Raw genomic sequence first — 57,671 nt, 5'->3', positions numbered from 1 at the left:
CAGATTCCATGACGAATGGCATTTTCTACCAAAGGCTGAATCACCAGAGGGGGTAGTCGCAGGCTGGCTGCTTCTTCAATTTGATAGGTCACTGCCACCTGGGGAAACCGGGCCTGTTCAATTTCTGCGTATGCCTTTGTCAATTGCAGCTCCTGCTCCAGAGTGATGGTTTGCTGTAAATTATCGAAGGCAAGGCTGCCTCTGAGATAAGTGGAGAGGGATAAAATCAGCCTCCCGGCTTTTTCACTTTCCACTTCACAATAAGCAGCGATGGTGTTCAGTGCATTATAAAGAAAATGAGGCTTGATCTGTGCTTGAAGAAACGCAATTTCTGCCACCATGGCTTTTTCCACCGATTTTTTCAAATGCAGCAGGGTTTCAACCCGAGCCAGTAACTCCGATTCTTCAAATGGCTTGTGTAAAAAGTCGTTGCCTCCCACTTTGAATCCCTGATTTAACTCTGTTTCGCCGTAACGAGCCGTCAAAAAAATCACTGGCAGTTCAAAGGAAGTGAATCTTTCCCGGATTTTATGGCAAAGCTCATACCCATTCATGCGGGGCATCATAATATCAATAATGCACAGATCTGGTCTATTCGGCCCTTTCAAAAGCTCCAGTGCCCGGTGACCGCTTTCAGCTGCCACGACACTCATTTTTTTCAAAGCCAGTATGTTCATAAGCGACTGCCGGTTCACCGGTTCGTCGTCCACCACCAGCACTGTGAACTCACTCTGTTGAATGTGAGCTGTTTCAGAACCAGTCAGGGGTTCCACGTAGAAGTCGGTCATATTCTCCTGCTCTGTTATAGCCGCATAATCAACCGGATGTCCCAACCGTTCCTGCGATTCCTGTCGTCGTGCCAATGGCAGTGTAAAGGTGAATGCACTGCCTTGACCAACCACGGAACACACCTGAATCGTGCCGCCGTGAAGCTCCACCAGTTGACGGGTAATGGGCAGTCCCAGCCCGGTACCGCTGTATTCTCTCTCCGGTGATAACCCTGCCTGCTCATAATACTCAAATAGATTGTCCTGTCGTTCTTCCGGAATGCCAATGCCTGTATCTGCCACTGTCAACTTCATCATGTCATCCTGCTGTTGGCCGGTAACGGTGATGCTTCCCTTTTCAGTATAGCGAAGGGCATTGCCGATGAGATTGAAGAAGATTTGGCTCAGGCGATTTTCATCCGCCAATACCATTTGGCTGTGGGGAGATATCTGATTCACCAGTTGAATTCCCCGGTGTTCTGCCTGATGGCGAAAAAGATCCATTACCAGGCGGATACTGCTGTGAAGGTCAACGGGCCGCAAATGGAGTCGTAAATCATGGTGCCGAATACGGGAAAAATCCAGAATATCATTCACCAGGGCCGCCAGTCGCCTGGCGCTGAGACGTACCAGCAATAAGTTTTGTCGCTGATCAGATGTCATGGAGCCGCCGATCCCTTTCAAAAGGGATTCCACAATGCTGATGATTCCATTAAGGGGTGTTCGCAATTCGTGGGATGTGTTGGCCAGAAACTCATCTTTCAACTTGTCCAGCCGGCGGTTCTTTTCTTCTGCTTCACGACGTTCAGTGATATCTGTGACAAAGCATTCCAGGGCGTTCACCCTGCCAATGTCATCCAGAATTACCCGCCCCTGCTCCCATACCCACTTCGTCTCACCTTCAGCGGTAATAATGGGGTATTCGCTTCGAAAAGCCTTTTGTTCCCGCATCATCTGAAGCCATTTATCCCAAAGTTTTTCCCGGTACTCCGGCAGAACGATTCCCCTGGGTAAAATCAGCTCTTTCAACGACTGATTGGTTCCTTTCAGCGAATGCGCAGGATAACCCGTCAGATCAAAACATCCCTCCGAAATGTAGGTCATCTGCCAGGTATCCTGAATATATTCGCATCGATATGCCATTCCCGGCAGGTTGGACAGGAGGACTGATTTGCTCCGTTCACTGACTTTCAGCGCTTCAATGGCTTCCTGCTGGGCCGTGACATCCCGGTGGGTGCCAATGGCTCGCATCGGCTCACCTTTTTCTGACCATTCAACAGGTTTTCCTACGGAAGAAAACCATCGGAAAGTGCCATCCCGGCACCGCATCCGAAAAAGGACACTGAACTGCGGCGTTTTCCCTGTCGAAAAACACTGAAATTGTTCCACTATCTTCTCCCGGTCATCCGCATGTACATAGGTCAGAAAGCCTTCGAGGCTGAGGTCTATCTCATGACGCTGGTATCCCAGCCGCTCCAGCCAGTTATCGGTGACATCAGTATCATCTGACTTCAGATCCCAATCCCAGACACCATCGCCGCTATTCTCCAGGGCAATCTGAAACCGTTCTTCACTGGCCTTCAACTGCTGGGCTGCCTGCTGTTTTTCCGTGATGTCCTCCACAATGGCCACCACTTCCCAACTGCCCTTTTGTGGTTCGCCGGTCGGCGCAAAAAGAACCCGCAGGAAGCGGGACTTTCCACCTGCCACCGAGGTATATGCGCCTTCGAAAGAGGCCATGTTGCCTGCCATTGCCTGTCGAACCGCTGACACATAAGCACTGTTCTCCAAGGTAAGGGCGTTGATGCCCAGCACCTTTTCCTTTGGCGCTCCCACAATGTTTCCCAGTTGATCGTTGCAGTCTGTCACCACCCCCTGATGGTTTAGATGGAACATCCCCAAGGGTGCGTGTTCAAACATCAGCCGGTATTTATTCAGTTCTTCCTTCAGTTGATGGATTTGCTGTGATGCATTCACCTGAGAAGCTCCTTCCAAACAAGACCACCCATTTTTCCGACTCTTTTGATAATGATGTCTCCATTATACCAGACACCACCGGATGTGAAACCATAAAAAAACAGCCAGCATTAGATTTTGGCTGTTATTTTATGGTTTCACAAAACGCTTTCTTTAACGCCCCTTGCTTCTACAGCGTATAAGCTTTTATGGCTTACTATCTTCACAGGAATGGTACAGGGCCTCCAGCGCCACCTGTATTTCTCTTTTTTCACCTTCAGCAGCTGCGGTTGTTTCATCCACATACTCGCCCACGCCTTCTTTCACATCACCCTCATAAAGCACCACGTTATTGAGAATGGCCGCTGCTTCAACGCCTCGGAGCCGGGCAACTGTCAGCACTGCTGCTGTTTCCATATCTGAACCCAACACGCCTTTCCGGTTCCATTGGGCCATAATGGCTGCTTCTTCATCGATATAGAAAGAATCATGACTGCGTACCAGACCGCTGTGCCATGGAATGGCCAACTTAAAGCAGGCGTCTTCCAATGCCAGGGTCAGCCTGGGAGAAGCCACCGCCGGATAAGCTTCCGGAACGTACATGCGAGAAGCACCGTCTTCCCGCACGGCCCCCTGGGCGATGATCAGATCTCCAATGGCAATTCCCGCCTGAACGGCACCGGCGCTGCCGATGCGAATCATGGTACGCACACCGCAAGCTGCCAGTTCTTCAACGGCAATGGCAGCAGAAGCGCCGCCTATACCGGTGGAGGTGACTGTTACCGGCATCCCCCGGTAGGTGCCGGTAATGGTGCGAAACTCCCGGTTAAAAGCGATCTCTTTCCATTCATCCAGAAAATCCGCCACCCGCAATACCCGGGCCGGATCTCCCGGCAGAAGCACCTGGGGTGCCACCTGGTCTGGCTGGCAAAGAATATGGGGTTGTTTCATTGAGTTGGCCTCCTTCATTATTGATCTTGTTGCCAGATGATTTCTCCAAACTAAACATTTCCATAAGTTTCTCGAGTGGTGCTGGTTTGCAAAAATAGTAACCTTGATACAAATCGATCATAAAGCCCTCAATCATTTCCATCTGTTCTTTTTTCTCAACACCTTCAACCACAACCCGGATACCAAAGCTGTTAAACAGTTCAGCTGTTTTTTTCATGATGGCATACGTTTTTGGGTTCTCAATATCCGCAATAAATGATTTGTCAAACTTGACTTCATCGATTTCATGTTCAGATATGCGAAACAGCGAAGAATACCCTGCACCAAAGTCATCGATCGATAATTGAAAGCCCATTTTTCTGAGAGCATTCAAAGTGAGCTTCACTTTTTCAATATCGTTGAAAAGACTTGTTTCAGTAATTTCAAACACGATTCTTTGAGGCTCTAAAGCATGCATCTCTTTCTTATCTGTCACATACTCAATAAATGCATCCTCCACCAATTGATCCGCAGACAGATTAATCGCAACGGTTCGCCCAGAAAAGAAAGCATGCTCTGAAACATCCCTGAAAACAGTATCAATCACCTGCCATGTAATGGGCCCCATCAACCCCTTTTTCTCCGCTAAAGGGATGAAATCATTTGGTGCCACAAAAGTTTCGCCATCCTTCCATCGAATGAGGGCTTCAAAAGAGTTGATTTTAAGCTTTTTGTTGTCATACTGTGGTTGGTAGAATACCTGGAAACGTTTCTTTTCAATGGCTTCCAGCAGTTTTATCTCCAGCGAAGTGGCGAATCTTTCTTTTTCATGATCATCTGAATGGTAATGGTAGATTGACGTGCTGGTATTTTGGGCCATTGACGATGCCGTTTCCAAAGCTCCATACAAGTCAGTACAGCAGTTTTCTGATGAAAAGATCTCATCTTTGGTTAAATGATACAGACCCATATAGGTTCTGATTGCCACCCCCTGAAACTTCATTGATTCGATGGTCGATTGAGTGGCCATGGCAAGTTTAGTTGCTTCTTCAAAACACTTGGTTTTGAAAATAATGATCAACTTGTCGGAATAGTATCTGTAAATGCTTGTGTTGGTGGAATTAATCTCCAGTAACACCCTTGCCAGTTCCTGTAAGATCTGGTTTCCCCGGGCAAAACCCAGGAGTTTGTTATAACTCATAAAATCCCGAATATTTAACAGTCCCACATAACAGTTATCACCATTTTCCAAAACAGCCTCTTCAAACGCATTTCTGTTGGGAATACCAACCACTGCATCTTGATAGATGGCTTCTTTAAGTTTTCTGTTTTTACTTTTAATGGTTTGCTCCTGTTCTGTCAGCACACACATTTTGTGATTCAACTCTTCGTGATAATGCGAGATGTAAAATACAAAAAAACCCAGCATAACAAAAGTAAGCAGCCCCATATTAAAGGTGTTGAAAAACAAGGGTTCAAAATAATAGGAAAGTACCACTGCAGCAACAACAGAGCTGCTGGCAATAACCATAAAGTACAGGCCCACATTACTCCTCATTTTCAGTTTAAAGAAGCTCTTATGTAAAAAACCGCCGGCTGTTACCATAAAAATAATGGTGGAAATATAGTACAGTATGTCAAACCGATGCACCGGAATCACCGCAATAAACGCTGTCGCACCTGCAAACAGTTCTTTTCTTCTGCTATAGAAGTAAGAATGATTTCGGTGACTAATGAGAAGCACGGAAAAAACCACGACCATCACCAGGATGACCATCGAAGTAATCACCTGATATCTTGGTGAACTGTGAACACCCAGAAAGGTGTTAAGAAGAATACCCTTCATGAGTACCGAGGCTGTGATCAGAACAGAAAATGATGCCACCCCAATGATTTTTTGAATGAAATCATTGGCTGATTGACTGTCTTCAAGTATTTGCATGGATACGTACATATATATGCTTATTGAAATAAGAATTGCCGCTATCAATAAATATTGGAAATGTAACAGCACGTTTCATCCTCCTACTGGCTCACTCCTGCATTTGCCCAGTATTATTCAGATTATTCTTTATTGTGTGTTGAGAGAAACGTTAGATTCATTGTTGTTTTTGGAAGAAAAAGTGCTTAGATCGCTGGAAAAGGAGAATGCCTTGATGACGGGTTTGGCAAACACATTTATTGAACAATCTCTGATTGCATAAGAATAGTGATGTTCCTGTTTTTAATAACCTATATTGTATCACAGATTATGGTGTTTTATCAAAAACTTCAACATCACTCCCTCCTTTTTTACGTTTGATAAACACGTCGATTCACCTTTTTCACAATGAATCAACCTACTTAACCCCATCATGGCACCACCAAAAAAGACACCCGATCAACAGCGCTTCATGCAACAGTCGCTGTTGATCGAGTGATTTGGACTACTCATTCAAATTCTACTCATTCAAATTATGCCTTACACTTCTTCATCTGCCGCCCAGGTTTCTTCCCAGGCCCCGGTGGTTTCAGGTTTCTTTTCTTCCCGTTTGACTACCGGAGGTTCAGTCCATTTGGTGAGTAAGTGACTCAGCTCCATGGGGATGGGAAACAGGATGGTGTTGCTTTCCTGGTTGGCAGATTCACTGATGGTACGCAGCATCCGCAGTGTCATGGCACCGTTGACACGGGTGAGGATTTCGGTGGCTTCCGCAATCTTCTTCGCCGCCTGTTTTTCACCATCTGCCTGAATGACCACCGCCCGGCGATCCCGCTCTGCTTCAGCCTGGCGGGCAATGGCTCGCTGCATTTCCACGGGAATGATGACATCCCTTATTTCCACCGCAGTGACTTTAATGCCCCAGGGATCTGTGGCAGAATCAACGATTTCCTGAATTCTCCGGTTTAGCCGATCCCGCTCTGAAAGCAGTTCATCCAGGTCTGCCTGCCCCACCACGCTGCGCATGGTTGTCTGAGCAAACTGACTGGTGGCTTCGTGATACTTTTCCACATTGATGACAGCTTTATCCGGCTCGGTCACCCGGTAGTAAAGCACTGCGTTCACTTTGCAGGTAACATTATCTTTTGTGATAACTTCCTGGGGCGGTACGTTATCCACCACGATACGAAGGGGCACTCGAATCACTTTGTCGATGAATGGTATGACAAGAATAAGCCCCGGCCCTTTCACCGCCACCAGACGACCCAGTCGAAAAAGAACGCCTCTTTCATATTCAGGAAAAACTTTCACCGCCATTTTCAACAATGCTGCCAATGCCACGAAAACACCCGCCAGGGGCACCAGGTTTTCTATCCATCGAAATAACATGGTAACGCCTCCTCTTCATAACCCGTCAATGAACTCCAGTTTCTTCCAAGTGTTCCATTTGTTTCTGAAGGAAAATCTTTATTTTATTCTTTCTCTTCTGTTGCCGTCGCTTCAGCATCCATCTCAGGCGCAGCATCCGCCATTTCTGCTATTGAACCATTCGCCAAGGCCTCTACCGGCTCCACCAGGCACACCAGTTGTTGTCGTTCCAGCACCCGTACCCGGGTACCTTCAGGCAACACCTCATTGTTCCGGGTTTTCGCCTTCCACAGCTCGCCTCTGATTTGAATCATTCCTTCCGGCTGAAGTGGCGTAACGGCCACACCTGTTTCCTGGGAAAATTCCTGGTTCCCCATTTTCACCGGCAACCGCCGCAGGCGCATGAGGCCTCCCAGCAGCACCACAAGGAAGACGGCTCCCACAGCACCAACGCCAATGGCCATCATACGGAACTGTGCCAGCCACCGCCGGGCCACCAGCGGTTCCACGGGAAGATACAGAATTCCCAGCACCAGGCTGATGACTCCGCCTGTTCCCAGCACCCCATAAGTGGGGGTGAGGGCTTCGGCCACCAGCAGCCCCAGCCCCAGAAAAATCAGCAACATGGCAAAAAGATTGATCTCAAACATGCCCAGCCCGTAAAGGGCCAGCACCAGCGCGATGGCTCCCATCACCTCCGGCACAAAGGTGCCCGGATTGCCGAAACCAATGATAAGGCCATACACCCCTAACAGCAGTAAGATAAAGGTGATCTGAGGGTTGCTGATGAGGTGGGTCATCTTTTCTGTCAGTGATTTTTCAATCGATTCCACCACTGCACCGGCAGTGTTCAGCATCACGGTTTCTCCGGCAATGGTGACTGTCTTTCCGTCTGTTTCTTCCAACAGATTGACAAGGCTCACCGCCGTCAGATCAATTACCCCTTCTTCCAGCGCTTCCCGTGTGCTCAGGGTCAGGTTTTCTGTGACAAATCGCTCAGCCACATCACCGGGCCGATTCCGGGATTCTGCAATACTGCGAATATGACCGGCAAGGAACAACACGGTTTTATCATCGGCAGTTTGCGTGCCTTCCTCTCCAGGGTTCAGTGTCACCGGCATGGCTGCACCGGTGGTGGAACCCGGCGTCATGGCGGCCACATCACCTCCCAGGAGGATAAAGGCTCCTGCCGAGGCTGCAATGGCTCCCTGGGGTGACACATAGGTGATCACCGGCACCCGGGATTCTGCCATGAGGCTGACGATATCCAGCGTGGCGTCCACCAGGCCACCGGGAGTATTGAGCAGAATCACAAGTGCATCTGCCTGCCGGTCCTCCGCCTCCTGTATGCCCCGCCTGATTTGTGCCGTGGTGCCGGCGGTAATCATGTCATCCACCTGAATGGTCAATACCACAGGAATCTCCGACTGGGCCCGAACAGCCTGAACCGGAAAAAAGAGCAGCAAGGCCACCAACCACAATGGCAGCCATTGGCGCAATTTTAGCCTTTTTGCTCTTTCAGTCATATTTCCTTTTCTCTTCCCTTTCTGTTGGTCATGCCTGAGACAATGCATCAGTAGCATGTGCTTCACCTGCTTTCTTCAACCACAAATGAATGGGCATCACTGATTGGTTAATACCCACGCATTTTCAACAACGCCCTTAACTGTACTTCAACAATTTCCGGCAACTTTTTGCTTGTCGCCCTTTTTTTCATGCCGGTCTCACTTCTTTTCGCTTTTTTTCATACGCTTATTCTTTTGATACCCCATGAGGAACAAGAATCCCTTTTGCGGCAGAAGTCTTTGGATAAGTGATCAGGTACAATACCGGGAGAATTACCAGCGTCAGAAATGTGGAACCCAGCAGCCCGGCCATGAGGGCAATGGCCAGGGGTGTGAAAAGATCGCTGCCGGAAAGAATCAGGGGCAGCAGACCCATCACAGTGGTGATGGTGGTAAGGAGAATGGGTCTGAGGCGAAGGGCCACCGCCTGACGGCAGGCCGTTGGCGGATCATGCCCCTGGCGCACCTCATACTGAATGTAATCCAGCAAAATAATGGCGTTATTCACCACGATGCCAAAAAGGCTCACCATTCCCAGCAGAGCAGTGAAAGAAAGGGGTTGCTGAAAGAGCCACAGTCCCATGAGCGAACCAATGGTCGCAAAGGGGATGGTCAGCAGAATCAACATCGGCAGCCGCAGATTGCCAAACTGCAGCACAAGAATGACAAAAACGATCATCACCGCAAAAACCCCTGATACTCCCACTTCACCAAAATATTTGGCAATTTCTTCTTTTTCGCCGGCAAAGATCATGCGCACCCCGGGAGCAGGCTGGTTCTCTGCCATTGCCTGAAGTTGATCCTGAATGTTGACGGCGTTATAACCCGAAACCACATCACTCATGACGGTGATGGTTTCCTGGCTGTTGTACTTCAGTACACTGGCGGGCTGAGAAACTGCCTCCATTACAGCCACCTGTTTCAGGGGCGTTTTTTCGCCGGTCACAGGTGACAGAATGCCCATATTTTCAATGGTTTCCCGGCTGTTCGCCGTGCTGGTGAGAAAAAGCACCGTTTCCTCCCCATCCAGGGAAACAGTAGCCACCGACTGCCCCATGATGGCCAGACTCAGTTCGCGAGCCAGCTGATACCGGGTGATGCCCAACCGCATGGCCACATCATCAACAGGTTGAATACGGTATTCATAGCGGGCAGGGGCCTCATCATCCCGCACATTCAGGGAGCCGGGAATTTCTTCCAGCCATCGCCGCAGCTGGCGGGACGCCTGCTGCCGCTCTTGAAGGGTGCCCCCGCTGATGCGCACCAATACCGGAGCAGCAATGGGATCAGCCTGTTCCAAAAGTTTTACAGTTGCCTGCCCTTCCACCAGCTGTCGGTCCAGCTCCCGTTGAAGGTCATCAGTGAACTGAGACAGTCGCCGGTAACGGCCGCTGTCTTTCAGATTCACCCGAAACACGATCTGAGCTGCATCCCGGGCCTGCAGGGGAATGGGAAGAGTGTTGTAAAACTTGGGAAAACCGTCACCCACTGCGACGCTGTACTGGGTGACTTCAGGCCAGGCTGCCAGGAGTGAAGCAGCGTCTTCTGCCAGTCGGGAAGTAGCTTCAATTCCCTGATCGTTCTCGGTTTTTATGTCAATGTAAACCAGATCGGTATCTGCTTTGGGAAAAAACTGAAGTCCCAGCTGCAACCCCATGATGGCAGCGGTGATGACCAGCACCCCCAACACCAGAAGACTGGCCCGTGGCCGTCGAATACCGGTTTCCACCAACCGGTGGATGCGCTGACGGGCCCTGTTCTTCTCTGGCGATGGAATCCGGGACCTGAAAAAGCGTGCAGCGGCCACCGGAATGAAGAAAACCGACACCAGATAGGAGGCGGCCAGGGCCATGATCACAATTTGAGGCACACTTCGAATGAAGTCACCAGCCAGGGAATCCAGCATCAACAGGGGCAAAAAGGCCCCGATGGTGGTGAGGGTGGAGGTAAACACAGGAACTGCCACATCCCGGGCACCGCCAGCCCCTGCCTCAGTGGCAGACTGACCTTCATCCAGGCGCACCTGAATGGCATCAGACACCACAATGGCATTGTCCACCAACATACCCAGCGCAATAATCAGGGCTGCAATGGAAATCTGATGAACAGGTATTTTCAACAGGTACATGAACAGCAGCGTCATGAAGATGGACAGGGGAATGGCGCAGGAAACCACCAGCGCATTACGAATTCCCATGCCTATAAAAATCACCAGGGAAACAAAAAGGATTCCCTGAAGCAGATTCAGGGCAAAGCCATTGACTTTTTCGGCAATATCATCGGGTTGGAAGAGAAGAAAAGACAGTGCCGCTCCCTGAGGCAGTCGGTTTTCAAAGGCGGCCAGTTCTTGCTGCAACCGGCGGCCTGTAAACAGGACGTTGCTGCCTTCTGTGAAATAACCGGTGATCAATACTGCCGTTTCATCCTGGTGCCAGATTCTGGGTTCTTCCGGCTTTGTCCGCCGGCGAATATCTGCCAGCTGGCCCAAACGTAAAGTGGCACCCGACTGTGGAGAAGCCAGCAAAACCAACTGCTCCACTTCCGCCTGGCTGGTCATCCCCTGGGCCAGATTCACCCGTACCTGATCTCCCTGAAACTGGGGCTGCACTTCCCCCAAGGGGATGGCTGCCGTCTGGGCATGAATCAGGTCATTGATCTGGCTCATGGTTAAGGGCAATGGCAAAAGCGCTTCGGCATCCACCCGAATTTCCAGATGGGAAGCCTGCTCACCCGTGAGGCTGATGCGGGACAACCCGGCGATGCCTTCCATGGATGTTTTGATTTCTGATGCCAGAGAGGCCAATTCTGCCATGGTCAGATCAGGGCCGGTGACCGCCAGAATAAAACCGGCGGTTTCATCCAGCTTGGTGTTGATTTCAATGGCGAAGGCTTCATCGGGCAAATCCTTTTGCAAATCGCTCATCCGATTGCGCAGATCTACCCAGGCATTGTCCACACTGGTACCGTATTCCAGTTCCAGCACCACTACCGACAGGCCATGTACCGATCTGGAGTTGGAACGAAGATATCCGGTGACAGCCTCCACCTCTTCTTCAATTTTTCGGGTGACCAACCGTTCCACGTCCTCCGGCAGGGCTCCGGGATAGACAGTGGTCACCAAGGCCATGGGCGGGGCAATTTCAGGATACTCCTGTTTGGGAGACATGTAAAAACTGAGAGCTCCCGCCAGCACCACCATGCCTGCCAGCAGGAATACCACCAGCGGATGTCTCAGCACACTTTGGATCAACCGGGTCATGGCTGATCACCCGCCGCTTCCCAAATAACCCTGTCACCGGAAGATAACCGGGACATGCCTGCAATAACCAGCATTTGCCCCGGTTCCACCCCTGTGATCATTAAACGGGTGCCTGATGACTGTACCACGTTCACCGGTATCTGGACCGCCACATCACCCGCCACCACATAGACATAGTCTTGGTCACCGGCAACAACACTGCTCATGGGTACCCAGATGCCTGTCACCGGGGTGGTTTCCACCACGACGGACACCACAGTTCCCGGCAGGTGCCCCGCCTCCTGATAGCTGATGTCGATGGGATAGGTGCGGGTCAGCGGATCGGGAAAAGTGCTGATGAGGCTGATTTCACCTGCCCATTCCAGGTCACGGGACACCATCACTGCCGGGTTCCCCGGTTGAAGCAGTGCCAGTTCCCCAACAGTGGCACTCACCTGTACCTTGGGGATGTCGCTGCGAAGGGTAAGCAGCGGTGTACCCGCCACATAGGTTTCTCCTGTCTCATAATGGAGAGCGGTGATAATCCCCCGGGTTTGGGGCTGTAACACCGCACGCCTCATTTGGGTTTCAACATGAGTCACTTCTGCGGCGGCGGCATCACGGAGGGCGGCGAGACCATCAATTTCTTCCTGCCGGGCCCCAGCGCGCAACCGGGTCAGTTGTTGCTCCACCTGCTGAAATGAAGCAGCTGCAAGGGCCGCTTCCAATCTGGCTGCATCCAGTTCCAACTGAGATACAGCACCTGCTTCAAAGAGAGCCTCACTGCGCCCCAGCTGAGCCTGGGCAAAAACAGTGGCTTCCTCTGCTTTCAGCGCTTCCAGTTCAGCCTGCAGCAACTCTTCTTCAAGGGCACCTGCCAAAGCCAGATCCAGTTGACTTTGCACTGATCGAAGCTGTGCCCGGGCACCTTCCAGTGCGATGCGATAGTCTGTATCATCCAGATTTCCCAAAAGTGTATCGGCTTCCACAGGCATTTCCTTGGCCACATGTAATGCCTCAATGCGTCCCGAAACAGGAAAGCTAATTTGGCGAAGTTCCTGCGCCACTACTTCTCCGGTGAAATGGAGGGTCAGTGGGGCAGTTTCCTGACGGAGTTCCATCACCGTCACCCGGCGATCCACTCTTTCCAGAGGAGCTTCTGACTGGCTGCAGGCGCTGGTTGTCAACACAATCAGAAGCAGGAGCCACCAGCCCGCGCCCTGGCTCCTGCGCTTTCTTTTGGTGGTATGCTTAGCCTTGGGCATTTCAACGGCTGTGACAACCTTTTTCTGCTCTTGATGATGCTCATCTGTTTTTTGCTGTTTCAGGCTTTTCATCAGCCAGACCTCCTCGGGTTTTCAGACAGAGTGTTCAATGATATCATACCCACTGACTGTCACTGTAAAGATGGAATTGTTCTGGAAAGGTAAAAAGAAGGGCAAAAAATAAAATCCCGTGCCTTGAGGCACAGGATTGAAATGATTCATGGGTTCATATGAATGGTGCATCAATGGCTGTCTTTTTTATGCCAACCAGGCTCGGAACATCCAAACAGCTTTTTCATACTGGGCCAAAGCACTCACCATCATATCAACAGAAACCTGATCGTCAGCTTCTTCAGCAACTTTGATACCGGCCCGCAGGTCTTTGATCACTGCCGTAAAATCTGCCATCACTTCTTTTACCAATGTCTCACCGTCAATTTTCACACTGGAGGCCTCTTTCAGTGTTGCCAGTTCCAGATACTCTTTCATGGAAGCTGCCGGACGGTGTCCCAGCATGAGAATGCGCTCGGCCACTGCATCAATCTCTTCAGCAACCCCGTCATATAGCTCTTCCAGTTTGGCATGAAGGGCGAAGAACTGTTTGCCTTCAACGTTCCAGTGGTAATTGTGAAGTTTTGTGTAAAGAACATGCAGGTTGGCCAAATAGGTGTTCATCTCTTTTGTCACTGCTTCTCTGCCTTTTGCTTCCAAGCCAATATTGATTTCTGTCATCTTGTGTTTCCTCCTTTTAAGATCAATGGGTTGATGGGTATGGTTTAAGTTGTAATGATTACAACTTTGTTTCTGTTGTTATTATACCACACCCACTTCCCTTTAATCAAGCATTATCCACCTTTTTCATAAAGTATCTTTGGTGGGCTCGGGGGGGAGAAAGGGTTTTTTAATCACCTGCTTTTTCGGTTTCCTGGTGGAAGTAAGCAACAGCACTGCGTACGTGCATTTCCACCCCCAGAGGGAGCACGCGTTCATCCAGCTTAAAGGATGGGTGATGGTGGGGAAGGTCTGTCTGTTGTGCTGCATCGGCGATTCCGACGAAATAGAAAGCGCTGGGTACCCGGCGGGCAAAGGAAGCAAAGTCTTCTCCCAGCATGACTGCCAGATCATGCCTTATCACCATGGGTTCTCCCGCTGCAGCCATGGCCGCCTGTTCCACCAGCGCAGCCATGGCACTGTCGTTTTCCAGCAGCTCATTGCCGCATTTAAAAGTTACTTTTCCCCGGGTGCCATACAACGCGCATACTTGTTGTACCAATTGTTCAAACCGCTCCCGCACCTGTTTATCATCCCCATGGAGGCAACGAATAGACCCGGATAAAGTGACTTCATCGGGAATAATAATGGGAGAAGTACCGGCATTGATCTGGCAAAAAGTGATGAGGGTGGGTTCCAGCACATTTCTTTCCCGTGTCTGAATAGCCTGAACGGCGTTCATTAACTGGTTGGCGGCATAAATGGGGTCTTTTGACAGGTGAGGCGCTCCGCCATGGCCACCCTTGCCTTCAATGATGATCCAAAAGTAGTAGCTGGAAGCCATGAGGGGTCCGGGAATAATGCCCACCGTGCCGGTGGGCAGCGGTGACCAGAGGTGGAGTCCCATGGCAGCATTGACCCGTGGGTTTTCCATGACTCCCTGTTCAATGAGAATCTCTGCCCCGGCATCTTCCTCATTGGGCTGAAAGACAAATTTGATGGTTCCCGCCAGCTTTTCCCGGTGCCGGGCCAGTATTTTAGCCGCCACCAGCAGCATGGCCGTGTGACCGTCATGCCCACAGGCATGCATTTTCCCATCAACAACCGATCGAAAGGACACTTCGGCCGTTTCCTGAATGGGCAAGGCATCCATATCTGCCCGCAGCATCAGCACCGGCTCCGGCTGAGTACCGGTGAGGGTGCCCACCACTCCCGTTTCAGCCACCCGGCGGGTGACAATGCCGCAGTCTTTCAGATACTTTTCCACAATACCTGCTGTGCGATGCTCCTCAAACCCCAGTTCCGGATGCTGGTGAAAGTCTCGGCGAAGGTGAATGAGTTCCTGTTCAAGTTCGCTGATCTCCGCCTTCATTGTTTCTGTCCATTTCAATGATTCCAACGATTTCAATGATTTCACCCCCTGCTGTCAGTTTGATGACCGTTGGCGACTCGTGCTGCCAGCTGTTCCGCCAGCTGCTGGGCCCGTGCCACCACCTGGCCTTCATCCACCGTCAGCAGCTTCCGGTTTTCCATCACCAGCTGCCCGTCAATGATAACCATTTCCACTTCATGACCCCGGGCTGCATAGACCAGGTTGGGGACCAGATTGGACACTGGGGCCATGATCACAGGGGTAAGCCCCGGTTCTCTGGTATTGATCACAATGAGATCTGCTTTTTTGCCGGGTTCAAGTGATCCGATTTCATCTGCCAGGCCAATGGCACTGGCTCCTTCGATGGTAGCCATGCGCAATACTTTTTCTGCCGGCATGACGGTGGGGTCTTTGGCTTTGATTTTATTAAAGACGGCGGCTGCCTTCATTTCATTGAACATATTGTTACAGTTGTTCCCCGGTGCATTGTCGGAACCAAGCCCGGCAATGCCTCCGGCTTCAAGAAAGGCCATCACCGGGGGCACCATGCCGTCGATGATGCCAATACTGCCGGGACAGTGGATCATGGCAGCCCCTCTTTTGGCCAGCAGGGCGGCTTCTTCATCGGTGGCTTCTGTCAAATGGACGGCCACCAGCTGTTCATCCAGGTATCCCATACTGTCCAGCCAGGGAATGGTTCTTTGCCCATAACGACGCTCCATTTGGTTGATCTCCCTGTCTCCCTGGGCCACATGCATGTGAATGCGGGTTTTATAGGTGCGTGCCAGGGATTTTATTTCCATCAGCAGTGATTCTGTGACCATGTCTGGTCCCTGGGGGCCCAGCATGACGGTGATGCGCCCGTCCGCCTTGCCGTGCCATTTTTCCAGCATCTGAAGGGTTTCTTCCAGTTTCTGACGGCCGGCGGATTCATCCAGGGGATACACCTCATTTACCTTCAAACGATGAAGACCCGGCGGCAGCTGGTTTACTGTTGCCGTCAGCCTCCCCCGTGCACCGGTAATTCGGTAGTTTTCCGCAATCAATGGCATGGGATTGTCAAAATCAGAAAAAGTGGTGGTGCCGGCCTTCAGTCCCTCCACGATATTCAGCATGGAGCCGGCCACTGCCTCTGCTTCATTTATTTCACTAAAAAACGGTCCCACTCCCTTTTGCAGCCAGTGGTGGGTATCCTGTGCCACACCCCGGTAAAGAGCCATGCTGGTATGAATGTGGGCATCCACCAGCCCGGGCATCACCGCTTTTCCGGCAACGTCGTGCACCACCCGGGCACTGTAACGTTCCATCAGCTCCTGGGTGGTACCCACTGCCAGAATACGATTACCCTCGATGGCAACTGCACCATCCGGCAGCAAGCCTCCTTTTTCATCTGTCATGGTGAGCAGTGTGGCGTGAACAATGAGACGGTCAATCATCTGCATTCCTCCTGTTCTTGTGTATGAGGGCTTTTGAGATGAACTAATGATTTCATCATATCATATTGTCGTTTTTCAGACATCAGATTCCCTTTTATAAAAAAAAGCATAAACCCCGGCAATCCGGAATTTATGCTTTTCATGTTCTTGATGCATTCCGTCAGGGTGTGATCCCTTAAACGGGTATCACTTACCCTGTCTTAATAAGACTTGAATGGCTGGCCTGGTGCCCAGAACAGATTCGTGCTTTGAATCTGATCAGTGACAGGTTCTTTGCCCAGCACGGTGGCATTATAGTGCCGCAGCAGCTCAAAGAATTTGGGGCAAAGAGGAATCAGCGCAATCAGGTTGACGTACACCGGAATGGCCACGGTTATATCGGCAAAGAGCCATACTGTACCTGTGGGCATTCCCACCCAGTTGGCGTAGAAAACCAGCGCCACGCCAGGAACAGGATAACCATACTTCAAAACACCCAGCACAAACTTGGCAAAGGCAGACTCTCTTCCAAACCCATGAAGCAGGATGGTTTCATAGTAGGCGTACCAGCCTGTCAGGGTGGTGAAGCCAAAGAGCACAACCCCGATGGTGACCAGTACTACCCCCCAGTAACCAATGCCTTCTTCAAAAGCGTTCAGTGTAAGACTGGCACCGGCCAGCCCTGTATCATAAGCACCGGTCATGACAATAACCAGTGCTGTGATGGTGCACACCACAATGGTATCCAGAAATACTTCAAAAATCCCCCACATACCCTGCTTGATGGGATGGTCAACTTTTGATGTGGCATGGGCCATTGGTGCAGAACCCCATCCAGCTTCATTACTGTAAACACCCCGGGCAACCCCCATGCGAATGGCCATCATGAAGGTGGCGCCTGCAAAGCCGCCTACGGCTGCCATAGGCTGGAAGGCGTGGGCAAATATTAGACTAACCGCTGCAGGAAGCTGTCCGATGTTGGTAATGATAATGAACAGACCACCTATAATGTAAAACGCGGCCATAAAAGGCACCACATAGGAGGAGAAGCGTCCGATACGGGAAATCCCCCCCAGGATAACCGCATACATGAAAATACCAACGCCGGCGGCCGCCATGCTGTGGCTGACGCCGAAAGTGGTGGAAATGGACTCAGATACGGTAAAAGTCTGCATCGTCAGTACCCAGGAAGAAAGGATTCCCACGCCAAAGATCGCTGCCAGGGGCTTCCAGAAGGGAAGTCCCAACTGGCCATGCCAGCCTTTATCCAGGTAGTAGGTGGGACCACCATAGGTGTCTCCATTTTCAAACTCCTGCCGATAGTGGACTGCTAAAGCAACTTCCACCATTTTAGTCATCAGTCCGACAAGACCGGTAACCCACATCCAGAAAACAGCTCCCACGCCGCCAATGGCGATGGCACTGGCCACGCCGCCGATGTTACCGACGCCAATGGCACCGGATGTCGCCACGCAAAAAGCTTCGAAAGATGTGAGAATCCCGCTGCCTTCACCGCGTTTACGGGTCAGGTTGCCCCAGACATACTTAAAGGAATGACCAAAGTACCTGAACTGCCAGAATCCGCTTCGAATGGTGAAGTATGCCCCGAGACCCAGCACCAGCACCAGCATGGCAGGACCCCATAACCAACCGACTAACTTGTCCAGAAATGCATCCATCAACTTTCCTCCTTTATTGTTCTCGTACTTGATTGCCGACTTTGCAGGAGATGGCACTTTTTCCAGAAATGCAGGTGTTCGTAAGATTCTAAAATAGCTTGACAACGGTCTGATCATTCTTAATAGTCGGTTTTCGAAAGCTCATCTCCCAATTAATGTCTTAATTTCACCTCCTTGTGTTGATTTATGGTATGCCACCCCATTCACCGGTATACCGGGATGGCTTCCCTGCAAATGAATCAATGTGATTGGTGGAACATATCGAATCTTACTACTTATTGATATATTTCATATTTTCAGTTTATTCTAATTATGAATTTTATAGTATGTTGTCCTTCTTGTCAAATGTTTCAGAAGGAAATTCTGATTTTGTCATTATTGTTCAATTGCCCCGCAAAACTTTACAGAAAGCAGGAAACTGATCACCGGAGCAAATGGAGCAAATTTCGATGCACCACTCGTCCACCGCCTTGTATCACAAGCTGCTTTCGATCAAAAATAATAAACCTGAAACCGCAGGCAACCACTCTTAATGGAATGATTTGCCCGTGATTTCAGGTTTAGGTGTCAGTTTTCCTTTTAATAGTGATCAACTTAATGGTGATCAGCGCCAGTCAGTATCATCTTCATCTTTCAGTAATGATTCTTCTGGTTCCGTTAATGCAACCACTTCAAAGGGCAGCGTCAGGGTAAAAACGGTTCCCTGTGGGTCTCGCCTGCTGACCCGAACTGTGCCGCCCATCAGTTCTGCCAGGCGTTTTACAATGGATAAGCCAAGGCCTGTTCCCCCATATCTTTTGGATACCGTCATATCAACCTGCATAAAGGGATTAAATATTTGGGGATACTGGTCTTCCTCAATGCCAATACCGCTGTCCTCAATTTCAAAGATGATCTGATGCATGGCGGCAAATGTCTTGACAAGATAAACCCTCACTGCCACATGCCCTTCTTCTGTGAACTTAATTGCGTTATTCAACAGATTTCCAAGTATCTGAATCAATTTGTCTTGATCACCAATAACCCAATCAGGCAAATGCGCGTCTGCCGCCACTGAGAGCATCAACCCTTTTACCTCCGCCTGATGCCGGTACAGGCCTGCGATCCTGTCCACTGCTTTCATTAAGTGAAACGTGCTTTTACGAAGGCTCATTTTATCTGACTCGATTTTGGAAATATCCAGCACATCACTGATCACATGAAGAAGCGTTTGCGCCGCTTCATGAATATATGTTATATATTCTGTCTGCTCTTCGTCCAGATCAGTCATTTGCAACAGCTGAATAAAGCCGATCATCCCATTCATGGGTGTTCTGATTTCATGGCTCATGTTGGCAAGAAAAATGGTCTTGGCACTGTTGGCGGTTTCTGCATTTTCTTTCGCCACACGCAGGTCATCCTCCATTTTTTTGCGTTCTGTAATATTGGTCAGGGTTGAAATGCTGTAGCGTTCCTCGTCTCCAGGAAGAACCACCACCTTGTTCCGGCAGTAGAAAACAGCTTGTTCTTCCCCCTCCCGTTGATTCACCACTTCACCTTCCCAAAACCCCTTTTTAAAGGTTTCCTTCATAATAAACTGGCGGTTTTGCTGATCATCACGATCCAGCTCCAACCCTTCCTGTTGATAGAAAATCGCGGTGGATTTGCCAATAAAGTCTTCCTTGGACAATCCATAGGTGCGGCACTGAACATCATTCACATAATGAATGACTCCCACTTCGTCACTGACAGTCACATGGTCTGCCACCTGATCAAGAATAGCCGCCTGAAATTCCAGTTGCTTTTTGATGTTTCGGTTCTCTGTCACATCCCTGATAATGGTCAGTACTCTGTCGCCTTCGAGAGGAACAATCCTGGCTTCAAAATGCTCCGGATGTTCTTTCACATGCAAGGTATAGTCATATACCACCAGCCGCTGCTCCTCCACTGCTTCATGGAAGGCACCAATGGCGCCTTCAGCAATATCTCTGGGAAATGTGCTGATGAGATTTTTTCCAATGAGCTGCCGCAAGGGTACCAACAGCTTGTTTTCATCCTGAGTGTAAGATTCCAGATAATTCCCATGAATATCAAAAACAAAAAGCAAATCGGGATGCGCCTGTATGACAGCATTCTCACGGTTTTTTCGATCTGTTTCATCCATCAGGTAGATTAACAGATGTTGCTGAGGGTCATTTTGAGGTTTCACGACAACGCGGCACCAACGCTGTGTCAGTGGAAACCACCCTTCTGTCTCCACCTCTTCCCAACGCTTCCAGGCACCTTGCAATAAATAAACCCAGACCTGTTCTTCTCCCAGCGAATCAACAAAAATGCCGATGTTGGTCTGATCAAAAGATTGCTGCCATCCGGTTAACCGGACGAATGCTTCATTATAATCAATGACACCTTCATTCCACACACTCAGTTCATCGGTACTGTCAAGTGATTCACGTAAGGCACAGGCGATGATCCCCATGGGAGAATGATGGAACAGTTGGTGATAATTCAAGAAACTTGCTTTCATGGCAGCCTCCTGCTCTCTTTTATTAAAACTCTTCATGACGGGAACTTCTGCTATTCATCTAAGAATATCAGAAAGAACAACCATCTGTCCATTGTCGTCACTGTATTCTCTTTCGCGCTATCGGTTATGTGAATCACAGACACTAAAAAAGCAGCAATCGCAATGACTGCTGCTTTTTTAGTGTCTGTGATTCACATCATTTTACTGCGTTTGTATCGAAGGCTGTTCTCCTCGGAACCAGCCACCCATTTTACCAGCGCCATTTTGGAAACCGCCAGATCTCATGCGACCGCCTCCCTGACAAGCGCTCCCGCCAAACCGATGAAATCCATTCTCCAAATGATACGCTTCCATCGCCTCCAGACGTTCCATCTGCCACGCTGCCTGTTCTTCGGTAATGAGTCCTTCGTTTAGGGCTTCTTCAATACGGTCTTGCCGCCATTCAATCATGTCGAAAAACCACTGGGGGGCTTCCACTGTTTCTGCATAGACCATGGCACCCAGGGCTGCCACCAATAAGAGAGTCATCACCATCAGCCATCTTTTTTTCATCGCTGTTTCCTCCTTCATTCATCTATTAGAACTATTCGTTGGGATGCATTCATTTTACATCTCAAATGTGATGAAAGTATGATAAAGGGGTTTTTATTTAAATAATGCCAAATGACCTGAAGGCAAAAACAAAGGCAGTCATGGTGAGTACCGAGAGGGCTGTTGTCATCATGATAATGCTGGAGGCCAGTTCTTTATCTCCGCCCATTGCCGCAGTCATGATGTACGAGGTGGTGGCCGTGGGAACTCCAAAGAGAATATATACCAGAATCACATCACTCCCCGTGTATCCCAGCATCACCGCTAGAGATACTGTCACCAGTGGCAGCAGCACCAGTTTAACCCCACTGGCCACCAATGCCGGCTGTAAATTTTTAAGCGCAGCACCCATCTGAAAGGAAGCTCCGATGGCGATCAGGGCCAGTGGGCTTGTCAGGGCATTGAAGTAGTTCATGGTGCGGGTGGCAACCAGTGGCAACGGCAACGAAAGGGCCGAGGCCACAAAACCCGCACCAATGGCAATGATCAGCGGATTTCGCAGAATACTCGCCACCAGATGGCGTACCTGATGACGTCGGTTGCCTTTATCCTGGCCAGCGCCAGCATTGGCCAATGCAAGAATCATCACTGCCAGGGCATTATACAGCGGGATAATAAAGGCTATGGCAATGGGTGCTTTAGGCCCTATACTGCCAGTGATGTTTTCCAGCAGTGAGAATCCGATGTAAAGAAAGTTTCCTCGAAAACCGCCATGAACAAACGCTCCCAGTTTTTGCGGCTCACGAATAAAAAATCGTCCAATGAGCCAGATACAGGGAATACTGATGATAGTAGCCAGTACCAAAAACAACACCAGCCCTGTATCAAATGCCTCTGTAAAGGTGGTTCCTGCCACATCCTGAAACAGCTTGATGGGGAGTGCCACATAAAATACCAGGGTATTGGCTGTTTGAATGAAAGTGTCATTGAGTATTTTCTTTCTTTTTAATCCCCATCCCATCAGCATCACCAGAAAAATCGGCAATGCGGTATTAATGCTGAAAATCAGATTATCAAGCATGGTTGTCTCCTTTTTGCAAGCGGCGATGCCTGTCAGTGTGATATGTTGATGTCAGAATTTCCTGCCAGAAATCTTGCCCGAACTTTTAACCAGTTCATTATATCAGTTTATTATATTTCCGGCCATCGGCCATCTTACTACAGTCTGCACAAATAACTGTCTACCTAAATCAATCCCGACGCTTCAGTCGTGAACAATATGAACAAAAGAAACAATATTGATAAAACCTTAACAATGTCTTTCAGCTCTGTCATACTAAGGAAGCAATATGCTGTTATTGCCAAAGAAAAAACCTATTTAAAGGAGGATTTATTCATGTTGAAGAAACACACAAAAGGCTTATCATTTTTAATGGCCATTCTGCTGATGATGACACTCCTGTCAGGATGCGGTGGTTCGCAACCTGCAGCGCCAGAGGCGCCAGCCGAGGTGGAAGCACCAGCAGAAACTGAAACCGAAGCAGATTCTGCAGATCTGACCACTGATGTGGTCATCATTGGCGCTGGCGGCGCTGGGCTGGCGGCTGCCATCGAAGCTCATGACGCCGGCAAAGAAGTCATCGTGGTGGAGCAAATGCCCATTATCGGCGGCAACACACTGCGAGCCACTGGCGGCTTAAACGCAGCCGGTACTTCTTCTCAGGAAGCTGCAGGCATTGAAGATGATGCCGATGTTCATTATGAAGACACCATGAAGGGCGGCTATGAGCTGAATGATCCTTCCCTGGTGCGCATTCTGGCTGATGAGGCCGGTCCCGCAGTGGAGTGGCTCATCGGGCTGGGCGCCGACTTATCAGATGTTGGACGCTTAGGTGGTTCTTCAAATAACCGATCTCACCGGCCCACCGGCGGGGCACCCGTTGGCGCTCATTTGGTGGAAGTACTGCGAACTTCAGTGGAAGATCGCGGCATCGAGATCAAGATCAACACAAAAGCTGTTGAAATTCTAAAAGAAGGCAATGCCGTCACCGGTATTTTAGTGGAAGATAACAAAGGCGACACCTACCAGATTTCTGCTAAAGCCGTGATCGTTGCCACCGGAGGATTTGGTGCCAACAGCGACATGTTTGCCGACTACGACGCCTCTCTCACTGGCTTCGGATCCACCAACCACCCCGGTGCAGATGGTGTCGCCATTCTGATGGCCCAGGCTGCAGGTGCTGCTCTGATCGACATGGAGCAAATTCAGACTCACCCCACTGTAGTGCCTGAAAAAGGCTACATGATCACTGAAGCAGTAAGGGGCAATGGCGCGATTCTCATCAACCGAAACGGTGAACGTTTTACAAATGAGATCGGTACCCGTGATGTGGTTTCTGAAGCCATGCTGGCCCAGGAAGGTGCCACCGGTTTCCTTTTCTTTGACGAAGGCATTCGTGAAAGTCTCAGTGCCATCGAAGGCTATATTCGCCAAGGTTTTGTCACAGAAGCCGGAAGTCTTGAAGAAATGGCTGAACTGATGGACATGGACGCGGCTGTTTTAACCGCCACAGTGGAAGCTTATAATGCTGCCGTTGCGGCCGGAAATGACGAAGCCTTTGGTCGTGATGATATGCCACGCACCCTTGAAACAGCCGGCTACTACCTGATCGAAGTAGGCCCTGCTGTTCATCATACCATGGGCGGTATTCATATTTCACCCCAGGCAGAAGTGCTTGATGAAAGCGGCAGCCCCATTCCCGGATTGTTTGCAGCCGGGGAAGTGACCGGCGGCATTCATGGCGGTAACCGACTGGGTGGCAATGCACTGGCCGACCTGATGGTCTTTGGACGCATTGCAGGGAAATCTGCTGCTAAGTAAATTTTTACTGCTGCCACATTTCTCTCAACTGTTCATATACTGACGCAGCTCAAATGAACTCAACTCAATTTAGCAAGAAGGGACCTTTCGGCATTCGCCGAAGGTCCCTTCTTGCTTGTGGCAATCACCATGATTCGCCATCATCAGATCTTCTTCCATTTTCCAGAAAGTCGCCTGCCTGCAGGTGACAATCGCTCAGGACAGCAGTTCTTCTTTTGTTTCTTCTTCAGACCACCATGCCTGAAAAAGCGCTGTCGCTCACCGCTGGTAATGATCAGTGAAAAAATAATCAACAACACCGCTATACTGACACCCACCATGTCAATCATTACATCCACAGGACTGGCCACCCGGTCGGGAACAAATGACTGGCGATATTCATCCAGTACCGCCAGCACAAATCCACCAACGAAGGAAAGAATCAATGAAAGCGTGGCACTGGAAATATATTGGTACAACAGGAAAAACAATGCCAGAGTAATGAGGAAGAAGACACCCACATGGGCCAGTTTCCGCAGAAAAAACTCAATGACTACCGGGTTTTCCCGTACATAAGACAAGAAGTCCTGTGTCACAGTATCAAGATGCCCCAGTTCACCGAAGTTCAATGGAATTCGTGCTGCCAGCCAGGCTGCCAGGCGTCCAAAAGTCATGTCCATCCCCGCCGCCAGCTGATTCAAATGGCGGAGCACCGGCAGGACCCGCAGCCCCGGTATGGAAGAAGCTGTGTATAGAAAGGCAATCAGCCCCAATACTGCCAGCCAGGCTGTCTTTCGCATTGATCATCACTCCAGTTCGTATGATTGCTATCATGATCAGTTTATCATGACACTGTTTAAAAACCAACAACACTCATGTTTCCAGCACGCAGGCATCTGATTTTAAGTCTTTCAATAGGAGATGCAGCATACGGTGCAACTGAATGGCATCCTCCTGGTTAAGATTAACACAAGAAACAATCTGCTGAGGCACTTCTGCTGCCTTTTCTTTCATGCTCTTTCCCTCTTTTGTAAGGTGAATGACCACCACCCGTTCATCTTCCTGGCTGCGTTCCCGACGCACCAATCCCTGATTTTCCATCTTTTTCAGTAAAGGTGTCAGCGTGCCTGAATCAAGAAAAAGACGTTCTCCCAGCTGCTTGACACTGATATGATCGGTTTCCCAGAGTGCCATGAGTGTAATGTACTGGGTATACGTTAATCCCAGGGGATCCAGCACCGGCTTGTACAGCCGGATAACTTGCCTGGAGCAGGCATAGAGGGGGAAACACAACTGCTTATCCAGTTTCAGAAAATCATGGTTCATATTTTTTCACCCCCCACTTTCTTTCTATTATACCTATCCACCCATATGTCACTTGTTCTTATTCTCGACAACGTCAAGATTCATCAATGGATTAAGCTTTTTTCGGATTTCAGTAGCACCTTTCAGTTCCATGACAAGCTTGTCACTGTCAAAACGCTGTTTCCAGTTTTGAACAATTCAATTGCATGCTGCTATTTTAGATTGCTGAGTGGCATTTGTCAACTCTTTTCTGTCATCAACTAAAACCTCTGTGGATACGTTTCTCCTTCCCGTTCCGCCAGAGGTTATATTTTTCAGGGAACGCTCCTTGAAGAACGTTCCCTGATTTTACAATTAAGTTCAAATGTTTAAAGCTGGCAATGCTCAGACTTAGTTTCCGGCTGCTGCATTTAATCCGGCAATGCGTCCAAATACAAAGATATCGGTAATGGCGTTGCCTCCCAGTCGGTTCCCGCCATGAATACCACCGGTGACTTCTCCTGCTGCCCACAGCCCGGGAATCACCTCTCCATTTCCATTCAACACACGTGTGTCGGTGTCAATGACCACCCCACCCATGGTATGATGCAATGAAGCTTTTCTTGGAGAAATGGTAATACCCACATCGTCGTTGGCATCAACATAATCAAGGTCAATGGCCCCGGCGATGACCGCCTTATCAAAATCATCGTCATGCTGAGCAGCGACATAACTATTGTACTGCTCAATGGTTGCCCGCAGCTGTTCTTCTGTAAATGCGGGTGCAACCCCTGCTGCAGGCGTTTTGGTGGCTTCAGCCAGTTCGGCCAGAGTCTTGCCATACCAGATGTGTCCGCCTTCAACCATACCGGCAACCCGTTCATTGTAGTCGGTTCCCTGCAAAAGTTCATCAGGATTTCCCACATTTCCTCTGCCGGCATAGATGATATAGAAAATCCCGTTTTCCAATGCCAGCGATGCTTTCGCCAGCACATCCCGTTCTGCATATTCATCCACAAATCGTTTTCCGCTGCTGTCAATCCAGATCTGTTCGGCTGCATCGGCCCATATTCCGTCTGTCATGGTGCCTTTAACAGGTGAGGAAGAAGGCATCATCTGGGCGATTTCCATGCCCGTTACATCAGCACCGATTGTCTGTGCCATGACGATGCCATCGCCTCTGTTGGTTCCCATATTGGTGGACAATGTTCTGTCTGAAAGATCTTCTCCCCAGTACTTATCGTACTCCTTCACCATTACCGGGTTGGCACAATATCCGCCGGTGGCCAATACAACACCCTTCGATGTATTAATGGTGATCTGGGTTCCGTCAACCACGTTTTCCGCTTTGGCACCGATCACCCTGCCGGATGCATCTGTCAAAAGCTCGATGCCGCTGGTTTCGGTGAATACAGTAACCCCGTTATCTATGGCCACCTTTTCAAGTTGAGGAATTCGTTGGGCGCCTGACATAAAGGTATGGGTTCTCGGCCACATGGCTCCCAGCACTGTACCTGTTCCTACAGTTGTTCCATACTGGGCATCAAGGCCGTAAGAAGCCTCCAGTCCCGCTTCTCCCATCCATACGAAGGCATCGAGGGCGTTGGCAGCAAGCTGTCTGGCCAGCACCACATTGGGAGCAATCCATCTGCCATCAGTCAACTCACGCAGACCGCCTGTGTACATATTCCACATATGTAACGCCACCGAGTCGAATCCGGGCATATCAACACCAGCTGCTTTACCGGCATTCCTTGAATAAAATGCGTTAATTTCACCTTTAAGTTCGGTTAAAACAGCTTCCCATTCAGGATACACATCAAATTTCAACTTTGGATCAGTGGGATTCAGGGCAAGGTAGCCATCCAAAGCATCTTTTTGGGCTCTTGATAATATCATCAGATTCTCCTGTGCTTCAGGGTCAACTGCATTATAAGCCGCACCGGCCATTAAGGTGTTTCCCCCCAGTACCGATCCTTTTTCAATCAGAATGACCTCTGCGCCCTGTTGAGCCGCATTAATGGCTGCCGACAAGCCGGCACCGCCGCCGCCGATCACCAGTACATCAGTTTCCCAGGTTTCTGGAGCTCCCGGAGTAGCCGCCACCCGATTCTGTCTCAGTACGTCGATATCCAACCCGGCTGTTTTTGCAGCTTCTGTGACAGCACTGATAATACCATAGCTTGTCAATGTGGCGCCTGTGACGACATCAACGGATAGACTCTGATGTTCGATGATTTGTGCCGGTATCCGTTCGTTGGCAACACTCACAACAGTGATGGTTTCAGAGTTTTCCAGATACTCAATGTCTGTAATTCGGCTGTCTTCCACAGTGATTTCAACGGTGATGGGCCCCTGCATTCCTGCCGCAGTGCCCTCAAAAGTGCCGTTGATCACTTCAGCAACCTCTTCTGAAGGCGCTTCCTCTGCAGGTGCAGCAGGTTGTTCTGCGGTGCATCCAACAAACAGTGTTGCCATCATCAGCACGCATAGTAAAATCGCAATCGTTTTTTTCATTATGTTGCCTCCTTAATTCATTTTGTCCGGCGAAAACCTGGTTGATGATATTTCACTCCCAAGACTTCACCTTCTTCTCTCTGGCCTTTCATTAAGTCGGTCAGCCTCTCCGGAACACCTTTGCCATGGTATCTGCCAGGCATTCCTTAACCCATTCAGCATTTAACAAGCCTGAAAGAAAGCGGCATTCATTGATGGTATTAACACCCCCCCTTTGCATGACAATTTTTTTGGTGCATGATGATAACCACTACCTGTTGGCAAACATGTATCCCGTTTTTCGAACTGTGATAATGTACTCCGGCTTTGACGGATCTGTTTCAATCTTTTTTCGCAGATTTCTGATATGCACAAACACGGTTCTCACGTCTCCATTGCTGGGTTTATACCAAATATGCTGATACAGCTCTTCAGCATTGAGCGCGTTGCCTTTATTCATCATCATGTGTTTTAACAGCTCATATTCCGTTGGTGACAGATAGATCTTCTCATCTTTCTTCAACACCGTATGATCTGCAAAATCCAGCGTTAATTCTCCGATGGTGATGCAACTCATTTCCTGTGCGTGGGGCTGTTGCATGCGGCGCAGATTGGCTTCAATGTGAGCCAGCAGGACCGGGCTTCGAAAAGGCTTTGTCAGGTAGCTGTCTCCTCCCATATTCAAGGCTTCCATAATGGATTCATCATCATCCCGACAGCTGATAAAAATGATGGGGCAGTAGACATGGCGCCGCAGCTGCGCACAGAGTGAAATACCATCTGTGTCTGGCAGCATAATATCCAGCAAAATGATGTCGAAGCTTTCCGTTCTGGTTTTCTCCAGTGCATCTTTCGCAGTGTGCACTTTTTCAACCAAATAATTGCCTTTTTGAGTCAGATAAAAGTTTAGAATGTCACAGATTTCCAGGTCATCTTCCACAATCAGAATCTTATAGATGGCTTCTCCCTCCTATCTTAGGTATAATTGAATCAGTTTTATTCTTTATTTGCTTTCTCAGGAGGACACGACATGAAATTAAAGAGGCGGGTATCACTTCTATTGACTCTGGCCTTCAGCCTGTTGCTTCTTATATCAATCATACGCATCAATCAACATTCTTCTCTGCTGAAAGCCACTGCAGGCAAGCTTCACGTGGATTTCGGCCAATTTGCAAAAGGAACCCATCAATTGGCCGGTGAGTGGCTGATGTATGACGGCCTTTACACACCAGATGAACTGGCTGCTTTGGATTACACCGTTACCGGTGATATGCGCTATAACTCTAGCATGGCCGGGAATACGTACGCCTTTTACATGCAGGTGGATGACCCGGAGTCGCTTCATTTCATCATCTCTTCCACCTACAATTTTCATTTGTGGATTAATCATCAGCCGGTATTATCTGAAGATGGCAGCAATCGTTTGAAGACCCACGATGCTTTTTCGCTGGAAGACTATGCGGGAAACACCCCAGGGTATTCCTTTGTTTTGCAGGTATATTCACCTTCTGACCTGCGGGGCAGTTATTTCAGTTTGTTGCTGGGTACGAAAGATCAAATCCGATTTGTCCACGATCGATGGATTGTTCTCGAATCTTTTGCTCTGGGTATCTATGCCATGATCATCTTGAATTCATTTGTTCTATACGCCCTTAAAAGAAGTGAACACTACCTGCTGTTGCTGCCCCTGTCTTCATTACTGGCCTTTTGGGGTTCGTTAACGGTGCTGCAGTATCCTGTTTTCCACCAGCTGATCCCCCAGGGCGTCTTCATGTATATCTTTTTCACGCTGTTAATGCACCCCAGTATTCTCAATTTCGAACTCACCCGCCAGCTGATCCCTGATGCACTGCCGCCTAAAACTCAATGGTTCTTTTACGCCCTCTATGCAGTGTCTCTCAGTGTTTTCTTTTTTGTTGGCAACATCCCTGTGATACTGCAAAACTATGCTTCCGTTCTCAATTGGTTTTTGATTCTTGTTCAAGGCTGGATGATTTTACACAGCTATAGGCGCAATCGCCCGGAAGCTCCCATCCTGTTTTTGGGTCTTTGTATCCTCATTGTCAGTCGATTGTTTTTTTTCGGTATTCAGGAGGGTCTGATTCCCCACGGAATGGTGGATATCGAGCTGCAACCCAGAAGATATGCCTACATCATCTACATTGTTTGTTTTTCCATTGCCATCAACGGCATTTTTGCACGAAAGTTCAGCAAAGCCGACTCACTGGCCATCCAATTGGAGAAAACCAACCAAAACCTGAAACGAATCGTTGACGAGAAAACCGCCGATCTGACGAAATCATACAATCAAATTGTCAATCTTCAGGATGCCAAGAAGGTGTTTCTTTCTGAAGTGGCCCACAATCTCCGCAGCCCTCTGTTTGCCTTGATTGGATACGTTGACATGCTCCAGGCTGATCTGGCAGACCCTTCGCCTAAAACTGAGCAATACCTTCGGCAAATCAATGAACGCATCGATTATATTCAAAAGATGGCTGAAGAACTGTTCCTTGTTGCCCGATTAGAGGAAGATCAGGTTCCCTTTAATATGATTTTTTTTGATCTGTCATTGTTACTGCAGCGTGTGTTGGAAAACCACGCCGGCCCTGCAAAACAAAGGCAAATTGCCCTTTCAGTTGAAAGTCTTCCCGAAAAAACACGCTGTTATGGTGATCAGTTCCGTCTTCAACAGGCCATCGAAAATATCGTGAGTAATGCACTGCAGCATACTGACGAAGGTGGCCGCGTCACCATCTCACTCTTTCAGCGAGACAACGGTACGTTGCATCTGAAAATATGTGACACGGGATCAGGCATTACCCCTGAAGCATTGCCCCATATTTTTAACCGGTACTATTCACACACTTCTTCCACCACAGCCAAAAAATCAACCGGTCTCGGTCTGACCATTGCTCAAAAGATCATTCAAATGCATCAGGGAACCATCGAAGTAAAGAGCACAGTCGGTGAAGGCTCTGAATTTATCATCATTTTACCTGATGTGAAATAGCGTGATTAATATTCATGTACTTTCATGTAAATTCTATCACATGCAACTACTTCTCAAGTTAAAGATTTGTTTAATGTTTCACGATCTTGAGAGTGCTGCCGGGCATCGTTCAGAAATGATGCTGAAAAATGCCCATTCATATGAACTGTCTGCTCAAAATAACAACCCCCGAAGAGGTCTGCAAAGACTCTTTCGGGGGTTGTTGTGATATGATTTTGTCTATTCCACTGTCACGGATTTGGCCAGATTTTTGGGCTTATCCACATCTGCTCCACGGGCCACGGCAGTATAGTAGGCAAAGAGCTGTAACGGAACTACTGCCAGAGCTGGTGTAAACTCATTGTGGGTATCGGGAATAGTAAGCACCACATCGGCAGAAAGTGCCACCTCTGCTGCCCGGGGCTCTTCGGTGACGGCCACCACATAGGCACCTCTTGCTTTCACTTCTTTCATGTTGGAAAGCATTTTGTCGTAGAGTTGTTCCTGGGTTGCCAGCGCCACCACCAGAGTACCCTCCTCCAATAAAGCGATGGTACCGTGTTTCAGTTCCCCGGCGGCAATGGCTTCTGAATGAATATAGGAAATTTCCTTGAGCTTCAAAGAACCTTCTTTGGCGGTATGATCATCAATGCCCCGGCCAATAAAGAAGACGCTTTGCTGATTGAACTGTTTGTTGGCCAGCTCCTGAATGGTTTTCTGCTGGTCCAGAATCTGCTGGATTTTTTCTGGCAGGGTTTTCAGCTCAGCTACTTTTTCGGCCACCTGCTGACGGGTCATGGTGCCTTTTAGTTCTGCCAGATACAGGCCAATGAGGTAGAGCGCCACCACCTGGGTGATGTAAGCCTTGGTGCTGGCAACAGCAATTTCGGGCCCTGCCCAGGTATAGAAAACGTCGTGGGCTTCACGGGAAATGCGACTGCCCACCACGTTGGTAATGGTCAGTACATGAGCGCCTCTTGCTTTGGCTTCCCTCAGGGCTGCCAGGGTGTCGGCAGTTTCTCCTGACTGGCTGACCGCAATGAGAAGGGTTCGTTCGTCAACAAAGGGATCCCGGTACCGGAACTCAGAGGCAATTTCCACCTCCACAGGAATACGGGCAAAGGTTTCGATGGCATGCTTGCCCACCAGGCCGGCATGCATGGCAGTGCCGCAGGCGACAATGGTGATTTTATTGAAGTGGTTCAGTTCTTCACCGGTGAGACGAAGTTCATCCAACAAAATCCGATTTTCATCATCTACCCGTGGAGACAGCGTATCTTTTACGGCTTTTGGCTGCTCGTGCATTTCTTTGAGCATAAAGTGCTGATAGCCGCCTTTTTCAGCTGCTTCGATATCCCAGGTAACATGGAAAGGCTCCCGAGTCATGGTTTCTCCCAGCTCATTGAGAATCTGGATATTTCCCTCTGTTAACACAGCCATTTCGCCATCCTCCAGGAAATAGACATCCCGGGTATATTTCAGAAGGGCAGGGATGTCGGAGGCAATGAAGTTTTCTCCCTGGCCAATGCCCACCACCAGTGGGTTATCTTTACGGTAGCCAATGAGTGTATCTGGCTGGTCTTTGCAGATGACGCCGATGGCATAAGCCCCTTCCATGCGGTGAATGGCCTTTTGCACAGCCTGCACCAGATCCCCTTCATAATAGTATTCGATGAGGTGGGCGATGATTTCGGTGTCGGTTTCGGTGTGAAAAACGGTGCCCTTCGTGGTGAGCCAGTCTTTCAGCTTCAGGTAGTTTTCAACGATTCCATTGTGAACCACAGCAATTTTACCGTGGTGGCTGGTATGGGGATGGGCATTGATATCGTTGGGTTCACCATGGGTGGCCCAACGGGTATGTCCGATACCCACCATACCTGGCAGCGGATTCTCAGCCAGATGATCTGCCAGAACTGACAACCGCCCTTTAAATTTTTTAACCAGAATATCATTGCCGCTGTAAATGGCCACACCAGCAGAGTCATACCCCCGGTACTCCAGTTTTTGAAGCCCCTCCATTAAAATGGGAACTGTTTGTTGCTGTCCAATATATCCAACGATACCGCACATAAGCGGATCTCTCCTCTCGGTCTTCTATTTTTGATTAAGCCTGCGCTTTTGTGATTTTACTGTGATTGTCCACTGGTCACACCCGCTGGTATAAAGCTTGCGTCATCATGGTACCGTTGCCGGTTCTATTAGGTTAATGCTGATAAGTCTTTGTTGATGCCGACGAAGTTGCTGTCGTCTAAAAAATAGGCACACCAATAGGACCTCTGATTCATGTCACAGGTCTTTCACCTAAGCCTTTTGTACTGCCAATCACTTGCCAGTTTTGTGGGCTCTTTCTCGGTGGTGAAGTCACCGCAGGGCATCCGCCGAATTTTCGATTCTCCCTGTTCCTCGTCAACTCATTTTATGAGTTCAGGCGCTTGTATGACTATTCAGTTGTATTCTCTTCCAGTGGCATTCCTCCTCTCAGTGGTTTGTTAAGAAGGATGATCAGAAAAATAAAGGTCCGTTTCAGATCATCCCTTAATTAATGACGCTGCCTGTCCATAAAAGTTTCACAGCCGTTGGATCATATCCTTTTGATAATGCTGCTTTAATGTTAATGTCTCTATGATCCCAATCGCTGCTCAATGAGGCCGGCCAGACTGGTAGCCATGGTGTTGAGCTGCTGCTGATCGGCACCCTCCAGCATTACGCGTACCAGCGCCTCTGTGCCTGAAGGACGTATCAACACCCGCCCCTGACCAGCCATGCGGTCTTCCAGGTATTTAATCTCACGAACTATCTCAGGGTCTTTCAGATAGGCTTCTTTCAAATGCTGGTGCACCCGGGCATTGACCAGTACCTGGGGATAGGATGTCATGACGCTGGCTAGCTGTGAAAGCTTTTCCTGCTTCTCCTTAACCAGTGCTGCCAGCTGTAAAGCCGTCAGAATACCATCGCCGGTGGTGGCATGCTCTGCCATGATGATGTGCCCCGACTGTTCCCCCCCCAGGGTATACTGGTTTTTTTTCATCTCTTCCAGCACATATCGGTCACCCACTTTGGTGCGCATCAGCCTGCATCCTGCATCTTTCATAGCCAGTTCCAGTCCCAGATTGCTCATGACGGTTGACACCAGTGTGTTCTCAGGAAGCTTGTCGGCTTCTTTCATTTTCAGGGCCAGCATGGCCATGATGCGGTCGCCGTCCACCTGGCAACCTGTTTCATCAACAGCAATCAGGCGGTCGGCGTCACCATCAAAGGCAAAACCCAGCTGACTGCCGGTTTCAACCACCTTTTGCTGCAAATCATGGGTGTGAGTTGAGCCACAGTTCCGGTTAATGTTCTGGCCGTCCGGCTCATGGTGAATCACATGAACGGTTGCCCCCAGTGATTGGAATATCGCCGGTGCCAGATAGCTGGCTGCTCCGTTGGCTGTATCCAGTACCATGGTAAGGCCTTTCAGGTCACCTTCAATAGTTTGCTTTAAATGCGCCTCATAGCGGGCTGGCAACTGCCTGTCTTCCTGCCATACACCAACTGTCTGGGGCTCAGTGAACTTCCATTGTCCTTCCTGTATCAGCGCTTCAATGGCATCTTCTGTTTCATCTGGCAGCTTATATCCATCATGGCTGAAAAACTTAATACCATTATATTCTGCCGGGTTATGGGATGCTGAGATCATGACACCGCAGACGGCATCGGTTGACCGTGTCAGCCAGGCGACTCCAGGTGTGGGAATCACACCCAGTCGAATCACTGATAAACCCATGGATAGAAAACCGGCACTGAGTGCTGCTTCCAGCATATCACAGGATTGGCGGGTGTCTTTACCAATGAGCACCACCTGTGAAGGATGATCCTGACGCAGCACCACCGCACTGGCCTGCGCCAGCTGAAATGCCAGTGTTGCTGTCAAATCCTGATTGGCAATGCCCCTTACCCCGTCTGTTCCAAAAAGTCTACCCACACACATTCGCTCCTATTCTGATAACACTTCGAAATATTGGATTCATTGTACCATATTGGTGCATCCTTGACAACAAAGCCCTTTGCCCTGCTTATCTGTGCTTATGGTGCCGGCTCAGCTTCTTTTATGATGAAACCACCCTGTGCATGGTGCAGCATCAATATGAAAAGGGAGAAGCCAATGGCTTCCCCCAGCATTGAAATGATGTACTTTGAAACGATTTGCCGATAAAGCAACTGTTACTTGCTTTCTGCTTTGAACAGAATCCCGAAGCCCTGAATCAGCAGAACAATGGCCAGAACAAAAAGCACAACCGGGAAAAGAACCAGAATCAAGTTGCCAGATGCCAGGTTGGTGCGGGCCAGCAATATCAGTGCGATGAGCGTGGCTGAAAACATGAAGATAATGGGAATGGTGAACATTTTATTGTTTTTACCAGACTTCTTCAGCCAAACCGCAACAGCCATCAGTGCAAGGGCTGCCAATAACTGGTTGGCAGAACCGAACACAGGCCAGATTTGCTGCCAGCTGGTGGTTGCCAACAGACCACCCAGTACCACTGTGATTCCGGTTGCAACATACATGTTGGTCATAATTGGTTTCGGTGCATTCACATCTTCAGGCTCAAAGAACTCCTGAAGGATAAATCGACCAAGACGGGTTCCAGTATCTAAGCTGGTGAGTGCAAAAGCTGATACAGCCAGCGCTACGAAAGATTTGCCAATTTCAAATGGAATGCCGAAGCTGGTCATGAAGACCCCGATTCCGTCTGAAAATACGTTGGTGGGGCCGCCGGCAGCCAGCAGTTCTGCCAGTTTGTCGCCTGTGATATATGCAGCGGTGATGATGGCGATGGTTGCCAGTACACCTTCAATGAGCATACCGCCATATCCTACGATCTTTGCATCACTTTCTTTGTCCAGCTGCTTGGCAGATGTTCCGGAGCCTACCAGGGAGTGAAACCCGGAGATGGCGCCGCAGGCGATGGTGATAAACAGGATGGGGAACAGAAACTGGCCGTTCACCACAAATCCGGCATATGGGGTTAATTGCATGGTGGGCCGGGTGATAATAAGACCCAATACAGCACCACCGATCATAGCGTACAGCAGGAATGAGTTCAGGTAATCACGGGGTTGAAGCAGAATCCACACAGGGGTGGTGGAAGCAATGAAAATATACACCAGCAGGAATCCGATCCATACATTACGGGAAAGGACCAATGGGAACATGTTTCCAAGGGCAATACAGGCGATCAGCATCGCAACACCGATTACTGTACCAATTTTCAGGGAGACACCCTTTCGATAAACGGCAAAACCAAAAACGATGGCCAGCACAATGAACATCATGGAAGCGGAGGCCGCTGCCGGTACACTGACAAAGGTATTGGCCACAATATTGGTGAATGCAGCCACCACCAACAGCAATGTCAACCAGGCAAAGATGGAGAACAAACGTTTTCCTTTTGTTCCCATGTTCAGGTGAATTACCTCACCGATGGATTTGCCTTCGTGACGGATGGAGGCAAACAGAGAACTGTAGTCTTGCACGCCGCCGAAGAAGATACTTCCTACAATGATCCACAGCAGCACCGGTACCCAACCGAAAACAGCTGCGGCGATGGGACCTGTGATGGGGCCGGCACCTGCGATGGAGGCAAAGTGATGCCCCAACAGTACAGGAGCGGAAGCCGGCACATAGTCAACGCCGTCAGGGCGGGTATGGGCCGGAGTTGCCCTGGAATCATCGACACCCCACTGCTTGGTGAGCCATGCACCATAAGTGACATAGGCAATTGAAAAAGCCACGATAGAAATAAGAATTAATACTAATGCGTTCATGTTGACCCTCCTTCATGAATAATGGCAATTATGGTAAAGTGGGTTTCGCCGGACCGTAAAGCTCGTTCACCTCCTTCCCTCGTTTGTTGTGAACCAGCGAGACGTCATGCAGGTTCACAATAACCAGCCGAACATAAACCCAGCCTTTGAGGCCGAAAAGAAATGACTTTTCATATTTTTTCTTCTGAATGATTTGCTGAAGTAAGGGATCTGGATTTGCCGTTGTAAGAATGATTCCATTAATAATGGTTGACATGTGCTCTTCGTGGGGTTCAGGCAGCTCATCTGCTGCTTTTACCAGCATCTGCCAGAAATCTTCAAGGTTTCGTTCTGTCAATCTGTCAATCGTTTTTATGAAAACGTGTTCTTTGTTTTCAATGGCGTACACCTTGATTTTTTTCGAAGCAAAATAGCGTTCATTTCGAATCGATGAACTGGCATACATCGCCAGCGGATACCGCTGATATTCAGCAGGCCTCTCAATATCAAAATAGGCTGCCAGCCTGCCTTCAATCAAGTCGAGATAGGCAGTTTCTTCCATGGGGACCTCCCTAAGTGAAAAGGTTTTCTGAATGTGATCATTACAATGATGACTCTATGCTTATTGTAAACTTTTTCGCTTTAAAGCGCAACAAAAAAGTGGGAAATTATTCACAAAAACTTGACAATATAAATGCCGCCGCTCAAAATCAGCACCACTGCTGCCGCTATCATCCATGCCTTCCACCGCCGAAACATACCGCTTGAAACCGGAGAGGGGTCATCAAAATCAATTTCAATAATCGGCAGTTTCTGGCGTCGGTGGGGCGATATGGACGGGTTCGCCAGTCGATGTCCCTTGCAGCCGTAAGTGGTGCAGCGTCCATTTTCCATCCAGCATTGCAAATGGTGGGGCATTTTGCAGCAGGAACAAACCACCGTGTTTTCTCCCATTCGAATTGGGGCCTGACAATAGGGACAGATTGAATTTTCGAAGACATGCTGTTGTTGACGTTTTTGCATATTAATCACCAGTTTTGTATAATAATAAGTACTGCCCCACTTCCAGATTGTCCGGATTCTCCAAATTGTTCAATCGCATGACATGTTCGTACTCCATGGGGTCTTGATAGAACCGCCGGCTGATGGACCACAGTGTATCCCCCGGATTGACAGTATACAGGAAAAACCGCTCGCCGGATAGCTGGACCACCAGTTCGCCCATCTCCTGATTTTCCTGCTGTATTTCAAGCAACTGCTGTTCAAGTCGATCCACCTGCTCTGCCAATGCTTTGGCCTGCTCCTGATAGAGTTGCTGTTCCATCACCGGCGGAGCTTCATCCGCCGTGACCAATCGATGGGCATTGGAAGCTGCCAGCAACAACACCAGCAACACCATCAGCAGGTTCATCCACAAAGGCACCGATTTTCTGCTGCCCGTAGATTTGGTGCCTGACACAGGCTTCTGATGACTGCTTCTCTTGATCTGCTTCTCAGTTTGATATGCCGACACTTTTGGGTTCTGTTCCGAATCAGTTGACTCTTCCGCGGCAGCCTGATGCCAGTGATCAGTATCTCCCAGACGGTAGATGGCCGCCTTGATTTCCGACCCTTCCCAGGCAAAAAATCCCTGTTCATGCTTCACCGGATCAACCACATAAGCTACCTGCCATGGCAGATTGAAAAAGTTCTGCTGGATGAACAGGTCGTAGGCAGACAGAAAAATACCAAATCCGGGATGCGTATGAAACCAACCGACGATTTTTAGATCGGGATAAAGGATCTCTTTCTCATGGTGAATCTGATCCCAGGTTTCATGGGTAAAGGTGAGGGATGTTTTGTTGGCTGCCGTTTTTTTCGCTTTTAGCATTGCCGTCACATCCAGTATCACCTGCTCTTCGGTTTCCTGAGGGATTCCCAGCAATATGCCCCCCAGTTCCTTGCCGGTGTCCGATGATGCATAATCATGAATCTGCTGATACACCTGGGGATCAAGAGAGATACGCACCTGTTGACGCCGGGGCGGCAATGCCCGGACTTCACCCAACTCAATATCAAAATCCAGGAATTGGTCACCGGTCTCCCGGGGGGTAGCCGTCATATTGGTTCCTCCTCTTCAAAGAATGGTTGCCGGATCACCAAAGCTTGATATCCACATCATCGGGCTTCTCCAGCTTCCGCTTCGCCGGTTTTAGGGTGATGGCAAAATCATCCTGAGCCCGGTTGCCCATCAGAATTTCCGGTTCAGGCTGCCACAGGTCCACATTATCCGCTGGAAAGAGATGGGTGTTTTCTCGGGCCCAGTGGGAGGCTTCGATGTTCAGGGGACTTTTGGGGTTGTAGTTTTTATATTGAATCATATCACCGATCTGAATGATGATATCTGTCAACCGCTCACCGGCACCCCAATAATCACCGATACATACCTGAAAACGGAAGTTGGGGTGAAAAATGGGTGTTTTCATCTGGCAGCGGGGCTTTTCCCTGGGATAGGCGGCATGCAGGTAAACTTCCACCTGGTGACGGTTGGCAAGTACCGGCTTCCCTGTTCTTTCGTCCAATTTGAATCCCTTCACCTTATATGTGACTAAATACTTATCTGGCGGGTCACCTGAAATGGGCTCAATGTCAATATGAGGATGTCGGGCAAATTCCAGTTTCAGGTTATCATAATCTGACGCCAGTCGCCGCAATCTGGCACTCATGGGCTTTTCCTCCCTGTCGATTCTCCTGCAGGGAATCCAGTCGGCGTGTCAAAGACCCGCTGAATATCGCCTGTCAGTTCAATGTAAACGCTTTGGAGACCATCTCTGCCATGAAGTATTTCACCTGGGGCAAAGCCCAGAGCTTGAAGTGTTTCATTGGCAAAGGCCTCGGTTCCTGTAAAGCGGTGGGTCATTTCCAGACTCATTTCGTCTCCGCATGCACTGCAACGAGCCTCTTCCTGGGCCACCTGAATGAGTGGTCTGTAAAAAGACTTCTCTCCTCCACATAGACAAGTGCCTGTGAGCACCCATTCCTGAGGGGTTTCCAGAACGGTTTTCGGCGTGAGCTGCTGCTGCAATGCTTTGACTGCCTGTGCCAGAGTGGTGTTTGTCGTCGTAAGAAGACTTTCTGTCACCGGCTCCCAGGTTTCATGACTGAAGCAATCCTCCCGCCTTGTATAGGTAACCGTGTAGGAGTCATGGGTGAGCCCATTAAAGACAAAGCCCTGACCTGACAGAGGTCTCAGGGCAGGATCTCCATGAATCAGTTTCACTGCCTCCTGCACCTGAATACCGGCAATGACCGAGGCCGTAGTGGGGGTAGTGGGCACCTTCCCTGAGAGCATTTCCTGCCGAGTAAGCAGTGAACAGGATTTTCTGAAGTTCAGCAGTCGATAGTCTGTTTCATTCATGGTGCATTCATAGCAGGCACTTGCAGGAGGTATGAAAACCCGGGCAAATCCCTGAAATACTTCAATGGCACCGTCAATCCAGGGCGTGCCCGCTTTCCAGCATTTCTGGTTGATGGCCAGCCGGGCTTCCCGATTATCCAGACCGCCCAGCACCACATCCACATGGCGAAAAAAACCATTTCCCACATCAGTAATGATATTTCCCGTCATGGGAATGGCCTTCACGTCCGGGTTCAGGGCCATTACCTGCCGGGCAGCTGTCTCAGCTTTCAGAGCACCTTCATCGGTTACCCGGTAGAGAACGGCCCGGGAAAGGTTGGAGTTCTCAATACGATCCATATCCACCACCAGGATGGTTCCCACACCCAAAAGCGCCAGATTTTTAAGTATTTCGTTGCCGATGGCACCGGCTCCCACCACCATGACCCGGGCTTGCTGCAGCTTTTCCTGATCCCACCAGGGGATCAGCCGCAGACGTGCATAGCGATCTTCTTTTTCCAAGTCGATTTCAATGGGTTTCAATGGGTTTCCTCCCGGCTAAAGCCTATGATCCGGCTGTAATTTCAGGCTGCAAGCGCAATACATCATCTTCAGCCACACCAGCTTCTTCAAGGGTCTGTTCATCCGTCAGCTGTTTGCCTGAGGCTTTATGAATAAACTTGTAGCTGATGGGATTCCCGTCGGGACCGGTCATCGGAAGTTCCATTTTTTCTGCCAGTTTCACCAAAATCCGGTTTACTGGCACATCATCGGGTAAACTGGCCTGTTGCTCCTTGTTGCCTGTTGTATCCACTATATACACATTTACTTTTCCCATGCTGCTCCTCCTTCTTCCAGTGCCATGGCACAGGTAATCTTCTAATGCCTCTATTCTATCACAAAAAAGAAGAGGATAGTAGCGGCCAGCCGCTGCCCTCCTCTTCTATGGTTGGTTGGTACACCGTGAACTTGAATCATCATTCGTTTCGTAATGAACTGGCGAGCAGATGATGACCAGATAGTAATCAAATGGTATCTGGTCATCGATTGACTACTGTGCTTCCAACACTGCTTTGGCGCCTTCTGCCAGCGCCTGCTGGTTCATGGGTATAAAATGCTCTTTACCGGCACCATACACCTTTTTGAATGCCTCCACCACTGAATCAGTGGAAACAAGGCCAGTCAACGCCAGGTATGCTCCCAGCATCACCATATTAGCCACCCGGGGATTCCCCACCTGGTCGGCAATGGCATTGGCTGGTAGTTTGTACACTTCGATATCGTCTCTTGACGGCTCCCGGTCAACCAGTGAGGTGTTGATGATCAGTTTGCCGCCCGCAACCAGATTTTGTTCAAATTTCAACATAGAGGGCAGGTTCATGACGATGGCACAGGTGGCATCCTGGGTGATGATGGGTGATCCCACCAGGCTGTCCGAAACAATGACGGAGCAGTTGGCTGTTCCGCCTCGCATTTCAGGTCCATAGGCAGGCAGCCATGAAACCTGTTTGTTTTCAATCATACCGGCATAGGTGAGCAGCTGTCCCATGGACATGACGCCCTGACCGCCGAAACCTGCCATAATAATTCGTTCAGTGGCCATTTATTTCCCCTCCTCTGGTGTCCGGAAATTGCCAAGCGGAAAATAGGGCAGCATATTGTCCTTCAGCCAGCCCAGTGAATCAACGGGTGTGATTCCCCAGTTGGTGGGACAGGTGGAAAGTACTTCCACCAGGGCGAATCCTTCGCCCCGCAGCTGCACTTCAAAGGCCTTCTTGATGGCTTTTTTGGCTTTTCGAATGTGGGGAACATCATGCACAGATACCCGCTCCACAAAGACTGCCCCATCAATGGTAGCCAGCATTTCACACACACGCAGGGGTTTTCCTGTGTCGGCTTCGCTGCGGCCATAGGGAGAAGTGGTTGCTTTCTGGCCAATGAGGGTGGTGGGGGCCATTTGGCCGCCTGTCATGCCATAAATGGCGTTATTGACAAAAATAGTGGTTATTTTCTCTGCACGCAATGCCACGTGGACGATTTCAGCTGTTCCAATGGCTGCCAGATCGCCGTCGCCCTGGTAGGTGAACACCGTGTTATCCGGTCGCACCCGCTTAATGCCGGTGGCCACTGCCGGAGCACGGCCATGAGCAGCTTCATGCATATCACAGTTAAAATAGTCGTAGGCTAATACAGAACAGCCAACAGGTGCCACCCCAATGGTTTCACCGGTAACACCCAGCTCTTCCAGCACCTCTGCCACCAGTCGGTGGATAATGCCGTGAGTACACCCGGGGCAGTAATGGAACTGTTTATCGGTCAGACCCTTGGTTTTTTCAAATACAGGTGTCGCCATTACTTCACACCTCCCAGAATTTCTTTCACTTTGTCAACGATGGCCTGGGGCTCAGGGCACATGCCGCCGGATCGTCCATAGAAATGAACCGGCAGACGGCCTTCATTGGCAATTTTCACATCATCGATCATTTGACCCATGCTCATTTCCACCGTCAAAATAGCTTTGGCTGTCTCGGGGATTTCCTGGAATGCCTGATGGGGAAATGGCCACAAGGTGATGGGGCGAATCAGTCCTGCTTTAATGCCCTCTGCTTCCAGCAGTTCAATGGCATTCTTGGCAACTCGGGCTGTGGTGCCATAGGCAGTAAGAACCACTTCAGCCTCTTCCATATTGAAGACTTCCACCCGCACTTCATTTCTTTCCATTTGCTGGTACTTCTTGTCCAGCTTAATGTTGTGCTCTTCCAGCACCGCAGGGTCAAGGGCCAGTGAGTTGATAATGTTGGGCTTTCGGCTGTTCTTAGTGCCATCGGTGGCCCAGGTTTTTTCCGGTAGTTCCCGGGAAAGCATGTCGTGGAACTCAACGGGTTCCATCATCTGACCAATCATTCCGTCAGCCAGTACAAACACCGGGTTTCGGTAATAGTCGGCAATATCAAATGCTTCCGTTACCAGGTCAACCGCTTCCTGTATGCTGGCAGGTGCCAAGGCAATGTGACGGTAGTCGCCGTTTCCGCCACCCCGGGTGGCAATGAAATAATCTCCCTGGGATGGCTGAATGCTTCCCAACCCCGGACCGCCGCGGCTCACGTCAACAATCACACAGGGAAGCTCCGCTCCTGCAATATACGTGATGCCTTCCTGTTTCAGGGCAATTCCTGGCGAAGACGAGGATGTCATGACTCGAACGCCTGCGCCCGCTGCGCCATAAACCATATTAATGGCGGCCACTTCAGACTCAGCCTGAACAAAAACACCACCGCTTTTTGCCATTTCCCGGGACATATATTCAGGAATTTCATTTTGTGGTGTGATGGGATAACCAAAGAAAGCCTTACATCCAGCCTTAATGGCAGCTGCACCAATGGCTTCGTTCCCTTTCATCAATACCTTGCTCATGATGATATCCTCCTTGAGATCAGATTAATCTTCTTTATAAACGGTGATGATCAGGTCTGGACAAATGGTGGCACAGTTGGCACAGGCGATGCATTTCTCCATTTCCTGAACGCCAGCCGGATGATAGCCTTTGCTGTTGATCTGTGTCTGATCCATTTCAACGATCTTCACGGGACAGGCTGTGACACACAGCCCACATCCCTTACAGCGTTCGACATCAAATTCGACGCGGCCTTTTGCTTTTGCCATGTTTAAACCTCCTGCTTTCATATTATTCATTCAGCGGGAAAGCGGATTAGGACATCCACGCTTCCCGCATGATGAGCGATAGGGGGAATAGAGTTCCGTCCAACACCTCAGACGATGCCACCTGAGGGACCAGGCTTTCCAGCAAACTTGTGTAGCGCAGCGGAAGGCCGGTGGCCTCAGATAGCTGGCGGCACAGGCATTGTCCCCGCAGCACGTCTTCAAGTGTGGTTTCCTTCACCAGGTGTGTATTGTTGACCAATGCCGTGACGGGGATTTGCGATACCCGCTGAATGGCCTCCAAATGTTCCCGGACACCTGCCAGTGTAGCGGTTTCAGGCCGGTTGGCATTCACCACGAAGAACATGTCATATTCGCCGGGCTGAAAGTAGGTGCGGTAGCGACTCAGAGCTCGTGCTCCCATGGCGTCACCACCCACATCCAACACCACCTGCCAGCTGGTATCCTGCAAGGGTGCGGCGGCTTCCGCCGATACTGCCGGCAGATCAGCTCCCCTTCCCTTGATGGAGCTGGAAATCACCCGTACTCCGGCAGCTTCCAGCTCTTCCTGTTTTTCACGGCTTCTGAAGTATAGATTGATCACGTCCAGGTCCACCAGCGCGGTTTTGTTGCCCGCCGCCGCCAGCTTGAGGGCGTAATTCACGGAAAACTCGGTCTTTCCAGTACCGTAACTGCCGGTGATCACGCGAATGCGGTTATCATTCAGCATGGAGCGCATCCTCTTCTATCTGATATTCCTTTGAGTTTTCTTCACCCCGCAGAATGCGCAGGGCACCTTCAGCTAAAGCAATCATTTCATCTTCGCCGGGGTACACCTTTACCGGGGCAATAAACGATACATGTTCCTGAATCCATCCTGTGAGAATCTGGTCATACGCCAGACCTCCGGTGAGCACAACGGCATCCACCCGGCCTTTCAGCACTGCCGCAGCACTGCCGATTTCCTTGGAAACCTGGTATGCCATGGCCTGATAAACCAGTTCAGCTTCTTTGTCTCCTTCTTTGATGCGAGCCACCACATCCCGGCCGTCGTTGGTTCCCAGGTAAGCCACCAAACCGCCCCGACCGAGAATTTTTTTGTACAGTTCCGCCTGGGTTAATTCTCCGCTGAAAGCTGCCCGCATCAAATCCCCCGCTGGCACGCCGCCTGCTCTTTCAGGGGAGAAGGGGCCATCACCATCCAGCGCATTGTTCACATCAATGATCCGGCTGTTTGCGTGGGCACCCACCGAGATACCTCCGCCCAAATGGGCCACAATTAACCGTACTTCTTCATAGCCTTTGCCCAAATCCCGGGCAGCCCGGCGACCGACAGCCTTCTGGTTCAGCGCATGAAAAATGCTTTTGCGGGGGAATTCTGGAATGCCTGAAAAGCGGGCCACCGGTTCCATTTCATCCACCACCACCGGGTCAACAATAAAAGCAGGGATATTCAGCTGAGCTGCAATCTCGAAGGCCAATACGCCTCCCAGATTTGAGGCATGCTCCCCCTGTACCCCCGTTTTCAAATCTTTCAGCATGGCGTCATTCACCTGATAGGTGCCACCGGGAATGGGATGAAGCAACCCACCCCGGCCCACCACCGCTGCCAGCTTGGTAATGTTAATGTCTTTCTGACTTAGCGTCTCGAGAATAACTTCTTTTCGAAAACTGTATTGATCGAAGATGGTTTTATAACGACCGATTTCTTCTGCCGAGTGGCGCAGCACCTCTTCAAAAAGGGGTTTTTCATTGTCAAAAATCGCTATTTTCGTCGAGGTGGAACCCGGATTAATGGCTAAAATTCGAAAAACTTCCATCAGTAGTCACATCCTGTATTTTAGAATAGTTTCGCTGCACATAATACGCCCAGGGCGATGGAGTTGAGTTTTGACTCATCGCTGTCTGCCCGGGAGGTGAGAACAATGGGGGCCTTGGCTCCCAGAATGACGGCTGCACTCTGGGCAAAAGCCATGAAGCCCAGGGTTTTATAAAGAATGTTACCGCCTTCGATGTCAGGTGCCACCAGCACATCAGCGTAACCGGCGACGGGGTGGTTGATGCCCTTATGCTTCGCAGCTTCAACAGACACGGCATTATCTATGGCGAAGGGACCGCCCACGATGCAACCGGTGATTTCGCCTTTTACGTTCATTTCTGTCAGTGCTGCTGCGTCCATGGTATCCGGCATGGCTTCATTGGCCTTTTCCTTGGCACAAATCACCGCTACTTTGGGTTCTTCGATATCCAATGCCTTGGCAACCACCACGGCGTTTTCAATGATCTGCTTTTTGGTTTGCAGGTCAGGCGCAATGTTCATGGCAGCATCCGTCACCAGAAACAACCGGTCAAACCCTTTCACCTCAAAGGCAGCTATGTGGCTCAATACATTACCGGTGCGCAGCCCGACTTCTTTGTTTAGCACAGCTTTAAGAATGACAGAGGTATCCACCATTCCCTTCATGACCATATGTGCTTTTCCGCTGGAAACCAGTTCAACCGCTTTCAGGGAGGCTTCTGCCGGGTCTTTAATGTCAACAATTTCAAACCCGGTTAAATCAAGTTGGTGTTCTGCTGCAATGGCTTCGATCTGTTCTTTGTCACCTACCAAAATGGCATCAGCCACACCTGCCGCTTTCGCTTTGGTAACAGCTGTCAACACATCTGAATCCTGGGCACAGGCTACTGAAACAGTTTTGGGTCCCCGTTCTCTGGCAATCTCCATGACTTGTGCTAATGTTCTAATCATCCAGTTTGCACCTCTTTCTCCCAAATTTGGTTTTTGACACGAAAAAACACATCCTTCTTATATCTATGCAAAGGATGTGCCATGGTTGATGATCGCATGAATCTAAATTTAGATGTTGTATTTGCAGTGCATTTGCTCTATCGAACTTTCAGATAGGCCGTAGAAGAGTGACCAGCCGGGTTCGTCGTGCAATAATTTGCATGCAGTATTTTGCACTTATTCATGCAAAATACTGCATGCCTTCTTCCGTCGGTTCCTGTCAACTTTCCTTATAATTCTACTGCGTCACCGATCTGGTATTTTTCCATTTTATAATAGAGATTTCGAATGGAAATGCCCAAGGCACTTGCTGTTTTGCTTCGGTTTCCATGATAACTTCCAAGCGTTGCCAGAATGAGTTCGCGTTCAGTAGCCTCCACCGCTTCCGCCAGTGTGGTGGCAGTTTTAGCAGGGGTGAGTTCGATGTCAGATTTAACTGTGGCAGGCGCCAGATCGTTGTCAAAAAACTTAGGCAAATGCCGTTCCTCAAGCTCTGAATCAGTGACTTTCATGTTCACCATAGCTCGCCCCACGTAGTTTTGAAGCTCTCTCACATTACCTGGCCAGTGGTAGGCCAGCAGGCGTTCCATCACCCGCGGAGAAACCGTCTGAGCACTGCGTCCGTACTCCTGATTGTATTTCTGAACCATGCTCATGACCAGCGGCTGAATATCTTTTTTCCGGTCTCTTAGAGGTGGTATAACTATGGGAATCACATTGAGGCGGTAATAGAGATCTTCTCTGAAACGACCTGTTTCTACTGCCTTTTCCAGATTCGCATTGGTGGCAGCAATCACCCGGACATCCACGTTGATGGTGCGGGTGGAACCCACCGGCATGATTTCTTTTTCCTGAAGCACTCTGAGCAGCTTCACCTGAGTACTCACTGGTATTTCAGCAATTTCATCCAGAAATATGGTGCCATTATGTGCCTCCAAAAACAGGCCATTTTTACCGCCCTTTCGCGCGCCTGTAAATGCTCCCTCTTCATAACCAAACAATTCGCTTTCCAGCAGATTTTCGTTGATAGCTGCACAGTTCACCCGAATAAACTGATTATACCGCCTGTCTGAAAGGTTGTGAATGGCATGGGCAAACAGTTCTTTGCCGGTGCCGCTTTCTCCCCGCAGCAGAATGCTGGCCGGCGTCACGGCCGCCTGTTTTCCTTTTTCCACCTGAAGGCGTGTTTTGGGATCCTGGGCAATGATATCGTCAAAAGTATACTTTGCTTCCAGTTTTCTGATGATCTGACGGGCCAGCATCAGTTCCCGGCTCAATTTCTTCATTTCTGTCAGATCCTGTAAGATACCCACGCTTCCTCTCAGTTCGCCATCAACAATGATGGGCGCGGCACTGGCTATAATCTCTTTGTTCTGCCTGCCTACCGTCAGGCGGGCATTGGACACCGGCTTCTTTTCCTTGAGCACCCTCAGGTGAATGCTTTCGCCGTCCACAATATCAACAGTTACGGGTTTTCCGATAATCTCTTCCTGAGAAAGACCTGTCAGCCGGGTATACGCTGGGTTAATGATGACATGAATGCCATTTTCATCACAGACAGAAATGGCATCCTGCGTAGAATGCAGAATGCCTTCCAGAAGACTTTGCATTTCCTTCAACCGGTCAATTTGGCGGCTAAGATCAGCCACTTCGCTGACATCACGAAATACCGCCACAGCCCCAGTCACCTGGCCGCCTTGCACCACCGGCACCCGGTTCACGATGATTTCCACACCACTGAGACGTTGACGTTGTTCCAGCTCTGCAACGCCCGTTTCCATGACTTCAGGTAGCCGACTTTCTGGAAAAACGATGGTGACGGGCTGCTGCAAAACGGTCGCAGCACACCATCCTGTGATGATTTCTGCAGCCTGGTTGAAAAGAACGATTCGGTGATGACGGTCGGTGGCCATCACTGCTTCTTTGGTGGTTTGCAAGATGGTTTCAATCATCTGGTCCATGGCAGATTAAGTCTCCTTATGGCCTGTCGTTGCCAGTGTTTCCCTGGCTTAAGCCTCCACTGTTCCATCAGGCGGCATCGATGTGCACTGACGTTATCCTGTCATGCGATGCCCTGATCGCCTCACCCGTTCGCCTGTTCATCAGGATCATTCCCGGGGTGTTAATTCCACGGAAAAGCCTTCCGGTGAAATCGCTGTTGTTGCAATGCTCATTTCCATATTCATGGGCAGTCTTACATCAGGTTCAATGAGATGTGATCCGGCTTCAAGGTCTTCCAGATCGATATATACCTGAATGGTGCGGGGGTCCAGGTTTTCAATGATACTTTCCAACGCTCGAACCGTTATTTCCATCCGTTCCGGCAATGTTTCCTGCTCCAGCACCAGATCGGCTGACAGGTTCATAATACGATAGGTTTCCCGTTGTACCACATAAGTCTCTTCCAGCACCTCTTCCACATCGATGCGAACGGTCACCGACTGGCGTTCAAAGCCACGCACCCCTTCAGGGAATGCCAGAGGCACTTCAATTTCCCGACTTTCAGACAGTTCTTCCAACACCAGCGCTTCTGTGGAGATACGATTGATACCGGAAAGCACACCCGCCTGCCCCTGTATGGTCACATTGATTGGTTCGATCACCGTGCTGACCACTTGATAGTTTTCCGCCGTCCCAATGTCCAGATCTATATCGACAGCCACTGATTTCAACTGGTCAACGGCAACAAATAAGTCGACTGACGTGGTACGCACATCCACCTGGTTTACTTCTTCACCCCGGCTGTTCACCGCACGTACGGGCAGGTTTACCGACAGGTTTTCCCGCTGGTCTTCCATCACTAACTGAGCCAAGACTTGTTCCACTGAGTTCACATAGCTTTCTGGCCCTTCGATCCACACCAGACCGGGGCGCAGTTCCGGTTCTCCCAGCACATACCCAGAGGCTGCCTGACCCTCAATTTCAACTGAGACTTCCTTCTGCCGGCTGATGATCCTTTCCAGTTCAATGGTGGCAAACTTGGGGCTCCAGTCTACTTCCACCCCTCCAGGTACGTTCACCTCAATGGGTATGGAGTTGACGCCTTCAGTATACCCCCTCAGGTCAAGACGTGCTTCAATCTGTTCCCGGGAAATACGATGCACCTGATCCCGATTGCCTGTCAGACGCACCCGAATAGTGGGCTCCGGTTGCCCGAAAACCACCAGCCCCGATTGCCGAATCACCGACTCATTCACCAGCTGCACTGGTATATTTAATTGTTCTGATGTCACCCGGGGATTAATGACACTCATCACATACAACCAGAGAATCATCGCAAAAAACACCGCAATGAGCTTGGCTGCCAAATTTCGATTCATGAGCTTAGTCATTTTTACGCCTCCACTTATACTTCCAGAACTTCCACTGTTGGCTGTCTTTCATTTCGAAGCTGCTGTCAATACGTTTTTTCAGAGTATCCACATCCAGGTAGCGGGTAAGTTTGCCATTTTCAGCAATGGAGATAGCCCCGGTTTCTTCAGAAACAATGACCACCAGCGAATCTGATTTTTCGGTGATCCCCAGGCCAGCCCGGTGACGGGTGCCCAGTTCTTTGTTCAGATAGGTATTTTCGGTGAGGGGCAGAAAACAACCCGCTGCCATGATTTTATTTTTTCGAATCACCACCGCCCCATCGTGCAGAGGTGTGTTGGGAATGAAAATGTTAATTAAAAGTGCACGGGACACCAGCCCGGTGATCAAGGTGCCTGTTTCCACCACTTCATTGAGCCCGGTATCTTTCTCAATCACAATCAGTGCCCCGATTTTCTGGCGGGAGAGGGAAGCCGCCGCTTCCCCTACTTCTTCCACCAGCCGTTGTATTTCTTCCTGCTCGATATCCGCAATGGATTTTGTCAGGAATTTGGTGCGACCGATATACTCCAGCGCCCGGCGCATTTCCGGCTGAAATACGATCAGAAGGGCAATCAATCCGACTGTCATGGTGTTCCTTAAAATCCAATGAATCACATGGAGCTGTAGCACTTCGCTGAGAGGGGTGGCAACAAGCAACACCAATATACCCTTGATCAGCTGTTCTGCCCGGGTTTCCCGTATCAAAGTATAGAGTTTGTAAAAAACAAAAGCCACAATGGCCATATCGACAATATCCCAGATGCCAATATTTCGAAAAATGTTGATGATATCCTGCATGGAGTCCACCTCTGGTTTTCTTGGTGTCATGGATCGATCACGATGCCATGACTGTTCTATCATTATAACATCTACCGTACAAAAAGATAAGGGTGATGAATAAATGCATAAAACCGACATCACGATGCCCATTCATCAATGAACCGTGACATTCTCTCTCCTCTTGTTTTGCCCATCCAGTTAGCATCATTGTACTCACTGTGCCCACTCATTTTTTGCTTCATATTTCAATCAATCATCTCTTTGAGACCGCATAAATGGATTTCATATCTACTTTTCAGCACCGTCCGTGACTGAATAAATGAGATCATTTGACTACCTCATCGTTTGTGACCCCACCTCTCCCACCCGCCAATCCGTCTCTCTACGGAATCAGAAAAGTATTTTTATAAAAGGTGTTGCATTTTTATTCATATTCACGTATAATATCCATAAACATTCGAAAGATTGATGAGGAGGGACTACCATGTCAAAAGAAAAAATTGTTCTGGCCTATTCCGGCGGCCTTGATACATCTGTTATTTTAAAGTGGCTGCAAACCCATTATAACTATGATGTTATTGCCGTTTGTGTGGATGTGGGTCAGGAAGAAGATCTGGAAGAAGTGTACCAGAAAGCCCTGAACACCGGTGCCATTAAAGCCTACACTGCTGATGTCACAAAAGAATTCATCACCGATTACGTATACCCCACCCTGAAAGCCGGGGCCATTTATGAAGACGACTATCTGCTGGGAACTTCTTTCGCCCGGCCATTAATGGGTAAAGTACTGGTGGAAATTGCCGAAAAGGAAGGTGCCGTTGGCATCGCTCATGGCTGCACCGGCAAAGGAAATGACCAGGTACGTTTTGAAACCACTGTGAAAGCGTTGAATCCTCATTTGAAAATTATTGCTCCCTGGCGAACCTGGGATTTGAAATCCCGTGAAGACTGCATTGATTTTGCCACTGAGCATGGTATTCCCATTCCTGTGACGAAGAAAGACATTTACAGCCGCGATCGCAATATTTGGCATCTCAGCCATGAGGGTGGCAATCTGGAAGATCCATGGAACGAACACGAACAGTCCATCTATAAAATGACCACCCCTCCAGAGCAGGCCCCCGACGAGCCCACCTACGTGGAAATTGAGTTCGAAGCCGGTATTCCAGTAGCCGTTGACGGCGAAAAGCTGGATCCGGTGACAATGCTGAAAAAGCTGAATAAAATTGGCGGTGCCAACGGCATTGGTGTCATCGACATCGTTGAAAACCGACTGGTGGGTATGAAATCCCGCGGGGTTTACGAGACTCCTGGCGGCACCCTGCTTTTCGAGGCCCATAAAATTCTTGAAAAATTAACGTTGGATCGCATGACCCTAAGCTTTAAAAAGACAGTGGCTGAGAAATATGCCCAGATGGTTTATGACGGTCTTTGGTTTACACCCCTGAAAGATGCGCTGGATAAGTTTGTTGACAGCACACAGGAAACCGTCACTGGAAAAGTGAAGTTGAAGCTTTACAAGGGCAGCTGCATGAACGCAGGTTCTTCTTCTCCCAATTCCCTCTATAATGAAGAATTTGTTACTTTTGGTGAGGATGAAGTGTATAACCAATATGATGCAGAAGGCTTTATCAACCTGTTCTCGCTGCCGCTGAAAATTCGCGCCATCATGAACGAAAAGAAATCTCAGTAGTCCTCCCTTCTTAAAAGCGGGAAGCCCTTCACATCGTGGGCTTCCCGCTTTTATGCACCTTGTTTCACTTTTTCTGCCGGTCATTGCCGGCCATTATAAACGGCCTGCCGAATCTCCTTTTGGGGATTACATCTACCCCTCAAGAACCTTTTCATACAGACGAACAAAGTTTTCGTAAGCGATTTTTTCTATATCTCTTGTCTGATATCCTCTTTTTTTCAGTTGCTGCAGCACAGCTCCTGCAGCAGAAACGTTTTCAAGCCCGCAGGTTTCCAGAGCATCTGCCGGATCTTTGCCGGGGTCGGGCGGAAGAAAATCACAAAAATCGAAACCCAGTGCCACCTGTTGGATGCCAACGAGTTCCACCAGGTAATCAATCTGATCGATGTAGTGATTCAGACTGGGATGCTTTTCATGAAGAAAATCCGGCCAGGCATTCACCCCAATAACACCACCACCTTCTCCAATGGCTTTGATCTGATCATCTTTCAGATTCCGGGGATGCCGGCACAAGGCCCATGCGTTTGAATGCGAAGCCATCACCGGTTTGTGGGTGACCTTCATCAAGTCCCAGAAACTGGTTTCATTCAGATGGGAGACATCCACCAGCATCCCCTTAGCCTCCATGAACCGCACCACTTGTTTTCCCCGGTCGGTCAATCCCCGCTGCGGAGTTCCCTCCACTCCCGTCGCCAGCTGATTCTCTTCATTCCATGTGAGGCTGGCACAACGAACCCCCACCTCGTAAAGCCTGCTCATCCAGTCAATATCGTTCCCGATGGCCGACAATCCCTCCATGCCCATCACCAGCGCCAGCTTCTGTTTCTGCTCTGCCAGACAGAAGTCAACCGAACACTTCACCATCATCACGTCCAGCGCAGCCTGCGACACCTCATTATTGACATGCCCCAGTGCCTGTTGAAGGTCCTCCGGCCCTGCCTTTCCCGGTTCAAGCCACAGGGCAAAGTTGGCAGCAATCACACCACCCTGCTGCAATTTATCCCAATGGTATCTCCTGATAACTGCCTCTTCACCCCGACTTCTCTTATCCGCAATGTCTGCGGGAATATCTGTGTGCCCGTCAAAAATCTTCATGCGGTTGCCTCCCACCTTAAATGATTTTAAAGCATCTGATCTGACATTCCCTTAAATGATTTTAAAGCATCTGATCTGACATTCCCTTGGCCGACACCAAAAACGATCACTGCTGTTATTCTACCATACTGACATTACCCTCAGTTGAATGATGTGGTTTTCATGGCAGGAAAATGTTATGATGAGGTTAATCTGCAACTTTCATGAAAGGAGTCTGTCCGATGATTAATCGATTTCTCTGGTTGGAACATCTTCGCCGCCATCGTTCCCGGATTGTTGCTGCAATTATCCGCCATTTGCATGATTCAGATGTACACCTTATGGATGAAAAAGTCTATCTTCAGGCGATGAACGATGCCACTTTTCACTTGGATAATCTTTTCACCTCACTTGAGATTGAAAGTCAAACCCTTTTTAATGCCTACACGCAATGGGCCAACGACTTGTTAACTCATTCAAACGCTTCTTCCGCCACCCTTTCTGATTTTTTCGAAGCAGTCATGGAAGTTCTGTTGCTGGAAGTGGACGATATTCATTTCACCACTGCCCATTACCAACGCATTGAGGAAATCATTTCGCAGGGTTTTTCCCAAATAAAGTCAGCCGCAGGCTCTGCGTCTTCCGCCGGAACACCTGCAACACCCCTGCAGGATGAGCTTAAACGATACACCCAGCATTTACTGGCATCCGACCGTTCCGGAGCCGCCAAACTGGTTCAGCAACTAATCCAGGATGATGTGGATGTGAAAGACTTGTATCGCCACCTTTTCCATCCTTTTCAAATTGAACTGGGGCGCCTGTGGCAGACGAATAAAATCAATGTTGCACAGGAACACTTCGCAACTGCTGCCACCCAGTATATCATGTCATTACTCTACGAACACATTCTCTCCCTTCCCAAAATTGACAAGGTTTTTCTGGCCACCTGTGTTTCCGGCGAACTCCACGAAATGGGTATCCGAATGGTTTGTGATTATCTGGAGTGCTGTCATTGGAACACCCACTATCTGGGTGCCAACATGCCGGAATCAGCCGTGATTCAGGCTGTCATGGAAAGACAGCCTGACGTAATCGCTATTTCCTGCACCATGATGTATCATATCCCCAAAGCAAGTCATTTGATACAGCGTTTAAGAAAGGCCGATATTCCTATTCCCATCCTGGTGGGCGGGTATCCTTTTAACATCGATCCCCTGCTGTGGCACAAAACCGGCGCCACCGGCACTGCCGGCAGCTTTGATGCCATTTACGAAACTATTGAAGTACTGACAGGAGGCGAAGTTCTTGAGATCTGAAAACCAGTCAGGTCACCAGTGGTGTGTATTCCTCTGTGATACAGCGTTTCACATCAATCGTATTCTGAGTCAGCAACAGATCTCTTTTTCCCTTCATCCCGGCGATTCTCTGGCACAGATCATCTCCCCCGAAAGTCTGGAGCGATATTTCAGTTTCATTCATGAAGCACAAAAAAAGAAATCTGTTTTTTTTCATGAGATACTTGTCATAGACAGTGAGAACAAGCCTTTACTCCTTGATTTCAGCTGCATCTGCCATAATGATCAGTATCTGGTGACGGGAACTTCAAGAGAAATGGACCTTTGTGAAGAACTTGTCCAAATCAATTATGAGCTAACCCAAATGCTGCGAAACAGAATGAAAACCGAAGTGCCTCCTGCCGATTATATGGAACAGATGAGCGGCCTTAACAACGAACTCATCAACATGAAACGGGAGTTGATGAAAAAAAACGCAGCCATCTCCCGCTTGCTGGATCAAGAAGAAGCACTTAACTCTCAGCTACAGGAGCTCATTGATACCAGGGACCTTCTCTTCTCCATTATTGCCCATGACCTGCGCTCCCCCTTATCCAGCATCATCAATTTGATGAACCTTGTTTCCATTGATCAAGACAGCTATGAGGATGCCATGCAAGCAGGCCTTTTTCGAACCGTTCAACAAACCACTGCCAAGACCATGCAGTTTTTGGAGGATTTGCTTCAATGGTATCGCTATTCTCAAAATAATGACCTGGTGCAACCCTTGCAGTTGGATGCCGGCGAGCTTGCAAATGAAGCTCTGTCTCATTTTAAGGAAGAAGCTGTCAGTAAGCAGATTCAATTGAAGCTGTTCGGCAACGGAACCCCCCTCTATGCAGATCGACACATGATTGCTGCAGCACTTCGAAACTTAGTGTCCAACGCCATCAAATACACAGAAGCCGGGGGCTGTGTCACAGTAGAATATCAGGGTGATGACACATATTGCCAGATCAGTGTCACCGACACCGGTGTGGGCATACCTGCCCATCGACTGGACTCACTTTTCGACATTAAGGCCAATAAATCAACCCCTGGAGTTTCCGGTGAACAGGGAGCTGGTTTCGGGCTGGTGCTTACCCGCTTGATGGTGGAAAAAAACAGAGGAACTCTGAAAGCCCACAGTGAGCCGGGACAGGGCACCCGTATTTCTCTCATCCTGCCGGCAACCCAGGGTGCTCAGTCTTAAATCAAAACATGTCATCTTCAATCTCAGCCGCTGTACTTATCACAGCGGTTTTTCCAACGGGGCATTGGCATCGTTTCACCTCCTCAGTTCCATTGACACTCTATCCAAACCACTCCCCCGTGCCATTCTGTCAAACGTTTCCTTCTGCTCAGAGGGCACTGATCCCTTGGGCCAATCATTGTCACCTTTGACTTGCACAGCCATGCAGCTTGTTGAAACCCGTCGTGTACCGTGTGTTGTTAACTCTTCAACACTGCCTGAAAAATTGCTGTACATTTCCGTTAACTCTCTGCAAATTGTCAGAACACCCTCAAAGAACATGGCGGCTTTACAACTTTTTACCGAATTAACAGAAACAGTTGACCAGTGATTCTTCCTCCATTATACTGGTCTAAACCTATCAGGTGAATTATTTTTCATTTGCCTGTTTTTTTATTCTCGTCGCTTTTATCAGGCAGTGCGGTGAACTGATAAATAGCTGGCATCTGCCTCCCTTTTATTTGACAAATGAACCACTTGTCGAATCGAGTTCAGGGTTGGGGGAACGGCTCAAGCGAATCCGCACCATCATCGAAGCCATACAGAGATCAGCCTAAAGGAGGTGTTCCGGTGCACATCATTGTTTTAATGAAGGAAGTGCCGGATATGGAAAAAGTTCGATTTGATACTGAAAAAGGGGTCATTGACCGGAAATCTGCGGGAACAGAAGTGAATCCCTTTGATTTAAATGCATTGGAAGCCGCCGTTCAGCTGAAGGAATCTGCCGGTGCAACGGTCACCGCCCTGTGCATGGGGCCTCCTCAGGCAGAAAAAAGCTTGAAAGAAGCCCTGTCACGGGGGGCAGATGAAGCCCTGCTTCTCAGCGACACCGCCTTTGGCGGTTCTGATACCTGGGCTACCGCCCGTACGCTGGCGGCTGCCATTGGAAAAATCGGCACTTATGATGCCATTTTTGCCGGGGAAAAAACGGTGGATGGTGATACGGGACAAGTGGGTGCCCAGGTGGCGCAGCTGCTGGCCCTGCCGCTGGTGAGCTATGCGGAGTCACTGTGCTGGGAGGAAGGAACGGGACTGGCGGCAGTGGTCTCTCTCTGGGACGGCTTCTACCGCAAAACGGTGACCGGCAAAGGCCTCTTCACCTTCACAAAAACCGCCAATACCCCTCGCCTGCCTGGCGTGCGGGATAAAATGAAAGCCCGGAAAGCTGTCATCCCCTGCTGGAAACTGGCAGATCTGGCGGGCCATCTGGATGCTTCTGAAACCGGTTTTTCCGGTTCTCCCACAAAAGTGAAGCGAATTGTCATTCCTCCTGCACCTCAGCGTCAGGGGCAATGTTATCGGGACGCCCTGCCTGAAGCACTGGATCAACTGGAAACCCTGCTAAAATCAAAACACCTGCTGAAGGAGGTGGAGGCATGAATCCCGCTCACCCAAGTATCCTCATTGTGGCAGAACCCCAGGGGCAGCAGCCCCATCCCGTTGCCTATGAACTGCTGCACAAAGGCCGTCAGCTGGCAGATGCCCGTCAGGCAACACTGGATGTGCTGCTTTGCGGCACACCGGGCATGGAAACGGCATCACTGATTCACCGGGGAGCAGACCGGGTGTATCTGATGGAAGACCCCTGCTTCGCCCTGCCGGAGGAACAGATCTTCGTTGCCCAAATGACTGCTTTCCTCAAGGAGCTGAAACCGGAAGTGATCCTCACCGGTGCCACTTCTTTTGGCCGTTCCCTGGCCCCCCGGCTGGCGGCGGCCCTGAACACCGGCCTGACGGCAGA

At 49.4% G+C, this 57,671-nt stretch carries 46 protein-coding genes (2 of these 46 cut by a window edge); 8 read left to right on the top strand and 38 right to left on the bottom strand.

What is annotated here, in order from left to right:
• The 3 genes from AAIG11_RS05675 to AAIG11_RS05665 form a co-directional block, all read right to left on the bottom strand.
• On the bottom strand, positions 1–2,744 hold the 5' portion of the coding sequence (locus tag AAIG11_RS05675; protein WP_343185267.1) for an ATP-binding protein. The gene continues 256 nt to the left of window position 1, outside the view; the window shows 2,744 of its 3,000 coding nt (coding positions 1–2,744); the start codon lies at positions 2,742–2,744; the stop codon falls past the left edge of the window.
• Positions 2,745–2,930: 186 nt separating this feature from the next.
• The gene (locus AAIG11_RS05670; RefSeq protein ID WP_343185266.1) at positions 2,931–3,674 is read right to left on the bottom strand and encodes a nucleoside phosphorylase; all 744 of its coding nucleotides are present in this window, start codon (positions 3,672–3,674) and stop codon (positions 2,931–2,933) included.
• On the bottom strand, positions 3,571–5,607 hold the full coding sequence (locus AAIG11_RS05665; protein WP_343185265.1) for a bifunctional diguanylate cyclase/phosphodiesterase: 2,037 nt from the start codon (positions 5,605–5,607) through the stop codon (positions 3,571–3,573). Before AAIG11_RS05665 ends, AAIG11_RS05670 begins: the two co-directional genes overlap by 104 nt.
• On the opposite strand from AAIG11_RS05665, the gene AAIG11_RS05660 reads away from it, so the two are divergent.
• Positions 5,594–5,857, top strand: coding sequence for a hypothetical protein (locus AAIG11_RS05660; protein ID WP_343185264.1), 264 nt, complete (start codon positions 5,594–5,596; stop codon positions 5,855–5,857). The genes AAIG11_RS05665 and AAIG11_RS05660 overlap by 14 nt on opposite strands.
• A gap of 257 nt (positions 5,858–6,114) precedes the next feature.
• Here AAIG11_RS05660 and AAIG11_RS05655 read toward each other — a convergent pair whose 3' ends face one another.
• From AAIG11_RS05655 to AAIG11_RS05605, 11 genes are all read right to left on the bottom strand, one after another.
• Positions 6,115–6,963, bottom strand: a complete 849-nt coding sequence (locus tag AAIG11_RS05655; protein ID WP_343185263.1) for a slipin family protein — start codon at positions 6,961–6,963, stop codon at positions 6,115–6,117.
• Positions 6,964–7,046: 83 nt separating this feature from the next.
• Positions 7,047–8,468, bottom strand: a complete 1,422-nt coding sequence (locus AAIG11_RS05650) for an NfeD family protein (protein ID WP_343185262.1) — start codon at positions 8,466–8,468, stop codon at positions 7,047–7,049.
• 226 nt (positions 8,469–8,694) lie between these two features.
• The gene (locus AAIG11_RS05645) at positions 8,695–11,766 is read right to left on the bottom strand and encodes an efflux RND transporter permease subunit (RefSeq protein ID WP_343185261.1); all 3,072 of its coding nucleotides are present in this window, start codon (positions 11,764–11,766) and stop codon (positions 8,695–8,697) included.
• A complete protein-coding gene (locus AAIG11_RS05640; protein WP_343185260.1) occupies positions 11,763–13,082 on the bottom strand; it encodes an efflux RND transporter periplasmic adaptor subunit in 1,320 nt (439 codons plus the stop codon). Before AAIG11_RS05640 ends, AAIG11_RS05645 begins: the two co-directional genes overlap by 4 nt.
• A 186-nt stretch (positions 13,083–13,268) precedes the next feature.
• A complete protein-coding gene (locus tag AAIG11_RS05635; protein ID WP_343185259.1) occupies positions 13,269–13,742 on the bottom strand; it encodes a Dps family protein in 474 nt (157 codons plus the stop codon).
• Positions 13,743–13,911: 169 nt separating this feature from the next.
• Positions 13,912–15,129, bottom strand: a complete 1,218-nt coding sequence (locus AAIG11_RS05630) for a M20 metallopeptidase family protein (RefSeq protein ID WP_343185258.1) — start codon at positions 15,127–15,129, stop codon at positions 13,912–13,914.
• A 5-nt stretch (positions 15,130–15,134) separates the two neighbouring features.
• Positions 15,135–16,529 carry an amidohydrolase family protein gene (locus tag AAIG11_RS05625; protein WP_343185257.1) on the bottom strand — a complete coding sequence of 465 codons (1,395 nt, stop codon included), beginning with the start codon at positions 16,527–16,529 and terminating at the stop codon, positions 15,135–15,137.
• Positions 16,530–16,729: 200 nt separating this feature from the next.
• On the bottom strand, positions 16,730–18,187 hold the full coding sequence (locus AAIG11_RS05620) for an alanine/glycine:cation symporter family protein (RefSeq protein ID WP_343185256.1): 1,458 nt from the start codon (positions 18,185–18,187) through the stop codon (positions 16,730–16,732).
• Positions 18,188–18,791: 604 nt separating this feature from the next.
• Positions 18,792–20,693 (bottom strand): PAS domain-containing sensor histidine kinase, encoded by a 1,902-nt coding sequence (locus AAIG11_RS05615; RefSeq protein ID WP_343185255.1) that lies wholly within the window; start codon positions 20,691–20,693, stop codon positions 18,792–18,794.
• Positions 20,694–20,894: 201 nt separating this feature from the next.
• The gene (locus tag AAIG11_RS05610; RefSeq protein WP_343185254.1) at positions 20,895–21,245 is read right to left on the bottom strand and encodes a hypothetical protein; all 351 of its coding nucleotides are present in this window, start codon (positions 21,243–21,245) and stop codon (positions 20,895–20,897) included.
• Positions 21,246–21,342: 97 nt separating this feature from the next.
• On the bottom strand, positions 21,343–22,305 hold the full coding sequence (locus AAIG11_RS05605; protein WP_343185253.1) for an AEC family transporter: 963 nt from the start codon (positions 22,303–22,305) through the stop codon (positions 21,343–21,345).
• Between the two features lie 315 nt (positions 22,306–22,620).
• Here AAIG11_RS05605 and AAIG11_RS05600 point away from each other — a divergent pair, with 315 nt between their 5' ends.
• Positions 22,621–24,105 carry a flavocytochrome c gene (locus AAIG11_RS05600; RefSeq protein ID WP_343185252.1) on the top strand — a complete coding sequence of 495 codons (1,485 nt, stop codon included), beginning with the start codon at positions 22,621–22,623 and terminating at the stop codon, positions 24,103–24,105.
• Between the two features lie 143 nt (positions 24,106–24,248).
• Here AAIG11_RS05600 and AAIG11_RS05595 read toward each other — a convergent pair whose 3' ends face one another.
• From AAIG11_RS05595 to AAIG11_RS05580, 4 genes are all read right to left on the bottom strand, one after another.
• Positions 24,249–24,884, bottom strand: coding sequence for a VanZ family protein (locus tag AAIG11_RS05595; protein WP_343185251.1), 636 nt, complete (start codon positions 24,882–24,884; stop codon positions 24,249–24,251).
• Positions 24,885–24,957: 73 nt separating this feature from the next.
• On the bottom strand, positions 24,958–25,410 hold the full coding sequence (locus AAIG11_RS05590; RefSeq protein ID WP_343185250.1) for a MarR family winged helix-turn-helix transcriptional regulator: 453 nt from the start codon (positions 25,408–25,410) through the stop codon (positions 24,958–24,960).
• 369 nt (positions 25,411–25,779) lie between these two features.
• Positions 25,780–27,885: an FAD-dependent oxidoreductase gene (locus tag AAIG11_RS05585; RefSeq protein WP_343185249.1), complete on the bottom strand. Its 2,106-nt coding sequence runs from the start codon at positions 27,883–27,885 to the stop codon at positions 25,780–25,782.
• 250 nt (positions 27,886–28,135) lie between these two features.
• On the bottom strand, positions 28,136–28,804 hold the full coding sequence (locus tag AAIG11_RS05580; protein ID WP_343185248.1) for a response regulator transcription factor: 669 nt from the start codon (positions 28,802–28,804) through the stop codon (positions 28,136–28,138).
• A 90-nt stretch (positions 28,805–28,894) separates the two neighbouring features.
• Between AAIG11_RS05580 and AAIG11_RS05575 the strand changes: the two genes are divergently transcribed.
• A complete protein-coding gene (locus AAIG11_RS05575) occupies positions 28,895–30,874 on the top strand; it encodes a sensor histidine kinase (protein ID WP_343185247.1) in 1,980 nt (659 codons plus the stop codon).
• A gap of 219 nt (positions 30,875–31,093) precedes the next feature.
• Here the strand turns inward: AAIG11_RS05575 and glmS are convergent, their stop codons facing one another.
• The 19 genes from glmS to cdaA all read right to left on the bottom strand — a co-directional run bounded on the left by glmS (position 31,094) and on the right by cdaA (position 50,646).
• Positions 31,094–32,923, bottom strand: a complete 1,830-nt coding sequence (glmS, locus tag AAIG11_RS05570; RefSeq protein WP_343185246.1) for a glutamine--fructose-6-phosphate transaminase (isomerizing) — start codon at positions 32,921–32,923, stop codon at positions 31,094–31,096.
• A gap of 550 nt (positions 32,924–33,473) precedes the next feature.
• Positions 33,474–34,817: a phosphoglucosamine mutase gene (gene glmM / locus AAIG11_RS05565; RefSeq protein ID WP_343185245.1), complete on the bottom strand. Its 1,344-nt coding sequence runs from the start codon at positions 34,815–34,817 to the stop codon at positions 33,474–33,476.
• Between the two features lie 239 nt (positions 34,818–35,056).
• Positions 35,057–36,661 (bottom strand): carbon starvation CstA family protein, encoded by a 1,605-nt coding sequence (locus AAIG11_RS05560; protein ID WP_343185244.1) that lies wholly within the window; start codon positions 36,659–36,661, stop codon positions 35,057–35,059.
• Between the two features lie 28 nt (positions 36,662–36,689).
• Positions 36,690–37,202, bottom strand: a complete 513-nt coding sequence (locus AAIG11_RS05555) for a DUF8052 family protein (RefSeq protein WP_343185243.1) — start codon at positions 37,200–37,202, stop codon at positions 36,690–36,692.
• Between the two features lie 110 nt (positions 37,203–37,312).
• Positions 37,313–37,663 carry an RING finger protein gene (locus AAIG11_RS05550; protein WP_343185373.1) on the bottom strand — a complete coding sequence of 117 codons (351 nt, stop codon included), beginning with the start codon at positions 37,661–37,663 and terminating at the stop codon, positions 37,313–37,315.
• A gap of 1 nt (position 37,664) precedes the next feature.
• Positions 37,665–38,741: a LysM peptidoglycan-binding domain-containing protein gene (locus tag AAIG11_RS05545; protein WP_343185242.1), complete on the bottom strand. Its 1,077-nt coding sequence runs from the start codon at positions 38,739–38,741 to the stop codon at positions 37,665–37,667.
• Positions 38,742–38,775: 34 nt separating this feature from the next.
• The gene (locus AAIG11_RS05540) at positions 38,776–39,345 is read right to left on the bottom strand and encodes a ubiquitin-conjugating enzyme E2 (RefSeq protein WP_343185241.1); all 570 of its coding nucleotides are present in this window, start codon (positions 39,343–39,345) and stop codon (positions 38,776–38,778) included.
• Positions 39,342–40,559 (bottom strand): HesA/MoeB/ThiF family protein, encoded by a 1,218-nt coding sequence (locus tag AAIG11_RS05535; RefSeq protein ID WP_343185240.1) that lies wholly within the window; start codon positions 40,557–40,559, stop codon positions 39,342–39,344. Before AAIG11_RS05535 ends, AAIG11_RS05540 begins: the two co-directional genes overlap by 4 nt.
• Before the next feature lie 22 nt (positions 40,560–40,581).
• Positions 40,582–40,854, bottom strand: coding sequence for an EsaB/YukD family protein (locus AAIG11_RS05530; RefSeq protein ID WP_283410575.1), 273 nt, complete (start codon positions 40,852–40,854; stop codon positions 40,582–40,584).
• Positions 40,855–41,067: 213 nt separating this feature from the next.
• Positions 41,068–41,619, bottom strand: coding sequence for a 2-oxoacid:ferredoxin oxidoreductase subunit gamma family protein (locus tag AAIG11_RS05525; RefSeq protein ID WP_343185239.1), 552 nt, complete (start codon positions 41,617–41,619; stop codon positions 41,068–41,070).
• Positions 41,620–42,369, bottom strand: coding sequence for a thiamine pyrophosphate-dependent enzyme (locus tag AAIG11_RS05520; RefSeq protein ID WP_343185238.1), 750 nt, complete (start codon positions 42,367–42,369; stop codon positions 41,620–41,622).
• Positions 42,369–43,433: a 3-methyl-2-oxobutanoate dehydrogenase subunit VorB gene (locus tag AAIG11_RS05515; RefSeq protein WP_343185372.1), complete on the bottom strand. Its 1,065-nt coding sequence runs from the start codon at positions 43,431–43,433 to the stop codon at positions 42,369–42,371. Before AAIG11_RS05515 ends, AAIG11_RS05520 begins: the two co-directional genes overlap by 1 nt.
• Positions 43,434–43,454: 21 nt before the next feature.
• A complete protein-coding gene (locus AAIG11_RS05510; RefSeq protein ID WP_343185237.1) occupies positions 43,455–43,679 on the bottom strand; it encodes a 4Fe-4S binding protein in 225 nt (74 codons plus the stop codon).
• Positions 43,680–43,725: 46 nt separating this feature from the next.
• Complete coding sequence (locus AAIG11_RS05505) at positions 43,726–44,406, bottom strand: nucleotide-binding protein (protein WP_343185236.1); 681 nt, start codon at positions 44,404–44,406, stop codon at positions 43,726–43,728.
• Positions 44,396–45,496 (bottom strand): butyrate kinase, encoded by a 1,101-nt coding sequence (buk, locus tag AAIG11_RS05500; RefSeq protein ID WP_343185235.1) that lies wholly within the window; start codon positions 45,494–45,496, stop codon positions 44,396–44,398. Before buk ends, AAIG11_RS05505 begins: the two co-directional genes overlap by 11 nt.
• A 20-nt stretch (positions 45,497–45,516) precedes the next feature.
• Entirely contained in the window at positions 45,517–46,425 is a 909-nt protein-coding gene (locus AAIG11_RS05495) for a phosphate butyryltransferase (RefSeq protein WP_283410582.1), read from the bottom strand.
• 269 nt (positions 46,426–46,694) lie between these two features.
• The gene (locus AAIG11_RS05490) at positions 46,695–48,425 is read right to left on the bottom strand and encodes a sigma 54-interacting transcriptional regulator (RefSeq protein ID WP_343185234.1); all 1,731 of its coding nucleotides are present in this window, start codon (positions 48,423–48,425) and stop codon (positions 46,695–46,697) included.
• Between the two features lie 147 nt (positions 48,426–48,572).
• Positions 48,573–49,796: a CdaR family protein gene (locus AAIG11_RS05485; RefSeq protein ID WP_343185233.1), complete on the bottom strand. Its 1,224-nt coding sequence runs from the start codon at positions 49,794–49,796 to the stop codon at positions 48,573–48,575.
• Positions 49,789–50,646, bottom strand: a complete 858-nt coding sequence (cdaA, locus tag AAIG11_RS05480) for a diadenylate cyclase CdaA (RefSeq protein ID WP_343185232.1) — start codon at positions 50,644–50,646, stop codon at positions 49,789–49,791. The genes AAIG11_RS05485 and cdaA overlap by 8 nt, the downstream gene beginning before the upstream one ends.
• 436 nt (positions 50,647–51,082) lie before the next feature.
• On the opposite strand from cdaA, the gene AAIG11_RS05475 reads away from it, so the two are divergent.
• Positions 51,083–52,291 carry an argininosuccinate synthase gene (locus AAIG11_RS05475; RefSeq protein ID WP_343185231.1) on the top strand — a complete coding sequence of 403 codons (1,209 nt, stop codon included), beginning with the start codon at positions 51,083–51,085 and terminating at the stop codon, positions 52,289–52,291.
• Positions 52,292–52,423: 132 nt separating this feature from the next.
• Here the strand turns inward: AAIG11_RS05475 and AAIG11_RS05470 are convergent, their stop codons facing one another.
• A complete protein-coding gene (locus AAIG11_RS05470) occupies positions 52,424–53,386 on the bottom strand; it encodes a dipeptidase (RefSeq protein WP_343185230.1) in 963 nt (320 codons plus the stop codon).
• 221 nt (positions 53,387–53,607) lie between these two features.
• On the opposite strand from AAIG11_RS05470, the gene AAIG11_RS05465 reads away from it, so the two are divergent.
• The 4 genes from AAIG11_RS05465 to AAIG11_RS05450 all read left to right on the top strand — a co-directional run.
• Positions 53,608–54,681, top strand: a complete 1,074-nt coding sequence (locus AAIG11_RS05465; protein WP_343185229.1) for a cobalamin B12-binding domain-containing protein — start codon at positions 53,608–53,610, stop codon at positions 54,679–54,681.
• The gene (locus tag AAIG11_RS05460) at positions 54,671–55,891 is read left to right on the top strand and encodes a sensor histidine kinase (RefSeq protein ID WP_343185228.1); all 1,221 of its coding nucleotides are present in this window, start codon (positions 54,671–54,673) and stop codon (positions 55,889–55,891) included. The genes AAIG11_RS05465 and AAIG11_RS05460 overlap by 11 nt, the downstream gene beginning before the upstream one ends.
• A gap of 609 nt (positions 55,892–56,500) precedes the next feature.
• Positions 56,501–57,310: an electron transfer flavoprotein subunit beta/FixA family protein gene (locus AAIG11_RS05455; protein ID WP_343185227.1), complete on the top strand. Its 810-nt coding sequence runs from the start codon at positions 56,501–56,503 to the stop codon at positions 57,308–57,310.
• Positions 57,307–57,671: the 5' end (the start) of an electron transfer flavoprotein subunit alpha/FixB family protein gene (locus tag AAIG11_RS05450; protein ID WP_343185226.1), read on the top strand. 625 nt of this gene lie beyond the right edge of the window; only the first 365 of its 990 coding nucleotides appear in the window; it begins with the start codon at positions 57,307–57,309; its stop codon lies off the right edge, out of view. The genes AAIG11_RS05455 and AAIG11_RS05450 overlap by 4 nt, the downstream gene beginning before the upstream one ends.

The sequence above is a fragment of the Anoxynatronum sibiricum genome (assembly GCF_039414295.1).
In the GTDB taxonomy this organism is placed as follows: domain Bacteria; phylum Bacillota; class Clostridia; order Peptostreptococcales; family Tindalliaceae; genus Anoxynatronum; species Anoxynatronum sibiricum.
Note: the sequence above shows the minus strand (reverse complement) of the source record. Positions and strands in the feature narration are given on the sequence as shown.

Bases quoted from the DNA above. Each gene is read 5' to 3' on its own strand.
- AAIG11_RS05670 (WP_343185266.1), bottom strand. From the start codon at position 3,674: ATGAAACAACCCCATATTCTTTGCCAGCCAGACCAGGTGGCACCCCAG.
- AAIG11_RS05660 (WP_343185264.1), top strand. From the start codon at position 5,594: ATGGATACGTACATATATATGCTTATTGAAATAAGAATTGCCGCTATC.
- AAIG11_RS05665 (WP_343185265.1), bottom strand. From the start codon at position 5,607: ATGTACGTATCCATGCAAATACTTGAAGACAGTCAATCAGCCAATGAT.
- AAIG11_RS05655 (WP_343185263.1), bottom strand. From the start codon at position 6,963: ATGTTATTTCGATGGATAGAAAACCTGGTGCCCCTGGCGGGTGTTTTC.
- AAIG11_RS05650 (WP_343185262.1), bottom strand. From the start codon at position 8,468: ATGACTGAAAGAGCAAAAAGGCTAAAATTGCGCCAATGGCTGCCATTG.
- AAIG11_RS05645 (WP_343185261.1), bottom strand. From the start codon at position 11,766: ATGACCCGGTTGATCCAAAGTGTGCTGAGACATCCGCTGGTGGTATTC.
- AAIG11_RS05640 (WP_343185260.1), bottom strand. From the start codon at position 13,082: ATGAAAAGCCTGAAACAGCAAAAAACAGATGAGCATCATCAAGAGCAG.
- AAIG11_RS05635 (WP_343185259.1), bottom strand. From the start codon at position 13,742: ATGACAGAAATCAATATTGGCTTGGAAGCAAAAGGCAGAGAAGCAGTG.
- AAIG11_RS05625 (WP_343185257.1), bottom strand. From the start codon at position 16,529: ATGATTGACCGTCTCATTGTTCACGCCACACTGCTCACCATGACAGAT.
- AAIG11_RS05620 (WP_343185256.1), bottom strand. From the start codon at position 18,187: ATGGATGCATTTCTGGACAAGTTAGTCGGTTGGTTATGGGGTCCTGCC.
- AAIG11_RS05615 (WP_343185255.1), bottom strand. From the start codon at position 20,693: ATGAAAGCAAGTTTCTTGAATTATCACCAACTGTTCCATCATTCTCCC.
- AAIG11_RS05610 (WP_343185254.1), bottom strand. From the start codon at position 21,245: ATGAAAAAAAGATGGCTGATGGTGATGACTCTCTTATTGGTGGCAGCC.
- AAIG11_RS05605 (WP_343185253.1), bottom strand. From the start codon at position 22,305: ATGCTTGATAATCTGATTTTCAGCATTAATACCGCATTGCCGATTTTT.
- AAIG11_RS05600 (WP_343185252.1), top strand. From the start codon at position 22,621: ATGTTGAAGAAACACACAAAAGGCTTATCATTTTTAATGGCCATTCTG.
- AAIG11_RS05595 (WP_343185251.1), bottom strand. From the start codon at position 24,884: ATGCGAAAGACAGCCTGGCTGGCAGTATTGGGGCTGATTGCCTTTCTA.
- AAIG11_RS05590 (WP_343185250.1), bottom strand. From the start codon at position 25,410: ATGAACCATGATTTTCTGAAACTGGATAAGCAGTTGTGTTTCCCCCTC.
- AAIG11_RS05585 (WP_343185249.1), bottom strand. From the start codon at position 27,885: ATGAAAAAAACGATTGCGATTTTACTATGCGTGCTGATGATGGCAACA.
- AAIG11_RS05575 (WP_343185247.1), top strand. From the start codon at position 28,895: ATGAAATTAAAGAGGCGGGTATCACTTCTATTGACTCTGGCCTTCAGC.
- glmS (WP_343185246.1), bottom strand. From the start codon at position 32,923: ATGTGCGGTATCGTTGGATATATTGGACAGCAACAAACAGTTCCCATT.
- AAIG11_RS05560 (WP_343185244.1), bottom strand. From the start codon at position 36,661: ATGAACGCATTAGTATTAATTCTTATTTCTATCGTGGCTTTTTCAATT.
- AAIG11_RS05555 (WP_343185243.1), bottom strand. From the start codon at position 37,202: ATGGAAGAAACTGCCTATCTCGACTTGATTGAAGGCAGGCTGGCAGCC.
- AAIG11_RS05550 (WP_343185373.1), bottom strand. From the start codon at position 37,663: ATGCAAAAACGTCAACAACAGCATGTCTTCGAAAATTCAATCTGTCCC.
- AAIG11_RS05545 (WP_343185242.1), bottom strand. From the start codon at position 38,741: ATGACGGCTACCCCCCGGGAGACCGGTGACCAATTCCTGGATTTTGAT.
- AAIG11_RS05540 (WP_343185241.1), bottom strand. From the start codon at position 39,345: ATGAGTGCCAGATTGCGGCGACTGGCGTCAGATTATGATAACCTGAAA.
- AAIG11_RS05530 (WP_283410575.1), bottom strand. From the start codon at position 40,854: ATGGGAAAAGTAAATGTGTATATAGTGGATACAACAGGCAACAAGGAG.
- AAIG11_RS05525 (WP_343185239.1), bottom strand. From the start codon at position 41,619: ATGGCCACTGAACGAATTATTATGGCAGGTTTCGGCGGTCAGGGCGTC.
- AAIG11_RS05520 (WP_343185238.1), bottom strand. From the start codon at position 42,369: ATGGCGACACCTGTATTTGAAAAAACCAAGGGTCTGACCGATAAACAG.
- AAIG11_RS05510 (WP_343185237.1), bottom strand. From the start codon at position 43,679: ATGGCAAAAGCAAAAGGCCGCGTCGAATTTGATGTCGAACGCTGTAAG.
- AAIG11_RS05505 (WP_343185236.1), bottom strand. From the start codon at position 44,406: ATGCTGAATGATAACCGCATTCGCGTGATCACCGGCAGTTACGGTACT.
- buk (WP_343185235.1), bottom strand. From the start codon at position 45,496: ATGGAAGTTTTTCGAATTTTAGCCATTAATCCGGGTTCCACCTCGACG.
- AAIG11_RS05495 (WP_283410582.1), bottom strand. From the start codon at position 46,425: ATGATTAGAACATTAGCACAAGTCATGGAGATTGCCAGAGAACGGGGA.
- AAIG11_RS05490 (WP_343185234.1), bottom strand. From the start codon at position 48,425: ATGGACCAGATGATTGAAACCATCTTGCAAACCACCAAAGAAGCAGTG.
- AAIG11_RS05485 (WP_343185233.1), bottom strand. From the start codon at position 49,796: ATGACTAAGCTCATGAATCGAAATTTGGCAGCCAAGCTCATTGCGGTG.
- cdaA (WP_343185232.1), bottom strand. From the start codon at position 50,646: ATGACACCAAGAAAACCAGAGGTGGACTCCATGCAGGATATCATCAAC.
- AAIG11_RS05475 (WP_343185231.1), top strand. From the start codon at position 51,083: ATGTCAAAAGAAAAAATTGTTCTGGCCTATTCCGGCGGCCTTGATACA.
- AAIG11_RS05470 (WP_343185230.1), bottom strand. From the start codon at position 53,386: ATGAAGATTTTTGACGGGCACACAGATATTCCCGCAGACATTGCGGAT.
- AAIG11_RS05465 (WP_343185229.1), top strand. From the start codon at position 53,608: ATGATTAATCGATTTCTCTGGTTGGAACATCTTCGCCGCCATCGTTCC.